The sequence below is a fragment of the Devosia sp. genome (assembly GCF_028290435.1).
Taxonomy (GTDB): Bacteria; Pseudomonadota; Alphaproteobacteria; order Rhizobiales; family Devosiaceae; genus Devosia.
Genome location: NZ_JAQGJV010000020.1, coordinates 1 through 57,671 on the forward strand (window position 1 = coordinate 1; position 57,671 = coordinate 57,671).

At 63.1% G+C, this 57,671-nt stretch carries 49 protein-coding genes and 3 pseudogenes (1 of these 52 running past the window's edge); 23 read left to right on the forward strand and 29 right to left on the reverse strand.

The genetic code is table 11. From position 1 onward, the window contains the following. The 11 genes and pseudogenes from JWP26_RS05670 to JWP26_RS05720 all read right to left on the reverse strand — a co-directional run. Window positions 1-213, reverse strand: a pseudogene (locus JWP26_RS05670) (glucarate dehydratase); the annotation flags it as partial. A gap of 14 nt (window positions 214-227) precedes the next feature. Next, entirely contained in the window at window positions 228-1,007 is a 780-nt protein-coding gene (locus JWP26_RS05675; RefSeq protein WP_299724580.1) for a TIM barrel protein, read from the reverse strand. After that, window positions 1,004-2,026 (reverse strand): hydroxyacid dehydrogenase, encoded by a 1,023-nt coding sequence (locus tag JWP26_RS05680; RefSeq protein WP_299724582.1) that lies wholly within the window; start codon window positions 2,024-2,026, stop codon window positions 1,004-1,006. The genes JWP26_RS05675 and JWP26_RS05680 overlap by 4 nt, the downstream gene beginning before the upstream one ends. After that, on the reverse strand, window positions 2,023-3,189 hold the full coding sequence (locus JWP26_RS05685; protein WP_299724584.1) for an SGNH/GDSL hydrolase family protein: 1,167 nt from the start codon (window positions 3,187-3,189) through the stop codon (window positions 2,023-2,025). The genes JWP26_RS05680 and JWP26_RS05685 overlap by 4 nt, the downstream gene beginning before the upstream one ends. Before the next feature lie 7 nt (window positions 3,190-3,196). Beyond that, window positions 3,197-3,946, reverse strand: a complete 750-nt coding sequence (locus tag JWP26_RS05690) for an SDR family oxidoreductase (protein WP_299724586.1) — start codon at window positions 3,944-3,946, stop codon at window positions 3,197-3,199. 15 nt (window positions 3,947-3,961) lie between these two features. After that, on the reverse strand, window positions 3,962-6,292 hold the full coding sequence (locus JWP26_RS05695) for a heparinase II/III family protein (protein ID WP_299724588.1): 2,331 nt from the start codon (window positions 6,290-6,292) through the stop codon (window positions 3,962-3,964). A gap of 72 nt (window positions 6,293-6,364) precedes the next feature. Next, window positions 6,365-7,918, reverse strand: a complete 1,554-nt coding sequence (locus JWP26_RS05700) for an extracellular solute-binding protein (protein ID WP_299724696.1) — start codon at window positions 7,916-7,918, stop codon at window positions 6,365-6,367. Window positions 7,919-7,972: 54 nt separating this feature from the next. Beyond that, a complete protein-coding gene (locus JWP26_RS05705) occupies window positions 7,973-8,854 on the reverse strand; it encodes a carbohydrate ABC transporter permease (protein WP_299724589.1) in 882 nt (293 codons plus the stop codon). An 11-nt stretch (window positions 8,855-8,865) separates the two neighbouring features. Continuing rightward, the gene (locus JWP26_RS05710; RefSeq protein WP_299724590.1) at window positions 8,866-9,795 is read right to left on the reverse strand and encodes a sugar ABC transporter permease; all 930 of its coding nucleotides are present in this window, start codon (window positions 9,793-9,795) and stop codon (window positions 8,866-8,868) included. 10 nt (window positions 9,796-9,805) lie between these two features. After that, entirely contained in the window at window positions 9,806-10,909 is a 1,104-nt protein-coding gene (locus tag JWP26_RS05715; RefSeq protein ID WP_299724592.1) for an ABC transporter ATP-binding protein, read from the reverse strand. A 42-nt stretch (window positions 10,910-10,951) separates the two neighbouring features. Next, a complete protein-coding gene (locus tag JWP26_RS05720) occupies window positions 10,952-11,665 on the reverse strand; it encodes a GntR family transcriptional regulator (RefSeq protein WP_299724594.1) in 714 nt (237 codons plus the stop codon). Between the two features lie 356 nt (window positions 11,666-12,021). On the opposite strand from JWP26_RS05720, the gene JWP26_RS05725 reads away from it, so the two are divergent. Next, window positions 12,022-12,885 carry a MurR/RpiR family transcriptional regulator gene (locus tag JWP26_RS05725; protein ID WP_299724595.1) on the forward strand — a complete coding sequence of 288 codons (864 nt, stop codon included), beginning with the start codon at window positions 12,022-12,024 and terminating at the stop codon, window positions 12,883-12,885. Window positions 12,886-12,892: 7 nt separating this feature from the next. On the opposite strand, the gene JWP26_RS05730 is transcribed toward JWP26_RS05725, so the two are convergent. The 3 genes from JWP26_RS05730 to JWP26_RS05740 are packed head-to-tail and all read right to left on the reverse strand — an operon-like array spanning window position 12,893 to window position 16,400. Next, a complete protein-coding gene (locus tag JWP26_RS05730; RefSeq protein WP_299724597.1) occupies window positions 12,893-14,059 on the reverse strand; it encodes a Gfo/Idh/MocA family oxidoreductase in 1,167 nt (388 codons plus the stop codon). Between the two features lie 29 nt (window positions 14,060-14,088). Next, window positions 14,089-15,609 (reverse strand): mannitol dehydrogenase family protein, encoded by a 1,521-nt coding sequence (locus JWP26_RS05735; RefSeq protein WP_299724598.1) that lies wholly within the window; start codon window positions 15,607-15,609, stop codon window positions 14,089-14,091. Continuing rightward, complete coding sequence (locus JWP26_RS05740) at window positions 15,606-16,400, reverse strand: SDR family oxidoreductase (protein WP_299724600.1); 795 nt, start codon at window positions 16,398-16,400, stop codon at window positions 15,606-15,608. Before JWP26_RS05740 ends, JWP26_RS05735 begins: the two co-directional genes overlap by 4 nt. A 256-nt stretch (window positions 16,401-16,656) precedes the next feature. Here JWP26_RS05740 and JWP26_RS05745 point away from each other — a divergent pair, with 256 nt between their 5' ends. From JWP26_RS05745 to JWP26_RS05765, 5 genes are all read left to right on the forward strand, one after another. Next, a complete protein-coding gene (locus JWP26_RS05745) occupies window positions 16,657-17,571 on the forward strand; it encodes a sugar phosphate isomerase/epimerase (protein ID WP_299724602.1) in 915 nt (304 codons plus the stop codon). 72 nt (window positions 17,572-17,643) lie between these two features. Further along, window positions 17,644-18,681 (forward strand): substrate-binding domain-containing protein, encoded by a 1,038-nt coding sequence (locus JWP26_RS05750; protein WP_299724604.1) that lies wholly within the window; start codon window positions 17,644-17,646, stop codon window positions 18,679-18,681. 88 nt (window positions 18,682-18,769) lie between these two features. Beyond that, window positions 18,770-20,302, forward strand: a complete 1,533-nt coding sequence (locus tag JWP26_RS05755) for a sugar ABC transporter ATP-binding protein (RefSeq protein WP_299724698.1) — start codon at window positions 18,770-18,772, stop codon at window positions 20,300-20,302. After that, the gene (locus tag JWP26_RS05760) at window positions 20,299-21,273 is read left to right on the forward strand and encodes an ABC transporter permease (RefSeq protein WP_299724605.1); all 975 of its coding nucleotides are present in this window, start codon (window positions 20,299-20,301) and stop codon (window positions 21,271-21,273) included. Before JWP26_RS05755 ends, JWP26_RS05760 begins: the two co-directional genes overlap by 4 nt. Beyond that, on the forward strand, window positions 21,270-22,256 hold the full coding sequence (locus JWP26_RS05765; RefSeq protein ID WP_299724607.1) for an ABC transporter permease: 987 nt from the start codon (window positions 21,270-21,272) through the stop codon (window positions 22,254-22,256). The genes JWP26_RS05760 and JWP26_RS05765 overlap by 4 nt, the downstream gene beginning before the upstream one ends. Window positions 22,257-22,352: 96 nt before the next feature. On the opposite strand, the gene JWP26_RS05770 is transcribed toward JWP26_RS05765, so the two are convergent. Next, window positions 22,353-23,015, reverse strand: coding sequence for a TetR/AcrR family transcriptional regulator (locus tag JWP26_RS05770; RefSeq protein ID WP_299724609.1), 663 nt, complete (start codon window positions 23,013-23,015; stop codon window positions 22,353-22,355). A gap of 129 nt (window positions 23,016-23,144) precedes the next feature. Here JWP26_RS05770 and JWP26_RS05775 point away from each other — a divergent pair, with 129 nt between their 5' ends. Then, window positions 23,145-24,353 (forward strand): HlyD family secretion protein, encoded by a 1,209-nt coding sequence (locus tag JWP26_RS05775; protein ID WP_299724611.1) that lies wholly within the window; start codon window positions 23,145-23,147, stop codon window positions 24,351-24,353. Window positions 24,354-24,376: 23 nt separating this feature from the next. After that, complete coding sequence (locus tag JWP26_RS05780) at window positions 24,377-25,957, forward strand: DHA2 family efflux MFS transporter permease subunit (protein WP_299724613.1); 1,581 nt, start codon at window positions 24,377-24,379, stop codon at window positions 25,955-25,957. 182 nt (window positions 25,958-26,139) lie between these two features. Here the strand turns inward: JWP26_RS05780 and JWP26_RS05785 are convergent, their stop codons facing one another. The 4 genes from JWP26_RS05785 to JWP26_RS05800 are packed head-to-tail and all read right to left on the reverse strand — an operon-like array spanning window position 26,140 to window position 31,127. Then, complete coding sequence (locus JWP26_RS05785) at window positions 26,140-28,842, reverse strand: sensor histidine kinase (RefSeq protein WP_299724615.1); 2,703 nt, start codon at window positions 28,840-28,842, stop codon at window positions 26,140-26,142. Next, window positions 28,842-29,075: a hypothetical protein gene (locus JWP26_RS05790; RefSeq protein ID WP_299724617.1), complete on the reverse strand. Its 234-nt coding sequence runs from the start codon at window positions 29,073-29,075 to the stop codon at window positions 28,842-28,844. Before JWP26_RS05790 ends, JWP26_RS05785 begins: the two co-directional genes overlap by 1 nt. Then, window positions 29,059-29,442 carry a response regulator gene (locus tag JWP26_RS05795; RefSeq protein WP_299724619.1) on the reverse strand — a complete coding sequence of 128 codons (384 nt, stop codon included), beginning with the start codon at window positions 29,440-29,442 and terminating at the stop codon, window positions 29,059-29,061. Before JWP26_RS05795 ends, JWP26_RS05790 begins: the two co-directional genes overlap by 17 nt. Window positions 29,443-29,498: 56 nt before the next feature. Continuing rightward, window positions 29,499-31,127 carry a short-chain fatty acyl-CoA regulator family protein gene (locus tag JWP26_RS05800; RefSeq protein WP_299724621.1) on the reverse strand — a complete coding sequence of 543 codons (1,629 nt, stop codon included), beginning with the start codon at window positions 31,125-31,127 and terminating at the stop codon, window positions 29,499-29,501. A gap of 188 nt (window positions 31,128-31,315) precedes the next feature. Here JWP26_RS05800 and JWP26_RS05805 point away from each other — a divergent pair, with 188 nt between their 5' ends. The 5 genes from JWP26_RS05805 (at window position 31,316) to JWP26_RS05825 (ending at window position 36,442) form a co-directional block, all read left to right on the forward strand. After that, a complete protein-coding gene (locus JWP26_RS05805) occupies window positions 31,316-32,656 on the forward strand; it encodes a substrate-binding protein (protein ID WP_299724623.1) in 1,341 nt (446 codons plus the stop codon). Between the two features lie 62 nt (window positions 32,657-32,718). Beyond that, window positions 32,719-33,747 (forward strand): branched-chain amino acid ABC transporter permease, encoded by a 1,029-nt coding sequence (locus JWP26_RS05810; RefSeq protein WP_299724625.1) that lies wholly within the window; start codon window positions 32,719-32,721, stop codon window positions 33,745-33,747. A 1-nt stretch (window position 33,748) separates the two neighbouring features. Continuing rightward, on the forward strand, window positions 33,749-34,897 hold the full coding sequence (locus tag JWP26_RS05815; RefSeq protein ID WP_299724627.1) for a branched-chain amino acid ABC transporter permease: 1,149 nt from the start codon (window positions 33,749-33,751) through the stop codon (window positions 34,895-34,897). A 10-nt stretch (window positions 34,898-34,907) separates the two neighbouring features. After that, entirely contained in the window at window positions 34,908-35,675 is a 768-nt protein-coding gene (locus tag JWP26_RS05820; RefSeq protein ID WP_299724629.1) for an ABC transporter ATP-binding protein, read from the forward strand. A gap of 11 nt (window positions 35,676-35,686) precedes the next feature. Further along, a complete protein-coding gene (locus tag JWP26_RS05825) occupies window positions 35,687-36,442 on the forward strand; it encodes an ABC transporter ATP-binding protein (RefSeq protein WP_299724700.1) in 756 nt (251 codons plus the stop codon). Between the two features lie 84 nt (window positions 36,443-36,526). Here JWP26_RS05825 and JWP26_RS05830 read toward each other — a convergent pair whose 3' ends face one another. From JWP26_RS05830 to JWP26_RS05865, 8 genes are all read right to left on the reverse strand, one after another. Beyond that, the gene (locus JWP26_RS05830) at window positions 36,527-38,443 is read right to left on the reverse strand and encodes a beta-L-arabinofuranosidase domain-containing protein (RefSeq protein WP_299724631.1); all 1,917 of its coding nucleotides are present in this window, start codon (window positions 38,441-38,443) and stop codon (window positions 36,527-36,529) included. A 22-nt stretch (window positions 38,444-38,465) separates the two neighbouring features. Beyond that, entirely contained in the window at window positions 38,466-39,329 is an 864-nt protein-coding gene (locus JWP26_RS05835) for a carbohydrate ABC transporter permease (protein ID WP_299724633.1), read from the reverse strand. Next, on the reverse strand, window positions 39,326-40,249 hold the full coding sequence (locus JWP26_RS05840; protein ID WP_299724636.1) for a carbohydrate ABC transporter permease: 924 nt from the start codon (window positions 40,247-40,249) through the stop codon (window positions 39,326-39,328). Before JWP26_RS05840 ends, JWP26_RS05835 begins: the two co-directional genes overlap by 4 nt. Before the next feature lie 53 nt (window positions 40,250-40,302). Then, the gene (locus JWP26_RS05845; protein WP_299724638.1) at window positions 40,303-41,541 is read right to left on the reverse strand and encodes a sugar ABC transporter substrate-binding protein; all 1,239 of its coding nucleotides are present in this window, start codon (window positions 41,539-41,541) and stop codon (window positions 40,303-40,305) included. Window positions 41,542-41,591: 50 nt separating this feature from the next. Then, window positions 41,592-42,611, reverse strand: coding sequence for a LacI family DNA-binding transcriptional regulator (locus JWP26_RS05850; protein ID WP_299724640.1), 1,020 nt, complete (start codon window positions 42,609-42,611; stop codon window positions 41,592-41,594). A 160-nt stretch (window positions 42,612-42,771) separates the two neighbouring features. Continuing rightward, window positions 42,772-43,548, reverse strand: coding sequence for a 2-oxo-tetronate isomerase (gene otnI / locus JWP26_RS05855; RefSeq protein WP_299724642.1), 777 nt, complete (start codon window positions 43,546-43,548; stop codon window positions 42,772-42,774). Window positions 43,549-43,560: 12 nt separating this feature from the next. Beyond that, window positions 43,561-45,663: a CHASE2 domain-containing protein gene (locus JWP26_RS05860; protein WP_299724644.1), complete on the reverse strand. Its 2,103-nt coding sequence runs from the start codon at window positions 45,661-45,663 to the stop codon at window positions 43,561-43,563. Between the two features lie 26 nt (window positions 45,664-45,689). Next, window positions 45,690-46,604 carry a helix-turn-helix domain-containing protein gene (locus JWP26_RS05865; RefSeq protein ID WP_299724646.1) on the reverse strand — a complete coding sequence of 305 codons (915 nt, stop codon included), beginning with the start codon at window positions 46,602-46,604 and terminating at the stop codon, window positions 45,690-45,692. Window positions 46,605-46,709: 105 nt separating this feature from the next. On the opposite strand from JWP26_RS05865, the gene JWP26_RS05870 reads away from it, so the two are divergent. From JWP26_RS05870 to JWP26_RS05890, 5 genes are all read left to right on the forward strand, one after another. Next, window positions 46,710-47,984 (forward strand): extracellular solute-binding protein, encoded by a 1,275-nt coding sequence (locus tag JWP26_RS05870; RefSeq protein WP_299724648.1) that lies wholly within the window; start codon window positions 46,710-46,712, stop codon window positions 47,982-47,984. 103 nt (window positions 47,985-48,087) lie between these two features. After that, window positions 48,088-48,984: a carbohydrate ABC transporter permease gene (locus JWP26_RS05875; protein WP_299724650.1), complete on the forward strand. Its 897-nt coding sequence runs from the start codon at window positions 48,088-48,090 to the stop codon at window positions 48,982-48,984. Further along, complete coding sequence (locus tag JWP26_RS05880) at window positions 48,981-49,862, forward strand: carbohydrate ABC transporter permease (RefSeq protein WP_299724652.1); 882 nt, start codon at window positions 48,981-48,983, stop codon at window positions 49,860-49,862. The genes JWP26_RS05875 and JWP26_RS05880 overlap by 4 nt, the downstream gene beginning before the upstream one ends. 11 nt (window positions 49,863-49,873) lie before the next feature. Then, complete coding sequence (locus tag JWP26_RS05885; protein ID WP_299724654.1) at window positions 49,874-50,959, forward strand: ABC transporter ATP-binding protein; 1,086 nt, start codon at window positions 49,874-49,876, stop codon at window positions 50,957-50,959. A 26-nt stretch (window positions 50,960-50,985) separates the two neighbouring features. Then, on the forward strand, window positions 50,986-52,998 hold the full coding sequence (locus JWP26_RS05890; RefSeq protein ID WP_299724656.1) for an aldo/keto reductase: 2,013 nt from the start codon (window positions 50,986-50,988) through the stop codon (window positions 52,996-52,998). 525 nt (window positions 52,999-53,523) lie between these two features. Here the strand turns inward: JWP26_RS05890 and JWP26_RS05895 are convergent. Together JWP26_RS05895 and JWP26_RS05900 are read right to left on the reverse strand one after the other, a co-directional pair. Then, a complete protein-coding gene (locus JWP26_RS05895) occupies window positions 53,524-54,447 on the reverse strand; it encodes a hypothetical protein (RefSeq protein ID WP_299724658.1) in 924 nt (307 codons plus the stop codon). A gap of 79 nt (window positions 54,448-54,526) precedes the next feature. Beyond that, entirely contained in the window at window positions 54,527-54,673 is a 147-nt protein-coding gene (locus tag JWP26_RS05900) for a hypothetical protein (RefSeq protein ID WP_299724660.1), read from the reverse strand. A gap of 173 nt (window positions 54,674-54,846) precedes the next feature. Between JWP26_RS05900 and JWP26_RS05905 the strand changes: the two genes are divergently transcribed. The 5 genes and pseudogenes from JWP26_RS05905 to JWP26_RS05925 all read left to right on the forward strand — a co-directional run. Beyond that, the gene (locus tag JWP26_RS05905; RefSeq protein ID WP_299724662.1) at window positions 54,847-55,188 is read left to right on the forward strand and encodes a helix-turn-helix domain-containing protein; all 342 of its coding nucleotides are present in this window, start codon (window positions 54,847-54,849) and stop codon (window positions 55,186-55,188) included. A gap of 231 nt (window positions 55,189-55,419) precedes the next feature. After that, window positions 55,420-55,623: a hypothetical protein gene (locus JWP26_RS05910; protein ID WP_299724664.1), complete on the forward strand. Its 204-nt coding sequence runs from the start codon at window positions 55,420-55,422 to the stop codon at window positions 55,621-55,623. A gap of 347 nt (window positions 55,624-55,970) precedes the next feature. Continuing rightward, window positions 55,971-56,975: pseudogene (locus JWP26_RS05915) on the forward strand (transposase domain-containing protein); the annotation flags it as partial. A gap of 73 nt (window positions 56,976-57,048) precedes the next feature. Next, a pseudogene (locus JWP26_RS05920) lies at window positions 57,049-57,243 on the forward strand (hypothetical protein); the annotation flags it as partial. A gap of 79 nt (window positions 57,244-57,322) precedes the next feature. After that, on the forward strand, window positions 57,323-57,671 hold the 5' portion of the coding sequence (locus tag JWP26_RS05925) for a phage minor head protein (RefSeq protein ID WP_299724666.1). The gene runs 74 nt beyond the window's last position; the window shows 349 of its 423 coding nt (coding positions 1-349); its start codon is at window positions 57,323-57,325; its stop codon lies off the right edge, out of view.

The window sequence follows — 57,671 nt, forward strand, 5'->3', positions numbered from 1 at the left end:
GAATGGATCGAGACCCACCAGCGCCGGCGCAGCGCGGCGCAGACCGGCCAGGGCCTTGATGCTGCCATAGCTCTCGCCGAGGCCGATCGTGCCGTCGTCGCAAACCAGCTCGATAATGGTGCGCAACGCATAGGGCTGGTGCACGCCCTTGCAGTTGAGCAAGGGCTTGTCGGGGATGGCGACGGGCGTGAGACGAACTTCGGCAATACGCATAATATTGTTCCTGGTTACCACCACGAGCGGGCGGCATGCAGCGCCTGATCCAGCGGCGGCAGTTCATTGTGCCAGTGGCGTTCCCATTCGAGGCTGATGGGGATGGGTTTCGCGGCTTCGAGCAACGGCAGCAGCGCGGCCATGGGAAACTCGCCCTGCCCCGGCAACACATAGTGGCGGCCATCGGCGCGCAGGACGCTGTCCTTGACGTGGACATGGACCACGTAAGGGGCGATGGACCGCCAGGTCGCAACCGGATCGGCGCCGCCCTTGGCCCAGGTGTGGTGGGCATCCCAGAGGATGGCCGCGGCGGGGAGGCGCGCGACGAATACGGAGAGTTGGGCAGGCTGAGCGAGCGCGTCGTGGGTTTCGATCATGAGATCGACGGCCAGGCCGCGTCGCTTGCGCTCGGCCTGCCAGTTGGAAAGTTTTTCGCCGGCCTGCGCATAGTCGCTGTCCGAGAGGGTTTCGCCGCCATCGAAAATTCGTAGATAAGGCACGCGGGCGGCCTCCGCCCAAGGCAGGAATTGTTCCAGTTCGCCAAGGTTTCCCCCGCCGAAGAGGCGTGCAGATGTGCCAAGCCCCACGATGCTGATGGGAGTATTTTCGAGCCAGCGCGCGAAGGTTGCCGGGTCCCCGAATTCGGCGGCCAAGGCCTGGCGGATGTCGAGCGAGCCGGAAATCACCCGCAACTCGATAGCCTCGATGCCATAGGTTTGCGCCAGTTCTGCCGCTTCGTGAACGGACAGATCGGGGCAGCCTAGGGTGGAGAAGCAATGGGTCAACGTGCTCATGCGATGCGGTCCAGTTCGGTTTCGCTCACCGCGAACAGCGGCGGCTGGCCAGTGACGAAGCGTTCGATTTCGGTGATGGCGAGATCGGCCAGCCGGCGCAATTCATTGCCCTGGGCGCCGGCGATATGCGGCGTCAGCGCGACATTGGGCAGATCGTAGAGCGGGCTTTCAGGCGGAAGCGGCTCGGGGTCTGGCGTATCGATCAGCACCCGCAGCCGCCCGGACTGCACTTCTGGCAGCAGCGCATCGTGGTCGAGCAGCCAGCCGCGCGCGGTGTTGATGAGCACGGCATTGTCAGCCATCAGCGCCAGTTCGGCCGCGCCGATCATGTGGTGGGTTTCGGGCAGGACCGGCGCGTGCAGCGATACCGTATCGGACCAGCCTAGCAGCGGGTGCAGGTCCATTTTGGTAGCGCCCATGGCGGCTGCATCCTCGGCGCTGAGGAAGGGGTCGTAGACCGCGACGGCGAAATTGGCGTGCACCAGCATCTCGATGGTGAGCCTGCCTATGCGGGACGCGCCCACAATGCCGATACGGCGGCGATAATTGCCGAGGTGCGACACGTCCATGCTGATGCGCGTGCCGAAGCCGCCCGTGCCGCGCTGCTCCCGATGGGTATCGCGGATGCGGAACACGTCCTTGCCGCACATGATGATCGCGGCGAAGGTGAATTCGGCGACCGGCACGGCCATGGCCGACACCGCCGAGGTGATGAGAATGTCGCGCCGCCAGAACGGCGGCGGGGCAACGGCGCGCACTGACGCCGCCGCATAGGCCACCATTTTGAGATTGGGCGCGCGCGCGAGCCGAGCTTCGGTCAAGGGAGGCACGCCCCAAGCGGCGAGCAGGATATCGGCATCGCGCAGGGCGGCTGCACCGGTGGGATCATCGAAATCGGTGAGGGCGTCGCGCAAGATGATGTCGGTGACCGCTTCAAGGCGCGTCCATTCCTCGGGGCCGAAGAAGCCAGCGGGCAATTCATCGCGCATGGCAAGCAGCAGCTTGGGTTTAGCGGTCATGAGCGCACCGGAGCGGGAACGGGGCGGATGTCGATGTCGCCGATATCGAGATGGAGCGGGGTGGCTTCGGTGGCCAGGATCACGTCGAGGGTGAGGGTCGGCGAGTCCGTTCCCGGTCGCAGGCGGATGGGTGGTGTGCGCAAGAGGCCGCTCCAAGCCTCGGCCGGATAGGGCCAGAGTTGACCGTCGTCGGACTTGGAGGGGGCCAGGGAGATGGATCGCAGCCCCTCCTCCGCTGGATCGGTCAGAACGAGCGAGAGACCCAGAATGCCTTGATGGGCGGGCACGGCGATGGTGCAGCTGGCCGTTATCCAGGCGCCAGCACCGGGATAGACGATGTCGTCGGCCAGGACGTGGCTCGAACTAGCGGTTGCGTTGATCGACTGGTCTTGGGCGCGGGTGAGATTGCCGAGCGGGTTGTTGATGGCGTCGAAGCGGTCGTCCGGCGCTACGAGCCGGGGGGCGGCATGGGGGACGAGCGAGGCCAGGTAGGTGGCCAAGGCCTTCCCCACGGCGAAGCCGCCGGTGACGGAGAAATGGGTGCCGTCATTGGAGAAGCCGGCCTGGGGCGTGCCGTCGGGATCGGCGGTGTCGACCCAGGGGGCGTTCCAATCGAAGACGTGGCAATTGGCGTGGCGGGCGGCGAAATCCAGGCTCATCTGGTTGATCCAGTGCGCCTTGGCGCGCTCGGCGCCGCCTGATGCCCATTTTTGGGTGCCACGCGCCAGAATGGGCAGCAGGATCACGGTCTTGCCGGCGGCGAGCACGGTCGTGGCGATGCGAGCACGGATTTCGGCGATGGTTTCCTTGGTTTCCACCATCATGTCATTGGTGCCGGCATCGACAACGATCAGATCGAACTCCTCAGCCAGCAATCGGGCGACGCGCCGCTCGATCTCGATGGCCTTCTGGCCGGAGACGCCGAAATTGAGCCCGGTGAAGAAGCGACTGATGCCGGGCTGATTGCTGCGCTCCCAGCCTGGCACGACGGCCGGATCGTGATGGATCGGGCAGGCCAGCCGCCCATGCGACAGCACTTCGGCCCAGCTCATCCAGCCGCGCGCCGAGGTGGCGATATGACTGTCGCTGCCATTGTGATTTTGCTGCACGAGCGAGGTGCCAAGAATGGCAATTCGCCCGGCGCGGGGGATGGAAACAGCCATCATTGCCTCAGGAATAGAGCACGCCACCGTTGATGTCGTAGCAGGCGCCGGTGATATAGGCCGCATCGTCGGACGCAAGGAACGCCACCAGCCCGGCCACGTCTTCGGAGGTGCCTTCACGCTTGAGCAGGGCCGCGCCCGCGACCCGTTCGCGCACTTCGGGCTTGGTGAAGGTGTCGTGGAAGGCAGTCGCGATCATGCCGGGGCAGACGGCGTTGACCCGAATACGCGGTCCGGCTTCCTTGGCCAAACCACGGGTAAAAGTCATCACCGCGCCCTTTGAGGTGGCGTAAGCGATGGCGCCGGGGCCGCCGCCGTCGCGACCGGCCTGAGAGGAGAAGGTGACGATGGCGCCGCCCTCGGTCATTTCGGGCAATACGGCTTGTGTCGTGAGGAAGAGCGAGGTGAGATTGACGCTCATCACCTGGTTCCAGAACGTCTCGTCCATTTCGGCCAAGGTCTTGCGCGCCACCAGCCCACCAGCGACATGGACCAGCCCATGGATGGCGCCGAAACGGTCGGTGGCGGCGGCCACGGCGGCGTCGACTGCTTCCTTCTGCGTCAGGTCGGCCTTGAGCGCGATGGCCTTGCCGCCGCGCTGTTCGATTTCGGCCACGGCGGAGCGGGCGCCCTCCTCCGCGCCATTATAGGTCAGCACCACATTGGCGCCTTCCTCGGCAAAGCGCAGGGCGCAGGCGCGGCCGATATCGCGGCCGGCACCGGCAACGAGGACAGTCTTGTTGGAAAAGCGCTGCATGATGAAACCTCTGATCTAGAATTTCTTGGGAAGGGTGAGCTTGAAGCGCTGGTCATCGACATCGGTGAAATAGATGTCGGTGGCAAAACCCTGGTCGTCGATGAAGCTGAAAATGCGCTTGGGCGCGTCGAGGCTGTAGGGGACCAGCAGGGTGACCAACACATGGCTCCTGGCTGCCGGAACGCTGGCCCGGATGTGATGGTGCTGTTCCAGTCCCTCGGTATCGGCGGGGTCGATTTCGGGGAAACCATGCACTGCAGTGATGGTGGGCGCGCCAGCGGACGAGAACACGAATTGCCCGTAAAACCCGGCCCGCTCGCCGTGATAGCGGAAGCTTGTGCGGCCGGCATCGGGCGCATTGGTGGTGTGGCAAAGCCAGTCCAGCGTGACGGGTTCGGTGGCTTCCACACGATCGACGATGACGAAATAGCTGTCATCGACGAAATGGATTTCGCGCTCGGCTTTCTGCACAAGCGGATTGGTCACGCGATACGCCTCGGTCGCGTCCCCGACGATGCGGACATGGCCGGGAGCTTCTTCGACGGAGACAATCTGGCCGGCGGCGCGACGGGCCAGGGCCTTGTCCTTGTCGGCATACTGGCCCTTGCCGTCGATCAGGATGGCATTTTTAGAGCGGGTCTGGCGCCGCCAGTCGCGGTGCATGCTGGAATTGAACGCCACGTAATGGCCGGACTGGATCGCCAGGTCCTCGCCATAGGCATAGAGCAGGAAGGCGTTTTGATCGCCGTGACTGTGGCTGAGCGAGCCATAGGCACTCGACTTGAACAGGAACTGAATGTGCCGCGCCGGATCATCCATGTGCTTCTGAATGGCGACCCAGCCGATATCTTTGAACCATTTTACGGCAGGCAGATCGGCCGGCGACAGCGCCTCGACCGGCGCGAAATCGTGCCGGTATTGCAGGTCGTCGAAATTGAGATCCCACCAGCCGTAATTGTAGAAGGCCATTTCGGTGCCGGCGGCGTCGGCCTTAAGTCGTTCGAAATACCATTGATAATGGCCGTTCCCCGTGACCCCGCCGAACTGGCGCACATTGTAGCCCACCTTGAGGCCGGGCAGATCGCCCAGCGTTGAATCATCGCCGAAGCAGGCGCGGCGCGTGCCGGGGGCCTTGGTGTAGAGCGGAAAGCCCCCGGTATTCTGGAAGAACGGGCGGCGATAGAGATCGACGCCGAGGTATTTGCGCAGGAGATTAGCCGCCTCGATGAAATAGGCGATGCCGGTCATCCAGTAATGCGGACCCTCGGCCCAGCCGCCATCGGTGCCGGCCCAGGGCGAATAAAGCGTGGCGAGGAAATCGAGCGTGTAGTCGAGCCAGACCGTGGCCTCCTCACTCTCGCCATCGAGCGCGATGCAGGCCGGGGTCAGCACGGCCGACAGCGAACGCACGGCGTGGCTGTCATAGGGGAAGACCTGGATGCGGGCATGGGCGATGACGTGGTTGGCCACTTCGCGCGTCCGGATCAGCAGCACGGCGCGGACCTCGTCGCGCTCGGCCTCGGTCAGGTGATCGTGCAGCCAGTCATAGCCCCAGGCCAAAGCCACGACGACACGGAAACCGGCTTCGTCATTATAGGCGCGCGAGGTCGGCCCGGTCGGGTCCCAACGGGCAACGGCGAGCAGCCAGTCGCGAGATTTATCCAGCAGTTCGATACGGCCCAGCACCTTGCCGGCGATGGCGAGGTGGCGGATCGCGTAGATGATCTCCTGGCAGTCGATATACATCTGCCGCCACAGCGTCGCGACGCGGACATTGTCGGGATAGGGTTTCGGCTCGGCGATGATGGGCCGGTCGATCCATGGAGCGACCGATTTCTCGTAGAACTGGTCCCAGCCGGCATGGCCGGCATCGGCTTTGACCGAGGCCAAGAATGTGCCCAGCTCGTCCGGATTCATCCACAGTCGGGGATGGCGCAAATCGCTCGCCGCGCGGCGAGCCGCGATCGATGGCACCGGCGTTTCTGGCAAACCTTCGGCCAGATCGAAACTGCGGACGCTGCTCCAATCCGAACCTGCTGCGCCGGTCTTGCCGTCCCAAAGGGCGTAGCTCCAGAAATGGCGACCCGGCGGCAGTGATGCATCGGGGGTGAAGAAATTCCACGCGAGGTCCGTGTGGACGCTGGTGCGGCCTTCGGGAAAGCTCGAAGCATCGGAGACGCGCAGCACATAGCGCGCACCGTCGTCGATATCGGGTAGCCATGAAAAGCGCGGCGGGTTCTCCGTCGGCGCGTGGTCCGCGTCGGGCATATAGGTGATGGTCAACGAACCCGGCCGGGGTTCATCGAGAATGGATTTGCGCAGCTTGGCCGGGGCAGAGGAACGCATCGCCTGCTGAACTCCTGATCAAGGGAAGGGTGGGTGGCGGCGGGGAGGCCGCCACCCGGGAGGACGGAACCGCTATTGCGCGGCGCCGTATTGGCGGTCATAGGCGGTCTGCATGACCGCGATGACTTGGTCGTAGCCCATATCGGTCAGGCGCTGCTTGTAGGCATCCCAGCCGGTATTGATGTCCTGCGCGCCAAGCACCCAGGTCTGCTGCATCTCGGTCATGTAGGTGAGCAGGCTCGGCCAGTATTGATCGTAGATCGCCTTTTCCTCGGCATTGAGCGCGACCCCCAGGAACTCGTCCTTGAGGCAATCGCATTTCTCGTACATGGCGATGCCATCGAGCGCGATCTGGTTGGTCCACTGGCGCTCATATTCATAGTCCATCCAGTAACCGCGCGGCACCTGGGCGCCCACGGCCCAGAGCTGGGCATTGACCGGCTCGCCATTGGTCAGCAGCTCTTTTTTGAACTGCGGCTTGCCGTCGACCATGTCGTAGGTCAGCCCTTCGACGCCGAAATTCGACATGGTCCGGCCCTGTTCGGAGAACCAGAAGTCGAAATATTTGATGGTTTCGACCGGGTGTTGGTTGGTGGCCGATATGGCCCAGCCGGCGGGCTGCACCTGTTGGCGGCGCGTGTCCTCGAAGCGGTCGCCCGACACGGTCTTGGGCGGCAGCATGGGGACGAAGTTGAAACCCTCGATGGTGGGCCGCAGCGCGTCATTATAGGTGGCGGTGCTGGCGAACCAGTCATGCATCATGCCGCCCAGATTGTTGCCGAGCAGGAATTCGCGCGACCGGGAGCCGCGGGTGAAGATCTCCTTGTCGATCAGCCCTTCCTTGTACCACTGCGCCACATTGGAAATGCCGGTTTTGTAGTTCTCTTCAGCCCAGGGATGGCGCACCTTGCCGTCATAGGTGGCAAAATCGCCGTAGCGCTCGGAGCCGGAGACGCGGGCGTCCCAGAGGTTGATCAGGCGGACGGCATCGACCACATCCCGGGCGAAGTACGGGACTTCGTCCTTGACGCCATTGCCATTGGGGTCCTGGTCGCGGAAGGCCGTGAGGACGGCGTGGACTTCCTCTGGCGTTTCAGGCTGCTTCAGGCCCAGCTTGTCCAGCCAGTCCTGGCGGATAAACCAGCCGCGCGAAAACTTCCCGTCCGGCACATAGGGGATGAAGTAGATATTGCCGTCCGGGCCCGAGATCGATGCCTTGATCGCAGGGTGGCTGTCGAAGAAGGCCTTGAGATTCGGCGCGTTCTGTTCGATCAGGTCGTTGAGCGGAACGAAGGCGCCCTCCAGCCCGTAACGGATGAAATCGTCCTTCAGCCCGCCCGTCGCGTCGCCACCCACGATGTCGGGCAGATTGCCCGAAGCGATCAACAGGTTGAAGGCGTCGCGACTGCTGGTCGTTGCCAGCGAGGCCACATTGCGCACGTGGATATTGGTTAGCTCGGCGGCCTTCTTCTCCACCGGCCAATCTTCCGTGTAGACGTATTTGTCGCGGAAATGGAAGTGGATGGTGAGCTCGAGCGGCTCCTCGGTAATCTTAGGCGCCTCCTGCGCCCAGGCCAGATTTGGGATGACCAGGTTTGGTGCGGTCAGGGCGACCGCGATGGTCATGCTCAACACGCCTTTGAGAAATGCTTTCACAGGATTTCCTCCCTTGTGGTGCAGTTATTCTTTGACGCCACCCAGCAGGATGCCTTTGGTGAAATAGCGCTGGGCGTAGGGGTAAATGATGAGGACGGGAATGATCGAGGCGACCATGATCGCGGCCGTTACCGTCTCGAACGAGTACTGGGCATTGAGCAGGCTCGAAGCGAATTCGTCGTTGGAATTGAGATCGACGATGACGCGCTTGAGATAGACCTGCAGCGGGATTTTATCTTCGCCGCGCAGCAGCACCATGGCCCAGAAATAGCCGTTCCAGCGCGAGACGATGCAGAACAGCGCAACCGTGACGATCGCGGGTTTGGAGAGGGGAATGAACACCTTCCACAGCAGTTGGATTTCGCTGGCGCCATCCATCTTGGCGGCTTCCTCGAAGGACTTGGGAACGGCTTCGAAGAAGTTGCGCAGCAGGATCACGTTGAAGGCATTGCAGGCAAAGCCGATGATGATGCCGAAGCGGCTATCGAGCAGTCCCAGATCCCGCATATTGAGGAAGAAGGGGATCATGCCGGCGTTGAACCAGAGCGTGAAGGCGATGGCGATGTTGAAGAATGTCCGCCCGCGCAGCCGCTTGCGGGACAGCGCATAGGCGCCCGGGATCATGATGAGGAGGCTCATCAGCGTGCCGCCGAAGGTGTAGATGAAGGTGTTGCCATAGGCGACCCAGAACATCTTGTCCGACAGCACCCGCTCGTAGGCGGCCAGTGTCAGCCCGACCGGAAAGAACGTGACCTTGCCCGAGGTGACGGCCGCGCCCGAAGACACCGACACCGCCAGGATGTAGATGAACGGATACAGCGTCGAGAGCACGAACAGCGTCAGCAGGACCGCATTGGCCCATCCGAAAATCTTGTCGCCGCGCGTATAGAGATTGAAGGCTGCCATTTATCTTCTCCTCACCACAGCGACGTCGACGACAGCTTCCGGCTGATCCGGTTGGCCGAGTAGACGAGGACGAAGGCGATGACGGCGTTGAACAGGCCGGCAGCAGTTGCCAGGTCGTATTGGGTGCCCTGCAGGCCGGTGCGGTAAATGAAGGTGGAGACCACGTCGGCCGTCTCGTAGGTCGAGGGCTGGTAGAGCAGGATGATGTATTCAAAGCCCACTTCGACCAGATTGCCGATGCGGATGATCAGCATGATGATGATGGTGGGCAGGATGCAAGGCAGCGTGATGCGCCACATCATCTGCCAGCGCGAGGCGCCGTCGACGCGGGCACTTTCGTAAAGCGTCGGGCTGACCCCGGCGATCGCCGCCAGATAAACGATGGATTCAAAACCCGCTTCCTTCCAGACGCTGGACCCGATGAAGATGGTTCGGAACCACTCGGGCTGGGTCAGGAAATAGATGGGTTCGAGGCCGACCCATTTGAGCAGGATGTTGATGACCCCGGTCGATGGCGACAGAAAATTGATGACGATACCGGCGACGATGACCACCGAGATGAAGTGCGGCAGATAGACCACGGTCTGGGCCCAGCGCCGCGCCACCGCGCTCTGCACTTCGTTGAACATCAGCGCCAGGATGATCGGTACCGGGAAGGCGAAGATCAGGCCGATTGAGCTGATAATGATGGTGTTGAAGAACGCGCGGATGAACAGCCCGTTGTTGAACAGCTCCTGGAAATGGGCGAACCCGACCCAGGGGCTGGCAGCGACGCCGCGGAAAATCGAAAAATCCTTGAAGGCGATCTGCAGCCCGTCCATGGGCTTGTAGAGGAACAGCACAAACCAGATGACCATGGGCGCCAGCAGCAGGTAGAGCTGCCAATCGCGCTTCAGATCTTCGCCGAGCGTGCGCAGATATTCGCGAAAGCGGTGGTCCATCGCCCTGCCCTCACGCCAGCGTCTTGAGGGTTCGACCCGTTTCGGCGTCGAAGACATGCATGCGACTAGTGTCGATCCCCAATCGGCGGATATCGGCGAGGTCGTGGATGGCCGAAAGGGTCTCGGCCTTGGCGATGAAGGGATGATCATCGATGCGGCCATGCAGCAGCGCCTCGGCACCCAGCGGCTCGACCAGATCGATGACGCAGTCGATGCCCTCGGCGGCGGAATCCGCTGCGACCAGCATGGCCTCGGGCCGGATGCCGAGCTTGACGGCTTGGCCGTCCCTTGTGTTGCGGGCGAAAGCCTCGGGAATGGCCAGGCTCTGCCCTGCCCCACCAGCAATCACGCCACGAGCCTTGCCATCGACCATCGAGATTGTCGCGTCGATCAGGTTCATCGGCGGGGAGCCGATAAAGCTGGCCACAAAGGTATTGGCCGGCTCAAGAAACACGTCCATGGGCGAGCCGACCTGCTCGATATGGCCGTTGTTCATGATGACGATACGGTCAGCCAGTGTCATGGCCTCGACCTGGTCATGCGTCACGTAAATGCTGGTGGCTTCCATCCGGCGGTGCAGCAGCTTGATCTCGGCGCGCATATGGGTACGCAGCTTGGCATCGAGATTGGAAAGCGGCTCGTCGAACAGGAAAACCTTGGGCTTGCGTACGATGGCGCGGCCCATGGCGACGCGCTGGCGCTGGCCACCGGAGAGGTCGGCGGGCTTGCGCTTGAGATACTCGGTCAGGCCCAGAATTTGCGCTGCCTCGGCCACCGCCTTGTTGACCACATCCTTCTTTTCGCGCCGCACCCGCAGCCCGAAGGCGATGTTTTCAGCCACATCGAGATGGGGGTAGAGCGCATAGTTCTGGAACACCATGGCCACGTCGCGATCTTTGGGCGCGACCTTGTTGACCGTGCGCCCGCCGATGGACACCGTGCCGCCTGATATGTCTTCGAGCCCGGCCACCATGCGCAAGGTTGTCGACTTGCCGCAGCCGGAGGGACCCACCAGCACCACGAATTCCTTGGGTTGGATGGAGAGGTTGATGCCGTGCACAACCTCAAGCGCGCCATAGCGCTTGACGACGTCGTTGATCTCGACTGCGGACATGGAAAGGCTCCTCCTCAGGGCCCTGGAGTTTCAGGAGACGGTCTATTCAGCGACCGTCTTGGACCCACGCGGAGCGCGCTTCTTGGGCACGCGGGTATTGATCTGTTCGATATAGGCCCAGATCTTGGGGTTCTTGGAGAGTTCGGCGATCTTGGATTCGAGCGAGCCCAGATGCTTGGCAACGGCCTGCTGCGCCGCCTCCACGTCGCCCGATTCAATGGCCACGACGATGGCCTCGTGCTCGCTGATCACCTGCTCGGTGCGGCGCACGGCGAAGACGCGCTTGAGATGGCGCATGCGGTCCATTTCGCCCTTGGCCTGGTTGACCACGCTCCAGGCACCCGGAAGGCGGGCGGCCGCAAAAATCGTGCGATGGAATTCCTCATCGAGCAGGAAGAAGTTCGTGAATTCTTCGTCTTCGGCCGCCGTGCGCTGTTCGGCGAGGCAGGTCTTGAGGCGCGCTATGTCCTCGAAACTGTGCCGCTTGGTGGCCTCGATCACCGCGCCCTCTTCCAGCTTGAAGCGGATGAAGCAGGCTTCCATGTAGCGTTGCACGTCAATGGGCGCGACATAGGTTCCACCCTGCGGCACGACCTTCAGGAAGCCGTCCTCCGACAGCCGGATGATGGCCTCGCGGACCGGCGTCTTGCTGACATGCAGCAGCGCCGCGATTTCTTTTTCCGACAGCGCCCGCCCGGGCAGCAGCTTCACCTCGACGATCAGCTTGCGCAGCAGGCCGTAGATTCGATTGGCCATATTGCCGACCGATGGCAGCTCATCGGAACGCACAAGTTCCGACAACGGCAGTGATGGAAATTCGCTCGTAGGAGACATATCAATCCACTAACTGATATCTTAGTTTCGCTGGTGATATATCTTGTGCGCATCGCTTGTCAACGCCCAAACCGGGTTCGTGTACCCGCTCGGAGCTGGCACCGATCCCGCAGATGGTGGAATAGGTGCGATCCCGACGATCGATTTGAAGTACGATGCAAACGTCGTAGTGGTGATAAAGTCATTGTTCCGACAGGCGAATGCCATGAGGGACCGCGACCTCAAAATTCGACTGAGCGCGGCGAATATTTAGTCGCTGTAAGACTTTAGGAGCCGTGTTGGCAGACCAGACCAAGGACAGACCGCCGGCGATCGAGTTCGCAACCTTCATGGCCGAGCTGACCGAGCGCGAGAGCAAGCTCAGCCGCCGCCTGCAGCAGGTGGCGCGCTTCTTCGTCAACAATCCCGAGGATGTGGCGATCCACACCATCGTCGAACTGGCGCGCCAGGCCGGGGTGCAGCCCTCCGCCATCACCCGCTTCGCCAAGGAGATGGGGTTTGCCGGCTTCAACGGCCTGCAGAGCGTGTTCCGGCAGCGTCTGCTCGGACCGCGGATGACCTACGACGAGCGCATGAAGTCCTTCGCCGATGCGCCGCGGCCCACCAAATCCAAGGTGTTGCATCTCGACGAGCCGAGCCTGGTTTTCGACACCTTCGTGCAGGCTGCCATGGACACGCTGATCCGGTTGCGCGAAGACGTGGATCGCCTAGAGCTTCAGGGGTTTGTGGATGTGCTCGCAAAATCCGGCGCGGTTCACATTCTTGGCGCGCGCGGCGCCTACGGTGTCGCTACCTACTGTTATTACAGCCTATCGCGCGTCGGCAAACGCGCCCACCTGATCGACAATGTCGGCTCGATGCGCGAGCAACAGCTCGCCGCCGTCGATGCGAATGACGTGCTGTTGGTGCTGACATTCGACGATTACACCCCCGAAACCATCGACATCGCCCAAGCGGCGCACCAGAAAGGCCGCACGCTCCTGGTGATCACCGACAACGAGCTCAGCCCGGTGGCAAAGCTCGGGGCGCACACGCTGTTCGTCAAGGAAGCCCGGCTCGGCCACTTCCGCTCGCAGGTGCCCGCCATGGTCTTGTGCCAGTCGATCATTATCAGCCTGGGAAAGCTGATCGAGCGCGCCTAGACTGGTCCTAAAGCCTGGTCCAGGCGGAGCCCGCTAGGCTCGAATTCACCGCAGCCTCGATGAACCGCATGCCGAGCAGGCCATCCTCGACGCTGGGCACATGCCCGCCACTGGCCCCCTCTCCGCTCCGCCGCCGCAGGATCGCGTCGACCGCGTCGCGGTAAAGATTGGCAAAGCCCTCGATATAGCCCTCGAGATGCTCGGACGGCATCCGCGACACGTCGGCCGAGGCTGGGCCGAGGCCGGGACCGCCCCGGACGAGAATGCGGGTCGGCTCGCCGAACGGGGTGAAGCGCATGATCTCGGGCTCATGCCCCAGCCATTCGAGGCCGGCCTTGTCACCGTAAAGCTTGAGCGCCAGGCGATTGCCGCTTCCGGGCGACACCTGGCTGGCGATCAGCACGCCGCGGGCGCCATCTGCGTAGCGCAGCAGCACATGGGCATTGTCATCCAGCCGGCGGCCGGGAACAAAGGTGGTTAGATCTGCCGCGACAGCCTCCGGCGCCATGCCGGTGACGAACTGCGCCAGGTTGAAGGCGTGCACGCCGATATCGGCAAGGCAGGCCGAGCGGCCGGCGCGCTCGGGATCGGTGCGCCACTCCGCCTGCTTCTGGCCGTCGGCATCGATCGGCTGGGTCAGCCAATCCTGGATATATTCAACGCGGACCACGCGCAGCGTGCCGAGCTGGCCTGCCGCCACCATGGCACGGGCCTCACGGACCATCGCATAGCCGGTATTGTTGAAGGTCACGGCAAACACCAGGCCGGAGGCCCTGGCGAGGGCGGCAAGCTCTTCGGCCTCCGCCAGCGTTGCCGAGAGCGGCTTGTCGCAGATAACGTCGATGCCGGCGGCGAGGAACGCCTTGGCGACCGGCGCGTGCAGATGATTGGGCGTCACAATGATGACGGCCTCGATGCCGTCGGGGCGCCCAGCCTCGCGCTCGGCCATTTCGGCAAAACTCGAATAAGCGCGGTCGGCCCCAATGCCGATATCGGCTGCCGAGAGACGCGCGCGTTCCGGGTCCGACGACAGGGCGCCGGCGACCAGTTCGGTGCGATCGTCGAGCCGCGCCGCCATGCGGTGCACGGCGCCGATGAAGGCATCGCGCCCCCCACCAACCATGCCGATCCTCAGGCGCCGCGTGGCGCGGGCATCACTGCGTGCATCAACCATTTTTGCCACCCCTTGGCAGACGACTTACTCTAGATCAGCGCCGCGACGACTTCGATGGCTGGCGCGGCGCGCAACTGCCCGACGAATTGGGCGAGCCTGGCTTTGACCGGCTCATTGTCCACCAGGTCGGTGCCGAAAATATCCGCGAGCTTCAGCATTTCGGCAACGAAACCCGCCGGATCGCTGCCATAGCGGCGACCGATCTCCGTGGTCACCCAAGCCTTGGGGTCGCGCACATCGATGGGCTTGTTCTGCCAGTGCAGGCCGCCCGCGTAGCACATCCATCCCGCGATGCCGAGCAGCAGGCCATTGGCCGGGCGACCAGCCGTGAGGCACGCGTGGAGCGGTTCGAGCAAGCGCTGCCTGATCTTCTGCGACCCGTCGGTCGAAATCTGCAGCGTGCCGTGCTTGAGGTCGCCATTTTTCAACCGGCGGATCGATTGCTCGACATAGGCCAGCACGTCGATGCCGGAAACCGGGGGCAGTCCCGGCACCACTTCGTCCATGATGGTGCGCCGCGCAAAGGTCTCGAATACCTCGCTGCCCATGACTTCGGACATGAATTGCAAATCCGACAGCAGGCCAAGCTGGCACACATTGGACTGGATGCCGTTCAGCACCCGCATCTTGAGGATTTCATAGGGCCGCACGTCATCCACGATGAGCGCCCCGACCCGGTCCCAGGCCGGCATGGCGCAGCGATGCGTGTCCTCGATCACCCACATGCGGAACGGCTCGCCGACGACAAGGCCGAAATCGGCAATGCCGGTTTGCGCGGCAAAGCGCTCGATATCGCCCGGTTGCGTCGCCGGCACGATGCGGTCGACCATGGTGTTGAGGAAATGCACGTCCCGGGCAATGCGGTCGCCAATCGCGGCGTCGACGCGCTGGGCCAGTCCGAGAACGGCCCGCCGCAGCGTCGCGCTATTGTCGGGCACGTTGTCGCAACTCATGATCGCCAGCGGGCCCGCCCCGCGCTGCAACCGCAGCGTCAGCGCTTCGAGGATAAAACCAGGGACGGAGCGCGGAGCGCGCGGATCGGCGATGTCGTGCACGATATCGGGATGGTCGAGGTCAAGCTCGCCGGTCGCGGGGATGTGGCAATAGCCCTTCTCCGTCACCGTCAGGGTGATCAGCCGGATGGCTGGATCGGCCGCGGCCTCGAGCGCCACGCGGAGCGACAATCGATAGGGATCGTAGCTCTCGTCCAGCACCGAGATATGCGCGATTTCCGAGCCGACCAGGCGGCGATCAACGGCGCCATCCTCGCGCAGTTCGCGGCAGAACAGGCCCGACTGGGCGCCGAGCGCGTTGGCGATATCGGGCGCACGCAGATTGATGCCGACGATTCCCCAGTCGCCGAATGCGGCCTGCAGCGCATCGTCGGTCCACTCGGCCTGGTGGCAGCGGTGGAAAGCGCCGTCGCCAAGATGGACAATGCCCGGCTTGAGTTTCGTGCGGTCGTAGGCGGGGCGCTGCACTGATGCGGGCAGTTGCGCCGCCGTAGCGGGCGTCAGGCGCTCGGCACCCACGAGCGGCAAGACGCTCATGGGCCGCGTCGGGCCGGTGCGCCGACCACGCTCTGTTCGAGATCGACCAAGGCGCCGGTCATCAGGCCAGCGCTGTCGCTCAGCATGAACAAGGCGAGCTGGGCGACCTCGTCGTCGGCAAGCATGCGCCCGAGCGGCATGTTGGCCGCGGCCCGCGCGGCCCAATCGGCACCCTTGCCAAGCGTAGCGCTCTGCATCTGGTTCTCGCCGGGGGTTGCGGCCCAGCCCATCATGATGCCGTTGACGCGGATCCGGTCGGCCAGATGCGCATTGGCGGCGTTGCGCGTCAGGGTTGTGAGAGCCCCCTTGGTGGCCGAATAGATGGCCAGTTCCGGAGTGCCGCAATAGGCGTTCATCGACAGGATATTGACGATGGCGCCCGGCGCCTTGCGGCCGAGCATGTCGCGGATGGCGGCCTGCATCAGGAAGTACGGTGCCTTGGCGTTGACCGCGAACAGCTTGTCCCACAGCTCCGGCGATCCGTCGAGGAACGAAGCTCGATCGGTGCGGCCCGCCGCGTTGACCAGCGCGTCGATGCGACCGAACCGCTTGATGGTCGCGGCGGCGACCGTTTCGGCGGCCTCAGCCTCCCCCAAATCGGCGGCAATGAAATCGACCAGGCATTGCTGGGTGCCGAGGTCTCGCGCCAGTGCCCTGCCCCGCTCGGTATCACGACCGGTCAACATCACACCGGCAGCGCCGCCGGCGACGGTGAGCGCGGCAACCTTGGCGCCGACGCCCTGCGTCGATCCCGTCACCAGTACGATCTTGCCGTCCAACCGAACGTCCATCTCATCCAACCAGAATTTCAAACGTTGCAATATGGAATTACATTTCCAATCGACACTGTCAAACGCTAGCCGAACTCGGTCGAAGGCCTCCAACCGCCCGGAAGAGTTGGACTTTTTGGCCTGGCGTGCAAAAGCGCAAATAGAATATGCTCGATTGACGTGCTAAAAACGACCATCCATATTGGCAGAAATAGAAATCCGGTTCCGAAAGAGAAGGCCATAAGGCCTGGTGGAACAAGGAGCCAGGGAGGCAAAGATGCAGCTCGGCATTCTGACCGCGCCTTTTGCGGAGACGCCGCTTGACGACGTGGCCGATTGGGCCGCGTCGGTCGGGTTTGAAGCGCTGGAAATTGCCTGCTGGCCGAGATCGTCGGGCGCCACCCGTCGCTATGCAGGGACAAGCCACATCGACGTCGCCAGCCTCGGCGCCTCGCAAGCCAGGGACATCGTCGCCTCGCTGCAAGCCAGGAAGCTCGCCATTTCGGCGCTCGCCTACTATCCCAACCCACTCCATCCCGACCTCGCCTACCGCCAGGCCGCGATCGAGCACCTCAAATCCGTCGTCAACGCCGCCAGCCTGATGGGCCTGCCGGTGGTCAACACTTTCGTCGGCGGCGATGCTGCCCAGACGATCGAGGCCAACTGGAAAGAGGCCGAAAAGGTCTGGCCGGAAATCATCGCTTTCGCCCGCGACAAGGGCGTGACCCTGGCGTTCGAGAACTGCCCGATGCTGTTCAGCGCCAGCGAATGGCCGAGCGGCCACAACATCGCCTATTCGCCGATGATTTGGCGGCGCATTTTCGAGGCCTGGGGAAGCGATGTGGGGATGAACTACGATCCATCCCACTTGGTCTGGCAGATGATCGATGGCGCCCGCTTCATCCGCGAATTCGGCGCGCGCATGCTGCATGTGCATGCCAAGGACCTGCTGATCGATCGCGATGGTCTGTACGAGCGCGGCATCATGTCGGCCGGCATCGGCTGGCAGATTCCGCGCATGCCGGGGCTTGGCGAGGTGAACTGGACTGTGTTCTTCTCGGAACTCTACCGGGCCGGCTATGACGGGCCGGTCATCATCGAGCACGAGGACCGGCAATTCGAAGGCAGCGACGACAAGGTCAAGCGGGGCTTCCTGCTCGCCCGCGACGTGCTGCGGCCACTGGTAAAATGAAATTCTGCAACGAGAGTCCATAAGGACCGCGGACAACAAGGGCCGGAAGGCCACAAAGGGAGAGGAAACCCCATGCGACTTGCGAAGACTTCAATCATCTCACTGCTCGCCGGCGCGGCCATTCTGGCGTCGTCCGGCATGGCCTTTGCCGCCGGCACCTACACGATCGGCGTCTCCAACACCGTACAGGGCAACGGCTGGCGCGAGGAAATGATCTGCGCCATCAAGGCTCAAGCCCTGGCTTCCGGCGAAGTTGCCTCGCTGAATATCGCCCACCGCAATACCGATGCCGCCGGCCAGCTGGAAGATATCCGCAACCTGATCAGCGCCAAGGTCAACGCCATCATCGTCAATCCGTCGGATCCTGCTGGCATCGCGCCCGCCCTGCAGGAAGCCGAGGCCGCCGGCATCACCGTCGTCGTCGTCGACCAGTCGGTCACCGATCCCAATATCTACACCATCCAGAACAACCAGTCGGATTATGCCTATCTGGGCGCCAAGTGGCTGTTCACGCAAATGGGCGGCAAGGGCGGCGTGGTCTATATGCGTGGCGCCGCCGGCGCTTCGGCCGACACCGATCGCGATGCCGGCTTCAAGAAGGCCCTTACCGAGTTCCCCGACGTCAAGGTGGTGAGCGAGACCTTCACCGGCTGGCAGCAGGACCAGGGCAAGCAGCAGATTCTCGACTTCATCGCGTCGGGTGTACCGTTCGAGGGCATCTGGACCTCGGGTATCGACAACGTCATCGTTGATGCGCTGACGGAATCCGGATCCAAGCTCGTGCCCGTGGTCGGCGCCGATAATGCCGGCTTCGTCGAGCAGCTCAACACCGTCGCCGGCCTCTCCGGCGCAGCGGTTACCAATCCCGGCTCCGTCGGCGGCGCCGGCGTGACGCTGGCGCTGCAGGTGCTGGACGGCAAGGCCCCCGCGGAAAAAAGCAACTTCGTCACCCCAGTGCTTTGGGAGAACGTCACCCCGGAGGGCAAGGCCAATCTGCTGGCTGCCGCCGATCCGTCGCTGAACAAGGAATGGCCGGTGTCGATCTCGATCCCGGACTGGACCACCTACACCAAGGAACAGATCATCGCCTGCAAGGGCCCAGGCGAATAGACTCGATCCGCACACACTCGTTGAGTGGGGACACCGGTCAGGCACTGGCGTCCCCGTTCGCTTTCACGGATTTTTTCTCGCCATGCCGATGACGACGAGCCCACTCCTTGAAGCCAACGGCCTGGTGAAAACCTATGGCGCGGTGCGCGCGCTGCGCAATGCCTCGCTGTCCTTGCTGCCCGGCGAAGTGCATGCGCTGATGGGTGCAAACGGCGCCGGCAAATCCACCATGGTCAAGATCCTGACCGGTGCCCTGCGTCCGACCGCCGGCAGGATTGCCATCCGCGGCGTAGAGCAGAAGGTCCGCTCGCCCGCCGATGCGCGGCGTGCTGGCCTCGTCTCGGTGTATCAGGAGCCATCGCTGATCCCCGATCTCGATGTGCTGTCCAACCTGCGGCTGACCCGTACGCCGGTGGACGCGTTCCGCCACTGGGTTCACGAATTGGGCGTGCCCGATCTCGACCTGGGCGAGATGGCGCGCGACGTGCCGCTGGCGATCCTGCGCGTCCTCGATCTCGCGCGCGCTTTGGCCATCGAACCCGATGTCCTGCTGCTCGATGAAATGACCGCGGCCCTGCCGGCCAATCTTGCCGAAAAAGTGCTTGAGGTGGTGCGCAAGCAAACCCAGACCGGCCGATCGGTGATCTTTATCTCGCACCGGTTCCTAGAAATTTCAGCCCTGTGCGACCGGGCCACCATCCTGCGCGACGGAGAAACTGTCGGCGTCTTCGATATCGGGCCCGATGTCGAAGACCGCATCGTGGAGCTGATGCTGGGGGAGCGCATTCTGCGCAAGCACGGCGCGGCGGTCGCCGCAGAGGCCCGCCCGCATGCGCAGGGTAAAACCCGACTCAGCGTACGCAATCTGCGCGTCGGCACCAAGCTCAACGACGTATCGTTCGATCTGCATGACGGCGAGGTCGTCGGTGTCGTCGCCCTCGAAGGACAAGGGCAGGACGAGCTGTTCGCCGCGCTGGCGGGCTCGATCCGTCCGAGCGCGGGCGTCATCGAGGTCGAGGGTGAAGCGGTGAAATTCGGCAAGCCGCGCGACGCCATCGAACGGGGCATCGCCTACGTGCCGGGCGACCGCAGCGACGCCTTGCTGATGCACCGCTCGGTGCGCGAGAACATCGCCCTGCCCTTCAGCGCCGGTGTGCGGCGCTGGGGCCCGATCAATATGGGCAACGAGCGCTCCACCGTGCTGCGCGCCATCGAGCGGTTGCAGATCGACACCCGCGCCCAGGGCGAGGTGCGGCGGCTCTCCGGCGGCAACCAGCAGAAGGTGACGATCGCCCGCTGGATCGCCGCCGACGCCAAGACCATTCTGTGCTTCGATCCGACACGTGGCATCGACGTTCGCACCAAGACGCAGATCTATGCGCTGGTTCGCGAGCTGGCGGCACAGGGCAAGTCCGTCCTCTACTACACCTCCGAACTCGAGGAAATTCAGCTGGTCTGCGACCGGGCGGTGGCCATCTTCGGCGGCAGGGTTGTCGACGTGCTGCCGGTCGGGATCGCCGACGAACTCGCCTTGACGCGGGCGGCCTATGGCCTGCCGCGCGATGCGGCTGCCGATCTCGGCATCCTGGCCGACCCAACCCATCCGAGGGCCGCGCCATGATCGCCTTTTCGCTGCGGCAGAGCTGGGTGATCGGGCTCGTCGTGCTGTTCGTCGCGCTGTTCGTGATCACCCGCTTCATCCAGCCAGCTTATGGCGCCAGGGACTTCGCGTCTCTAACCCAGGCCGCGCTGCCTTACGCGTTCGCGGTGGCGGCGCAGACCGTCATCGTGCTGGCCGGCGGCATCGACCTGTCGATTGCCGCGATGATGGCCGTGACCAGCGTCACGGCGGCACTGCTGATGAAGGACCAGAGCGCGGCATCGGCGCTCTACGCGGTGCCGCTGGTGCTCGCCTTCGGCTTCGCGCTGGGCGCCCTCAACGGCATTCTCATCACCATCTCCCGTGTGCCCGACATCGTCGTCACGCTGGCGATGATGTTCGTGCTGCAAGGCGTGGCCCTGCTCATCCTGCCATCCCCGGGCGGCGGCGCCGCCGATTGGCTGAAGGCGCTGGTGGTGGGCTCGTTATCGGTGCCGGGGCTGCCCGAGGCCATATCGGCCTGGATACCGCATGCGCTGCTTGTGGTGGTCATTGCGGTGTGCGTGGTGTGGATACCTCTCAAGCGCTCGCAACTTGGCCTCAGTATTTACGCGATCGGCAGTAGTGAACTGGCCGCGTTCCGCAGCGGCGTTCCCGTGGCGCGCACCCGCATTCTCGCCTATGGCATCGGCGGTATCTTCGCCGCGCTGGGCGGCCTGACGCTGACCATGAGTACGGGCATCGGTGCACCGATCCCCGGACCCTACCTGCTGGCCAGCGTTGCCGCGGTGGTGCTCGGCGGGGTGGCGCTGACCGGGGGGCGCGGCGGACTGGTCGGCCCCATCGTCGCCGTGTTCGTCTTGCGCCTTGTGCGCACCGACCTGACCTTGCTGTCGGTCGATCCCAACGTTACCACCATCATCGAGGGGGTGATCATGGTCACCGTCGTCATGTTCGGCGCCTTGTTGGCCATGCGGGCGCGATCGACATGAGCGAAATCGCCAGCCCCTTACCGCAGCCTCACCTGGGCCGACGCCTGCGCCGCCTCATGGCGGATCAGCCGATCATTCCGCTGATGGTCCTGCTGATCCTGCTTTGCGCGGTGCTGCAACTGCTCAGCCCCGGCATCATCAACCCCCTATGGGTTGCCAATACGATAAAGTTCGCCATTCCCCTGGCATTACTGGCGGGCGCCCAGACCTTGACCATGCTCACCGGCGGCCTCGACCTGTCGGTTGGCACCGTGGGGACCATGGCCGCCTTCATCATGGCGACGCAGATCGGCCACCACGACCCGGCAACAACGCTGGCGTTATCACTGCTGCCCGCAGTCTTGATCGGGCTTGCCAACGGCGTCGGCGTCGGCATCTTCCGGGTGCACCCCCTGATCATGACCCTCGGCACGGGCCTCGTCGGTTCGGGCATCCTGCAGGTCTATCAGCGCACCGTCATCGCCTCCGGCTCGGAAATCCCGCCCTTCATCGTCTGGCTGGGCACCGGTCTCACCTACGGCGTGCCCAATGCTCTTCTGCTCTTCGTGCCGATCGCGGCGCTGATCATTTTCGTGCTGCGGCGCACAGGATTTGGCCGGCAGGTCTATGCCATTGGCGACAACGAGAAGGCGTCGCGCCTGTCGGGCTCGACCTATTGGCAAGTCATCCTGGCGCTTTACGTCGCCTCCTCGCTGCTCGCCGCCATTGCCGGCCTGCTTTATGTGGGCGTGATCCGCACCCCGTCGCTGACCCTGCTCGAGCCCCTGGTACTGCCCTCGGTGGCGGCAACAATTATCGGCGGCACCTCCATCTTCGGCGGCCGCGGCAGCTATGCCACCGCCATCCTCGGCGCCCTCATCCTGCGCGTGCTCACGACACTGCTGACCGTGTTGCAAATGCCCGAAGGACTGCGGCAGGGGCTGTTTGGCCTCGTGATCCTGCTCGTCACGGCCATCTACTTGCGGATAATCGAAGACAGTTAGCCGATCGGACGCGTGGTGCTAACGGCCGCGAAGCATCTGCGCAGGAAGTGCCGACCGGGGCGTAGTCGGTGATTGAGGCGCGTTGGCCACACGGCCCTAAGCCGCGTAAAACTTCAGGAACATGTCCACACCGCTGGCGACTACACGGCTGATTTCTTCGGCGGGCATTTCATGCGGCAAGTTGCCGAAGAGACGCCGCTTGAACGAGGAGGCCATCGACAGATCGATAAACTGCCGTGCTGCCAGTTCGGTATCGTCGATGCGCAGTTCGCCCGATGCGACCTTGGCGTCGAGGAAAGCCTTGAGCACGACGATGGCTGAAAATGGATCGGGGCCGAAGAACCGCGTCGCGAGGTCGGGCATGCGTTCGGTTACCGCCAGCACCATGCGCTGCGCCCGGATCACCACGTCGGAGGTCATCTTGGTGGTAGTGGCAACGCCAAAGCGCTGCAAGGCCTCGGCGGTGGATTGGGCTTCATTGAGCTCATGCTCGGCGAAGGTCAGCATGGCCGTGCGTTCGCGGTCGATCAGATTGGCGAACAGCTCTTCCTTGTTCTCGAAATAAACGTAGATCGTACCCTTGGAGACGCCGGCCTCGGCGGTGATTTCATTCATGCTGGCGGCTTCGAAGCCAAGCTTGAGAAAGCAGTTCTTGGCACCGTCGAGAATCTGGTCACGCTTGGCGGGGTCCTGCCCCGCCGCGGCGCGCCCACGCTGGCCCGCCGGAGCAAGTGGGGCGCCATTTTGTGAGTCGGTCACTATGCACTCCTTGCATGGTTGGCGTTCGAACCGAGCGGTTCGATTTATCTTGATATGGAATATGGACAGGTCTATGTCAATCGAACCGAACAGTTCGGTTTAACGAATTCAAGCTCTGTGGTGCCCGCTATGGCCAACGATAACGACAAAGTCCGCCGCTTGCCTGCCGCCCGCCGGGCCCAGACCGCAGCAGCCCCCGCGCCAGTTGAGGCGCTGGAGGCAACGCCCGAAGCTCCCCACGTGGTGGATGCTCCCGAGCCTGCTCCCGCTGCCCCCACCAAGCCCAAAGGCGGCAGCCGCCGCCGGATCGTCGTCTCGATCATCGCGCTCCTGGCCCTGGCCGGCGCCGGTTGGTACGGCAACAATTATTACACGACCGGCCGCTTCATGGTGTCCACCGACGACGCCTATATCGTTGGCGATATCACCACCATTTCCCCTAAGGTCACCGGTTATGTGACCCAGGTCAATGTGGTTGCCAACCAGTCCGTCAAGGCCGGCGATACGCTGGTAACGCTGGACGATGGCGACTATCGCATCGCCCGTGACCAGGCCCAGGCTACCATCGACACCCAACACCTGACCCTCGCCCGCATCGACGCCCAGATCACCGGCGCTGGCGCTGCCGTCACCCAGGCCGAGGCGCAGAAGACCGCGCTCCAGGCCGCCCAGCGCAACGCCCAGCTTGCCTTCGATCGCTCAACCGAACTGACCGCCCGCGCCGTCGTCTCGCAGGCCGATCTCGACAAGGCAACCGCCGCGCTCGACCAGGCCAATGCCAATATCGCTGCCGGCGACGCGCAAATCGCCGCCGCACAGTCTAATATCGGCGTGCTGCAGGCGCAGCGCGCGGAAGCCGCCGGCGCAATCAAGTCGCAGGAACTGGCACTGCAAAAGGCCGAGCGCGACATGAGCTTCACCGTGCTCCGCGCCCCCTATGACGGCATCGTGGGCAACATGGCCGTGCAGACCGGCGACCTGGTCAGCCCCGGCGCGCGCCTCGCCGCGGTCGTCCCGGTCAACGCGCTCTACGTCGAAGCCAATTTCAAGGAAACCCAGCTCGCCAGCCTGGTTCCCGGCGAAAAGGTGACCATCACCGTCGATGCCCTCGGCGCTGACCCGATCCACGGTACCGTCGAGTCCCTGGCCCCTGCCTCCGGCTCGGTGTTCTCCCTGCTGCCGGCAGAAAACGCCACCGGCAACTTCACCAAGGTCGTGCAACGCGTTCCCGTGCGCATCGCCCTGCCCGCCGATGCGCTGGCGACCGGCAAACTGCGCGCTGGCCTCAGCGTCACCATCGAGGCCGATACCCGCACCATCCCGGCGTCGGCGAACTGACGCCGGCATGAGGGAGCGGTCCGATGGCAAACGCAATTGTCGACGTCGCGGCGGTCAGCGCCGATAAGGATGCCATGCCCGCCCGCCGCATCTTCGCCTTCGTGGCGATGGTGTTCGGCATGTTCATGGCCATCCTCGATATCCAGGTGGTCTCGGCCTCGCTCGCCGAAATCCAGGCCGGCCTCAGCGCCGGCTCGGACGAAATCGGCTGGGTACAGACCTCCTACCTGATCGCTGAAGTCATCATGATCCCGCTGTCCGGCACACTGGGGCGCATCATGTCGACCCGCGTGCTGTTCACCATTTCGGCCGCCGGCTTCACCATCGCCAGCGCGCTCTGCGCCACCGCCACCAATATCGACCAGATGATCGTCTATCGCGCGCTGCAGGGCTTTATCGGCGGCGGCATGATCCCATCGGTGTTCGCCGCTGCCTTCACGATTTTTCCGCCGTCCCGGCGCGCCATCGTTTCCCCCATCATCGGCCTCGTCGCCACGCTGGCGCCCACCATCGGGCCGACCGTCGGCGGCTATCTCACCAGTGCCCTCTCCTGGCACTGGCTGTTCCTCATCAACGTCATCCCCGGCATTCTCGTCGCCACGGCCGCCTGGCTGCTGATCGACTTCGACAAGCCCGAAAAGGGCCTGATGGCCAAGTTCGACTGGTGGGGCCTGCTCGCCATGGGGACGTTCCTCGGCGGCATGGAATATGTGCTGGAGGAAGGCGCCGCGCATGACTGGCTGAACGACCAGACCATCCTGATGGTCTTCATCTCCATGGTTGTCGGCGGCGTCGTGTTCTTCTGGCGCGCCTTCAAGGTCGAATTCCCCATCGTCGACCTCCGCGCCTTCAGCAACGTCAACTTCGCCTTCGGCTCGGTGTTTTCGTTCGTCCTCGGCATCGGCCTCTATGGCCTGACCTATCTCTACCCGCTCTATCTCGGGCGCATCCGCGGCTATGACTCCATGATGATCGGGGAAACCCTGTTCATCTCCGGCCTCTGCATGTTCCTAACCGCACCATTTGCTGGGTTCCTCTCCAGCAAGATGGATCTGCGCGTCATGATGATGATCGGCTTCCTCGGCTTTGCCGCCGGGACCTATTCGATGAGCCAGCTCACCGCCGACTGGAGCTTCAACGAACTCCTGATCCCGCAGATTTTCCGCGGCGTGTCGATGATGCTGTGCATGGTGCCGATCAACAACCTGGCCTTGGGCACGCTGGCACCGGAGCGGCTCAAGGGCGGCTCGGGCCTGTTCAACCTCACCCGCAATCTCGGCGGCGCGGTTGGCCTGGCACTGATCAACACGATCCTCGTCAACCGCACTGCCACCCATTACGAGGTGCTGGCCGAGCATGTCACCTGGTCCAATCCGGCAGCCGTCGCACAGATGGACCAAATGGTGCGCAACAACACTGCCAACGGGCTCAACGGCCTGGAGGCCGCGACCCGCCAACTCTCCAACATTGTGCGCCAACAGGCCACGATCCTGTCGATGATCGACGTGCTGCTGATCCTGACCGTGGCCTTCGCCGGCCTCGCCGTCTTCGCCTTGCTGATGAAGAAACCCGGCAAGGCGGCAGGCGGTGGCGGCGGTCACTAGATCAGCCCAGCACCGCCGACGGGGAGCCCCAATCTGCTCCCCTCTCCCTTGAGGGGAGGGTTAGGGTGGGGGGATTTTTCCCCACCAGTGGAGCCCGGCCAAGCCGAGCCGCCACTCCCGCCACGAGTTCCCCCCACCCCGACCCTCCCCTCAAGGGGGAGGGGGAAGAAAGAGGCGCCCCCTCAAATGACCGGCAACCGCACCCTGAAACACGCGCCCGGCAATGCGCTGGGCGCCAGTTCCAGCGTACCGTTCATGCGGGTAATGATCTGGCGGCTGATGGTCAGTCCCAGCCCCGCCCCGCTCTGATCGGTCCCACTATGTCGTCCCCGCGAAAACTTGCGGAAGATCAGCTTGCGCTCGCCCTTGGCGATGCCGCCGCCATTATCGGCGATATCGACCACATAATGCCCTGAGCGCACCTGCGAGGTAACCCGCATCACCGGCTGCTCGGCATCATTGTATTTCACCGCGTTGGAAATCAGGTTGATGAACACCTGACACAGCCGGTCCGGGTCGCCATCCACCATGGCGGCGCGCGTCCTCGGCCCAAGCTCCACGCCCATCCCCCGTTGCCGCAGCAGCGCATCACAGACGCTCAACGCCCGCTCCAGCGCCGCCTCGGCATCGGTTGGCCGGTTCTCCCACGCCCGCTCCCCCCGCTCCAGCGCACTCAGGTCAAGGATTTCGTCCAGCAGCTTGGTCAGCCGCAAACTCTCCTGGTGAATGGTGGACAGGAACCGCTGCCGCTGGCTATCGTCCAACTCGCCCGGCTCCAGCAATATCTCCGAGAACGAGCGGATCGACGTCATCGGCGTGCGCACCTCGTGGCTCACCTGGCTCAGGAAATCGTCCTTCTGCCCATCGAGTTCACGCAATTGCGCATTGGCATCTTCAAGCTTCTGCGCCGTCGAGCGCAACTCGGCCGAGGTCAGCTCCAATTGCTGGGAGTACTGGATCACCTGCTGGGTTTCGTCCGCCATCTGCATGACCTCTTCCAGCGACACGTCGCTGCCCGACACCACCTTGGACAGCATCACATGCGCCGAAGCCGCGCCGATCGAGCCGGCGAGTTCACGCTCCAGCCGCCCGATGAACTCCGGCGACGGATCAAGCTGCGCCGGCTCCACCCCGCTATCGCGCGCCGCCGTCTCAAACAACGCAACCGCGCGCCGTTCCCCCAACACCCGCTCGGCGACAAAATACAGATCGTTGGCCGTGGCCGAGCCCCGAATGAAATTGCCCTGCGGCACTGCACCCCGGCGGAAAATATCGACGAACACGGTGGCCTGGATGCGCTCTAACGCCGATTGGGTGGTGAACAGCGACACCACCACCAGCATGAAGACGTTGAGGAACAGGCTCCAGAACACCGAATGCACCAGCGGATCGAGTCCATCGAGCCCAAACAGATGCTCCGGTCGCAAGAAGCCGATGCCCCATGGCCCCTCAACCATCAGCCGCGCCACCACCGGGCTGACCGTCTCGAAGCTGGGCAGGAACATGGTCCAGGCCCAGACCACGAAACCGACAAACACCCCCGTCGCGGCGCCCTTGAGCGAGGCCTCGCGCCAATACAGCCCCGCCAGGATCGCCGGCAGCAATTGCGCCACGCCCGCAAACGAGATCAGGCCGATGGGCGCCAGCGCATCGCTATCGCCGGTCAGCGAAAAGTACAAAAACCCCAGCGTCAGGATCAGCGCGATGGAAATGCGCCGACTGATCAGCAGCAGCCGCGTCACCCCGCGGCCATCCCCCTGCCCGATGCCGCTCGAACTGCGCAGCACGATCGGCATGATGATGTGGTTGGACACCATAATCGACAGCGCAATCGAGGCGACGATGATCATCGAGGTGGCCGACGAAAACCCACCGATAAACGCCAGCAGCGCCAGCCCCGACTGCCCCGCCGCCAGTGGCAGCGTCAGCACGAACATATCGGGATTGGCGCCAACCGGCATATTGGTCAGCCCATAGAGCGCGATGGGCATAGTGAAAACGCTCATCAGCAGCAGATAGGCCGGAAAGGCCCACCCGGCGGTGCGCAAATGGTTCTCGTTGGAGTTCTCGACCACGGTGATCTGGAACTGGCGCGGCAGACAGATGATGGCGGCACCCGACAGTATGGTCATCGCCAGAAACCGCGAGCCGAACGTGTCGTCGGAATAGATTTCGATGCCTGCAGCAGCCGCTCGGCTGTAGATCGCATCAAACCCGCCACCCAGCCCGAAGGTCACGAACACCCCGACCGCCAGCAGCGCCGTCAACTTGACCACGGCTTCAAAGGCAATAGCCGCAACGACGCCATGATGCTGCTCCTTCGCGTCGACATTGCGGGTGCCGAACAGGATGGTGAACAGCGCCATCCCCGCCGCGATGCCAAAAGCCAGCGCGCCGTCATCAACCCCGGCCAAACTCCCCCGTGCCCCTTCGGACGAGGCAGCGACGGCTTGAATAGAGGACGTAATCGCCTTGAGCTGCAGCGCGATATACGGCGTAATGCCGATCACCGCGATTAGCGTGATCAACACCGCCAGCCGATTGGATTTGCCGTAGCGCGAGGACAGCAGATCGGCGATCGAGGTAATCGCCTGCGTCCGCCCGATCCGCACCAGTTTGCGCAGTACGAACCACCAGCCCACGAAGACGATGGTCGGCCCCAGATAAATCGTCAGGAATTCCAGCCCGCTCCGCGCCGCATTGCCCACCGCGCCGTAAAAGGTCCAGCTCGTGCAATAAACCGAAATCGACAGCGTATAGACCGCCGGCGAATGCAGGAACGAGGTCTTGCTCTGTCGTGCCCGCCGGTCGCCAAAATAGGCCAGCACGAACAGCAGGCCGACATAGCCCACCGCCGAAATGATGACGAAATCGGCCGACAGCATCAACCGCCCCCGTCGCCGGAATCGGGTGGCACATGCTTGGGCAGATAGTGCGTCAACAGTGCCGTGCCGGCGATCAGCAGCGCCCACACCACGAACAGGTAGATGACGATCTGCGGTATGCCGAAATGGCTGATGCGCTGATTGAACACAAACACCAGCGGTGGCACGAACAGCAGCGCGCCGAACACCGCCAGCACCAGCATCCCGCTTTCGAGCTTACGGCGATCCGGCATTTTCGCCCAGCAATTGCCGCACCGCGCCAACCACGTCGGCATTGGCGTAAGGCTTGGTGACGAAGGCATCAGCCCCCAGTTCGGTGGCAATCCGCCGGTCCTGCTGCTGGCCCTTGGCCGTCAAAATCAACACCGGCATGCCCTGCAGCGCCGCATCGGCCCGTACCAACTTGAGCACGTCGAAGCCGCTGCGCTTGGGCAGCATGACATCAAGCAGCAGCATGCGCGGCCGCAGACGACGCACGCCCTCCAGCGCCGCATCGCCATCGGTGACCGCGCTGACGCTCCAGCCAGCCCGCCGAAGAATGAACTCGAGCGATTCCAAAATGCTCGGCTCATCTTCGGCGATCAACACGTCGATTGCCAAAATCCCCCCTTTGCATCCGCGGTCTCCCCTCCGCGAATGACGCTACTAAAGCGCAATCAGTCCAGATCGCCAAGCGCAAACCCCGCCGGCACCAATGGCGAGCGGATTTCCGCCGCCGCGCCGCCCGGCGCCATCACCTCTTCCTGCCGGCTGGGACACTCGCGCCGCGTACACAACCGGCAGCTCGGGCCGACCGGCACATCGGCCGATTGATCCTGCAAGTCGAGCCCCGCGCTGTAGATGGTCCGGTCGGCATGCAGCACATTGCAGGCCAGCATGATCGAGGTGGGCACCACCGTTTCGCGGAACGCCGCCGTCCGCCGCTGCACCGTCTGCGCCAGGAACAGATAGCGCGATCCATCGGCAAACCGGACGATCTGACACACCATCGTATCGGGCGTGCGAAACGCGCCATAGATCGCCCAAAGCGGGCACGCATGTCCGCTATTGGGCAGCAGCAGGCCCGGCAGCGGGAAATGCTTGGTCAACCGCCCCGCCGGATCGGAGCGCAGGAACCCGAACGGAATGCCCTGCTCGCCCGGCCGCCGCAGCGTCACCAGCCGATGGGCAATCTGCTCGAAGCTGGCATGATAGATCTGGCGCAACCGGTCGATATCGTAGCGCACCGCCTCGGCGTCGCTCAGAAAGCGCGAATAGGGAAACACCATCGCCCCGGCCAGATAAGTGCCCAACGCCCGCGCCGCCAACCGTCGCGCCACCGGGCTCGACAGCGCCGCCGATTGCAATCCCTCCGCCAGCACATCCCCCGCCGCCAGCTCCCCATAAAGCCGCGCCAGTTGGAACTGCCGCGTCGCCAATGTCGCCGCCCCCTGGAACCACAGCACCCTCGACTCGGTGTCAAACCGATATTGCCCCGGAAAATCGGAGCCGACATTTGCCGCCGCACCGCCGAACACGACCGAGACGCCGAAACGGGTCCCCAGCAGCGCCGTCAGCGTGACGACGTTAAAAGGCCCCGCCGCCTCGATCTCATCCCGCAAAACCGCCGCCGCATCCTCCAGCGTCGGGAAATAGTTCTCCCGCTCAATGATCAGGTCATCGATCTCCCGCGCCGGGGAAACGCCGCGTCTGGTTTGGCTCGCCGTATCGAACTGCCCGATCAGATTCCGCGCCACATCGCTCAGCGCCAACGTCTCGCGCCCGATCGCCGCCAGGAACCGCTGGCGCTCCGCATCATCCAGATCAGGCACATCCTGCAAGATTTCAGCACTGGACCGCACCGCCGTGATGCTCGACAAAATCTGGTGCAGCATCTGCGACAGCAACGGATCGCTGCGCAGCCGATCGGCATATGCATCGGCGCTGGTCACCGCCGCCCCGTAGGCCCGATGCAGGCGCGACAGCGCTGCCGCGCTCGCCGGATATTGCGCCACGAGGTCGCGCCGCTCGTCGGGTTGGAACGGAAGTGCCTGCACCGTCGGATCAGCGAACGCCTCTTCCAGGTCCTGCAACAATTTTTGTTCAAGAAGTCCAGCAAGCTGGTTGATATCGATGTCCAGATGCTGCGCCACGCGCTGCAATAGCGAGCCGCCGATGTCACGTTTGTTGTTCTCGATCAGGTTGAGATAGCTCGGCGAAATGCCGACCAGCCGAGCCAAGGCGGCCTGCGAAAGCTTCAGCGCCTTGCGCCGATTACTGATGCGAAAGCCGATGGGCGCGCGCATGGAAAGTCCTCCAAACCGGCGATTTGTCAATCAATTGACTATTGTTCATCGGTTTCCGATCAAGAATTTACAGAATATCGCTGCGATTACAACAGCCTATTGCCAGGCTTTGCACGCAAGGCAAATACTCTGCACGCGGAGACCTGCTGGCTATGCATCAGCCGTCCCGCGCCAAAAGGAGGAAATCGATGGCACTTTTGACTCGGCGCAGGCTGCTCCAGACCGGCATGGCCGGCATTATCGGCACGGGCATCGCGCCCATGATGTTCACCAAGGGCGCCTGGGCCCAGGAATTCTGCAACAATCCCACCGGCGACACCGTCACCTTCGGCTTCAACATGCCCCTGACCGGCGCTTACGCCGATGAAGGCGCCGACCAACAGCGCGCCTTGACCCTCGCCGTCGAGCATCTCAATGGCGAAGGCGATGGCGGATTGCTGCCGACATTCTCGTCTAAGTCTTTGACCGGCAAGGGTGTTCTGGGCAAGAAAGTCGCCTATGTCACCGGCGACGACCAGACCAAGGCCGATGCCGGCCGCGACTCGGCCCGCCGCATGATCGAGCGCGATGGCGCCATCATGATCTGCGGTGCTTCGTCTTCCGCCGTCGCTATCGCCGAACAGGCGCTCTGCCAGGAAATGGGCGTCATCTACATGGCGGGCCTCACCCACTCCAATGACACCACCGGCAAGGACAAGAAAAAGTACGGCTTCCGCCACTTCTTCAACGCCTACCAGTCCGGCATTGCGCTCGGCCCGGTGCTGGGCGAAGCCTATGGCAAGGACCGCGTCGCCTACCACCTGACCTCCGACTACACATGGGGCTGGACCCAGGAAGAGTCGATGAAAAACGCCACCGAGGCGCTCGGCTGGAAGACCATCACCCCTGTCCGCACGCCAGTGGGTGCCGGCGATTTCAGCCAGTATCTGACCCCGGTTCTTAACTCCGGCGCCGACGTGCTGATCCTCAACCATTACGGCTTTGATGGCGTCAATTCGCTGACCCAGGCCGTGCAGTTCGGCATGAAGGACAAGACCGTCAACGGCAAGAAGTTCGAGATCGTCTTGCCGCTGGTCTCGGACCTGATGGCCAAGGGCGCAGGGGAAGCCATGAAGGGCGTCTATGGCACCTCGAACTGGGACTGGCAGCTCAAGGACGCGGCCAGCGCGGCGTTCACCAAGTCATTCGGCGCCAAATATGGCCAACCGCCGAGCCAGATCGCCCATACTTCCTACGTCCAGGCGCTGCTCTATGCCGATGCCTGCGAGCGCGCCGGCACCTTCTATCCGCCCGAGGTCATCAAGGCCTTGGAAGGGTTCGAGTTCGACGGCATGGGCAATGGCCCCACGCTGTACCGCGATACCGATCACCAGTGCTTCAAGGATGTACTGGTGGTGCAGGGCAAGCGGGCCCCAACCAACCAGTATGACCTGCTCGACGTGGTCGCCACGGCCTCCAAGGAAAGCGTCACCTACGATCCGGCGATCTTCGGCGGCGAACTGGGTCCCGATACCGCGGCTATGTGCTGATCTAACGGGGTCCGGCCACGTGCCGGGCCCTGCCCTTCTCCCGCGCGAACACCGGTAGGTTCATGGACGCGATCCTCGCACAGCTTCTCAACGGCCTCGACAAGGGCGGGGCCTATGCCCTGATCGCCCTCGGCCTGACCCTGGTGTTCGGCACGCTGGGCGTCGTCAACTTCGCCCATGGCGCGCTGTTCATGCTCGGCGCCTTCTGTGCGGTGGCCTTCCGCCAACTCATTACGATGGAGACGGTGACGATCGATCCCTCCCAGCTTTCGCCCTGGGGCGCGCCGCTGGAGATCAAGACGCCACTGGCGCAGACCTGGTTCGGTGAGTTCGGCGCCGTGATGATCGAGTACTCAGTGCCCTTGTCCATCGTTCTGGCCATTCCGGTCATGCTGATCATCGGCATCGCCATGGAACGCGGCATCATCAAGCATTTCTACAAGCGTTCGCATGCCGAGCAGATCCTGGTTACGTTCGGGCTGGCCATCGTGGCGCAGGAGGTCATCAAGGCCATCTTCGGCCCAAACCCGATTTCCCAGCCGATGCCCACCTCGCTGCGCGGCGCCGCCGATGTCGGCCTGTGGCTGGGCATGGGCCCCAATGTGCTCACCTATCCCTGGTGGCGGCTGCTCTACTTCGTGTTTTCCGCCGCCATCATCGCCGCCGTCTTCGCTTTCCTCCGCTTCACCACATTTGGTATGGTGGTGCGGGCCGGCATGGCCGACCGCGAAACTGTGGGCCTGCTCGGCATCAATATCGGCCGGCGATTCACCATCATGTTCGGCCTCGCCGCGGTGGTCGCAGGGCTGGCGGGCGTCATGTACACGCCACTGGTGCCGCCCAACTATCATCTGGGCATGGATTTCCTGGTGCTGAGCTTTGTCGTCGTCGTGGTCGGCGGCATGGGTTCGCTGCCGGGCGCCGTGGCCGCAGGATTCCTGCTCGGGATTCTCCAAAGCTTTGCCTCGATGGCGCAGGTCAAGGCCATGCTGCCGGGGATCGACCAGATCATCATTTACCTGACGGCAGTGATTATCCTGCTGGTGCGTCCGCGTGGCCTGATTGGCCGGCGCGGCATGATGGAGAGCTGAGATGAACGCCCTCCTGACCTCCCGCCGCGACGCCATCACGCTGGCGATCTTCGCCCTCGTCGTGCTCACCATGCCGGTCTGGCTGCAGCCGTTCGGCGCCGCCTATCCCGGCCTGATGCAGAAATTCGCGATCTACGCCATTTTCGCCATCGGCTTCAACATCCTGTTCGGCCTCACCGGCTATCTCAGCTTTGGCCACGCGGCGTTTCTCGGTGTCGGCTCCTACACCGCCGTCTGGTCGTTCAAATTGCTGACTATGGATGCCCTGCCCGCCATCGCCTTTGCCATCATCCTGTCGGGCCTACTGGCCGTAGTCATCGGCTATCTGAGCCTCCGACGTTCGGGCATCTACTTCTCCATCCTGACGCTCGCCTTCGCCCAGATGTGCTACAATCTGGCCTATTCGGTACTGACGCCGATCACCAATGGCGAGACCTCGCTGCAGCTCAACCTGCAAGACCCCCGCATCATCGACTCTGCGCTCGCGCCACGGCCCGCCGGCTTGCCCAGTGCCAGCCTGTTCGGCCACACCTTCAGCGGCTTGCAAGGCTTCTACTTTTGCGCCGTGATGCTGCTGATCGCCTTCTTCATCGCCCAGAAAATCTTCGCCTCGCCCTTCGGCATGATGCTGCGCGGTATCAAGTCCAACCAGACGCGGATGAACTACACCGGCTTCAACACCCGCCCCTATGCGCTGACGGCCTTCGTCATTTCGGGCATGTATGCGGGCCTCGCCGGCGCGCTGCTGGCCGTTACCGACCCGCTGGCCGGAGCCGAGCGCATGCAGTGGACCGCTTCGGGCGAGGTCGTGCTGATGACCATTCTGGGCGGTGTCGGAACACTGACCGGGCCGGTGCTGGGCGCCTGGATCATCAAATATTTCGAGAACATCTTCTCGGCTTTCAACGAGCAGATCGTCAGCCGGTTCTTCGATTTCCTGCCCGCCGGGATGCATGATGTGGTCGTGGCCGTCGCCAGCAAGTTCGTCGGCGAGGGCTGGAACCTAACGCTCGGCCTGGTCTTCGTATTGATCGTCGTGTTCTTGCCTGGAGGCATTATGGAGGGCGTCCGCCGGATCACTCATATGTTCGACAAGTCCCGCCGCGCGCCGCCGACACCGGCCAGGCTTTCCACCCAACCCGCCGAATAGGACGACAATCATGGCTATTCCCAATGTCGTCCTGCATGTTGCCGATGTCCACAAACGCTTCGGCGGACTGCACGCTCTCGCTGATATCGATCTGCAAATCGAAGAGGGTCAGACCCATGCCATTATCGGCCCCAATGGCGCGGGCAAATCGACGTTGCTGAATGTGTGCATCGGCAAACTGGCGCCGACCAGCGGCACGGTGGTGTTCGATGGTCAGGTGCTGACCGGCAAGAAGCCCTATGAAATCAACCAGCTCGGCATTGCCCGGGTCTTCCAGACCCCGGAGATTTTCGCCGATCTTAGCGTGTTGCAGAATGTCATGATCCCCGCCTTGGCCAAGCGCGATGGCGCCTTCAAGCTCAACCTGCTGCGTTCGCTGGAGAGCCAACGCGACATTCGCACCGAGGCGGAGGAGATGCTGGAGGATGTGGGCATGCTCAATCGCCGCGATATGCTCGCCGGCAGCCTCAGCCGCGGTGACAAGCGGCGGATGGAGCTGGCGATGTGCCTGATCCAGCGCCCGCGGCTGCTGTTGCTCGACGAGCCCACCGCCGGCATGAGCCGCCACGACACCAATACCACCATCGAACTGCTCAAGAAAATCAAGAGTCGCGGCATGACCAAGGTGATCATCGAACACGACATGCATGTTGTGTTCTCGCTGGCCGACAAGATTTCCGTGCTGGCGCAGGGCCGTATCATCGCCGATGGCACGCCCGACGAGGTGCGCGGTAATCCTAAGGTGCAGGAAGCCTATCTCGGAGGGCCGCAGCAGTGAGCGCGATCGCCATGGAAACGCAAATCCTCGGAAACAGCCAAGCCGCCAGCGTCGAGACCATCCGCCCGTTCTTCTCGGTGCGCGATGTGCATGCCTATTATGGCGAAAGCTACATCGTGCAAGGCGTCTCGCTGGATATCCGCCAGGGCGAAATCCTGGCTCTGCTCGGCCGCAACGGCGCGGGCAAAACCTCGACCCTGCGCGCCATCGCCCGCACCGATGATCCGCAATTGCGCCAGGGCGAAATCTGGCTCGATGGCGTGCCCATCCACCAGATGAAGTCGTTCCAGGCCGCCCGCGCCGGTATCCAGCTAGTGCCCGAAGACCGCCGCATCATTGCCGGGCTGACTGTCGAGGAAAACCTGGCCTTAGCCCGCGTCGCGCCCGGCCACGGCTGGGAGCTGGAGCAGATTTACCAGAGCTTTCCGCGCCTTGCGGAGCGCCGCAAGCAGGAAGGCGTGACCCTCTCCGGCGGCGAACAACAGATGCTGGCCATCGCCCGTGCCCTCGCCCGCGACCTCAAGCTACTGCTGCTCGATGAACCGTATGAGGGGCTCGCCCCGGTCATCGTGCAGGAGATCGAGCGCATCCTGCATTCGATCAAGGCGCTGGGCATTACCACCATCATCGTCGAGCAAAACGCCATCGCGGCGCTCAAGCTGGCCGACCGCGCCGTGATCCTCGATACGGGCGAAGTCGCTTTCGCGGGCACCGCCAAAGAGGTGCTCGACAACACCGAACTGCGCCACGAATACCTGGCGATCTGAAATCCAACCCTGGGGCTTCCGCCCCAAGGCAATTGTGCCGTCTCTCTCCCCAGGACGCCCCAGGGTCGGATATTTTCTCAGGCGCTAGCTCGTCGCCCGCAGCCAGACCAGCATTTCGCCCGGCTCACGGTTGTCCCACAGGTGATAGGGCACCATGCGCGCAGTATCGGGCTTGGCGACCGGCTCCATATCGCCGTAAAGCGCATCGCCCCAGCCCTCGGCCACTTCGCGCAGCACCGGCAGATCGATGGCGATGGCGCCGTTGAAGTTGGGAATGGTCGCGGTCTGCGACTGGCCCAAGCCATCGCCGAGCAGGATCGAATTCAGGCCAACCGGATTGTCGGTGCCTTCGAGGCAATAGACGAGCGGCCCGCGCATCACCGCGACCCGGCCGGCATCTTGGCGCACTTTCGGATTGGCCCTCAAAGCGCGCGGCACCAGTGGCAGATCGAGCCGGACACTGTCCCCTGCCCGCCATTCACGGTCGATCCGAGCATAACCGTCCGCCGTAATGCCCTCGACATCCAACGCCTGCCCATTGACCGCGATAGTCGCGCCCTTGGCCCAGGCCGGAATGCGCAGCGACAGGGCAAACCGCGCCGGCTTGTCGACCGCGACCGACAGTCCAATGGCCCCGTCCCACGGATACTGCGTCTGCTGCGTCAGCGTCACCGAGCCAACCGCCAGATCGACCCGGGCCGTGCTCTCGCCATAGAGATGCACGGCGATTTCATCATCGGCGACGCCGTACATGTACGAGCCGATCGAGGCCACCAGCCGCGCGATGTTGGGCGGGCAGCATGGGCAACGGTGCCAGTTCCAGCGGTGATGCTTGCCGGCGCTTTCCAGCGGATTTTCGTAGAAGAAGGTCTTGCCGTCGCGTGACAGGCCCGCAATGGCGCCGTTGTAGAGCGCCTGTTCCATGGTGTCGGCATACAGCCGGTTCGGCCCGCGCCCCAGCATGCGATTGGCCCAGAACACCAGGCCGACCGAGGCGCAGGTTTCGGCATACGCGCTCTCATTGGGCAGGTCGTAATAGTCGGTGAAACCCTCGTTGGCGGCGGCTGGCCCGATGCCGCCGGTCAGGTACATCTGCTTTTGCGTCAGGTCGGCCCACAGCGCCTCCAGCGCATGCGTCAGGCTATCGTCGTGATACTCGGTGGCGATGTCCGCCATGCCCGAATAGATGTACATCGCCCGCACCGCGTGGCCGACCACCTTGGTCTGGTCGCGCAGCGGCATATGGGACTGGTTATATTCCAACGTATTGGCCTGCACGCCTTTGGGATCACGGCCATGGGCGATGGCCTCCTCGATGAAGAAATTGGGCGCCTGGCCGCGCTCGTCGACGAAAAACTTGGCCAGCTCCATATAGCTGGCATTGCCGGTCTCGCGCGCCAGCCGCACCAGCGCCAGTTCGACCTCCTCGTGTCCGCAATAACCGCGTACCTGGCCGGGTCCGCGCCCGAAGCGCTTGACCATGTAGTCGGCCATGCGGCTCATCACATCGAGGAATTTGCGCTTGCCGGTGGCCTGGTGAAAGGCGACAGCCGCCTCGATCATATGGCCGGCGCAATAGAGCTCGTGGAAATCGCGCATATTGGTCCATTTCCACTCCGGCTTGATGCGCTGGAAGAAGGAATTGAGATAACCGTCGGGGTCCTGCAGCTTTTCATAGAGATCGATGATCGCGTCTGCCCGCGCTTCTAGTTCCGGATTGGCTTTGCGATAGAGCGAATAGGCGATGGTCTCGATGGATTTGGCCAGATCACTGTCCCAGAACATCTGCGTCGTGCCGAGCCAGCCCACGATGGGAATGACCAGGCCCGGATTGGGCGCGTCGACATCGACCTGTTCGAGCATGCGTGCCTCGATGCAGCGGTCGAGCAGGATGGCGGCAGTCTCGTCGCAGACGGCCTCCTGCCAATCGCCCCAGAAACCCGCGACATCGACGCTGGGTACGGGCAGAGGACGGAATTGACGCGTGGTGGGCTGATCCATTTTGAGGTTCCGGTGGTTGGAATTATTTGACCGCGCCGGCCATCAGGCCGCGCATGTAGTAGCGTTGCAGGATGAGGAATACGGCGAGGCACGGGATGGTCATCACCATGACGCCAGCCTGCACCGCCCCCCAATTGATCGCCCCGAGCCGGCCGGCGCGCACGGCCGTCATCAGCACCGGCAGGGTATATTTCTCGTTGTCCGACAGCAGGATCAGCGCCGCTAGGAACTCGTTCCACGAATTGAGGAAGGCGAAGATCGCCACGCTGGCGAGGCCAGGCGTGACCAGCGGGAGCAGCACGCGGACCAGCAGCGTGAGATCGCGGGCGCCATCGATGCGCGCGGCCTCCTCGATTTCGCGCGGCACCGCATCGAAGGCGTTGCGCATCATGAACACCGAGAAGGGCAGTTGCAGCGTCACATAGACCAGCACCAGCCCGACCAGCGAATTGTTGAGGCCCAGCTTGGCTAGGATGATGAAGAGCGGCGTCAGGATGGACTGGAACGGGATCATCAAGGTGGCGATGATCAGCACGAAGAACACGTTCTTGAGCGGGAAGCGATATCGCGAAAAACCGTAGCCGGCGAGCAGGCTGACGATGACGGTCAACACCACCGTTGCCAGCGCCACGACCATGGAATTGAACGTGTGCTGCCAGATGCCGGCGCCAAAGGTGTCGAGCACCGCATAGGTGTCGAAACTGATGCCATGCGTCGGCCAAGGCGGTAGCGGCGGTGATTGCGCTTCGCTGCCGGTGCGCAGCGAGGCCAGCCCGGTCCAGGCGAATGGCGCGAAGAAGAACAGCGCCGCGCCGATACCGAAGGCGTGGTAGCCGAACCCGCCCCAGAATTTGCGCCGCTGACGCGCTTGCATGGTGGCGGTCATTTGTCGTCTCCCACGCGCAGCAGGCGAAGTTGCACGACGCTCAGCACGATCAATATGCCCAGCAGCGCGATGGACAGCGCCGAGCCATAGCCGAGGTGGAACGACACAAAGGACTGGTTGAAAATGTAATAGACCACCGAAATCATCCGGTTCTGCGGCCCGCCGCTGGTCATGATGTAGAACTGATCGAAGGCCAGCACCGAGCCGGTGACCGAAAGGATCAGCGCCAGCGCGATGGTGCGGCGCATTAGTGGTAGCGTCACATGGCGGAAGCGCTGCCAGCGCCCTGCCCCGTCGATCCGCGCCGCCTCGTTGAGTTCAACCGGGATCGACTGCAGCCCGGTGAGCAGGATGATCATGGTGAAGCCCGCGACCTTCCACACCACCATGACGATGATGGTCCAGAAGGCGCTATCGAAGGTGGCCAGCAGGTTCACCTTCTTGCCGGTGAAGCCCATCATGCGAATGGCCGGGCCGATCAGCCCGCTGTCGACATTGGCTAGCCACACCCACAGCAGCGAGGCCGTCGCCAAGCCCACCACGACCGGCATGAAGAATATTGTGCGGTAGAACCCCACCCCGCGGCGCTGCTTTTCGACGAACAGCGCCAGCGGAAAAGCGACGATGAAAATCGCGATCGTAGTGATGACGGTATAATAGGCGGTGAACCGCAGCGACGACAGAAACCGCGTGTCTTTGAGCATTTGCATATAGTTGCCCAGCCCGATCCATTCGGGCTGGCCCAGCAGCGGCCAGTCGTGAAAGCTCATCCAGAACGTGAACAGCACCGGGATGACGAAGAACACGATCACCAGCGCCATGGCCGGGGCGATATAAAGCAGCCCCTGCCACTGCCCCAGGCGGGCGCGGCGGCGGCGCGCGCGCGCCGGCACGGCCAAGGTGAGAGCGGGACTGGTCATCGTATGGCTCCGGAAGGGAAGTTGACCGGGAGCCGAAGCCCCCGGCCCGTGCCTTACTTGGCGTTGTCGATGATCGACTGCATTTCGGCCTGCGCATCGGCAAAGGCCGCATCGACGTCGTCGCCATAGATGGCGGCGTTGATGAAGGTCGCCCATGGGCCGTTGCTGGAGTTGATCAGGTCGTTGAACAGCACGGTGTAGGGCGTCTTTGCGGTCGCGATGGCGTCAACCGCCACCTGCAGGCGCGGATCGAGGCCCTTGAGCACGTCGGCGGCGATATCGCTGCGGGTCGGCAGGCTGCCGTTCTGAGCAAACACCTTCTGGGCTTCGGGCGAATACATGTATTCGATGAATTCCTTCACCGCGGCCATGTGGGGCGTGCCCTTGGTGACGACGATATTGTCACCGCCGGCGAAGGACGAGGTGCCGCTGGTAATGCCCGGGATCGGCGCGATGCCGAAGTGCAGGTCCGGATACTGGTTGATCATGGTGCCGATGGCGAAGGCGCCCAGGCTCTGCTGGCCGATCTTGCCATTGGTGAAGCTCAGGAAGTTGGTGCCGTTATCGGTCGCGGCGCTTTCCGGCACCAGGTCTTTGGCGACCATGGAGCGGTACTTGTCGATCGCCGCGCGCATTTCCGGCGTGTCGAGCGTTGCCGTCTGGGCGTCCTCAGAGAGGATATCCTTGCCTTCGGCCCAAACCAGCGGGGTGAAGGTGAAAATCATGCAGCCGCCGCAGCCGCCGCCGGAGAAGTAGAAGCCATAGGTATCATCGCCCAGGGCCCGGATCTTTTCGGCATTGGCTTCGATTTCGTCCCAGCTCGTCGGCGCTTTGTCAGGATCGAGACCGGCGGCCTTGTAGAGGTCCTTGTTCCAGGCGAAAACCGAGGTTTCCACCGACAGCGGCAGGCCGTAATTCTTGCCCTCATAGGTGCCCAGCTTGACATGCGATGGCGCCAGGGCATCGAAGTATGGCAGGCCATGGGCCCAATCGGTCAGGTCTTCGAGCTGGCCGGCGGCGGCGAAAGACGGCGTATAGATCAGGTCGAGCGACAGCGCATCCGGCGCCTGGCCGCCGGCGATGGCGGTGGCGTATTTCTGCACCAGCTCTGCAAACGGCACTTCGGTCAGCGCGACCTGGTTTTCGTGACTGTCATTGTAGGCCTTCACGACGCCAGTGAATGCAGCGCCAATGCCGGTGCGGACCCACATATTGATGGTGTCGGCCGCCGAAGCGTTCGATACTAGGCACAGCGTCGCAATGCTGGCCGTTGCTAAAAGACGTTTAAGCATTTCATTCCTCCCTGTTGGGGCCCTCAAACACGCCGGCCCGTGGCGTAACTTCAGCCTGCTTCCGCTCCTCCGCAGGATTGGCGCACGACCAGTTGGCACGGCAGTTTCCGGATTCCCGGTTCTACTGTCTTGCCTTCCGCCATCGCCAGAACCGTCAGCCCGGCCTCCTTGCCGAGGGTCTTGAGGTTCATATCCACACTGGTCAGCGGCGGACGCGTTGCCGCCGCGACGATTTCCCAATTGTCGAACCCGACCACCGACACATCGCGCGGCACATCGACACCGCGCTCGCGCAGCGCATCGACCACGCCACGCGCAATCTGGTCATTGCCGCAGAAAATGCCGTCTGGATGGGGGCCAGAGCCGGCCCACAATTGCGCGACCGCATCGTGTCCCCAGGCTTCCGACCATTTGCCGTGCAGAATTTCAGCATCCGCCCCGACCACGCCGGCATAGGCATCGGCGCGCTCTTTCACCGAGGCAAAACTGGCCGGCCCGGTGACGTGAACAATGCGCTTTCGGCCTAGCCCCGCCATCCATTGCACTGCCTCGCGCGAGCCCTGCGCGTCGTCCGACACAAAGCGCACGCTATCGTCAGGACCATCGGTGAAGGCATAAACCACCGGCACCGGCAAATGGCTCAGGTCCACCGGCAGCCGGCGGTCGATGCGCTTGCCGGACGCGATGATGCCGTCGACCTGCTTGTCGAGCATGGCGTCCACATGAATTTTCGCCAGCACCGGATCGTCCTCGATGGTGCAGAGGAAAACCGACACGCCGTGATCGACCAGCGCTTCGGAAATTCCGGCCATCAGCGGAAGGGTGAAACGGCCGTAGGTATCGTTGGTCAACAGGCCGATGGTGAAGCTGCGTTTGCCCTGTAGGCCTCGCGCCATAGCATTGGGCCGGAAGCCCAGCTCCACCGCCGCACGCTTCACCCGCTCGCGCGTTTCGGCCGTCATCCGCCCGGTGTCGTTGAGCGCCTTGGACGCCGTCGCGACGCTGACGCCGGCCGCCAGGGCGACGTCGTAGATGCGGATGCGCTCAACCTTTTTAGCCTGCTGTTCCACCGGATTCCGCGAAAATGAGAAAACGTTTGCGCATTTGAGATAACGTTTTTCCACATTCGATTATGGGCGTCAAGTTGGATGCACGAAGATGATCATGAAAATTCGGCCGGCCGGACGTTGGCCGTCACCAGGCCCGACTGGACAGAATTACCCGCCAACGTCAGCGATAGGGCTGCATCCAGCCGAGACCGGCCGTGGTCGTGGTCCTGGGCTTGTATTCGCAGCCAACGAAGCCGTCATAGCCGAGCCGGTCGAGGGCCGGCAGGACGTTGGCATAGTTGATTTCGCCGGTGCCCGGCTCGTTGCGGCCGGGATTATCGGCGATCTGGATATGGGCGACGCGTTCGCGCAGCCGCTCATAGGTCGCCAGCAGATCGCCCTGCATCACCTGGGTATGATAGATGTCATATTGCAGGAACAGATTGCTGTAATCGACGTCGGCCATGATGGCCTCCGCATGGTCGGTGGTGCTGAGAAAGAAGCCCGGCATATCGCGCTGGTTGATCGGCTCCATCAGCAGCTTGATGCCGGCGTCAGCCAGTCGCGGCGCGGCATATTTGAGATTGTCGACCAGCGTCGACTGCAGCAGAGCTCGATCCGCGCCCGCGGGTGCGATGCCAGCCAGGCAATTGATCTTGGTGCAGCCGAGGGCCTTGCCATACTGGATGGCGGTCGCGACACCGGCCTGAAATTCCTCGACCCGGTCGGGAAAGCAGCCGATCCCCCGCTCACCCCCGGCCCAATCGCCGGCCGGGAGGTTGAACAGCGCCTGTTGCAGATTGTGTTGCCGAAGCAGGTCGGCGATGACCTCCGACGGATAATCATAGGGCCCGACATATTCCACCGCCGGAAAACCATCGGCGGCGGCCGCCGCAAACCGCTCCAGGAATGGCAATTCGGCATAGAGAAACGTCAGATTGGCGGAAAATCTGGGCACGGTGAAAAATCCTCAGTTCAGCGGCATATCCGGCGCGAAGTCGGCACGCCTTGTGACAATAGCATCGTAGAACGCCGGTAGCCGCGCATCGAAAGCCGCCAAGGCACGGCATTCGGCGATCTCGGCCAGCGCCGGCTCCCCTGCCCGCAGCGCTAACAGCAGCCGGTCGTGACAGGCGGCCAGATCGGCAAAGGCCGCGCTTGTTGCCAGCTCTTCTGGCCCCAGCAGGAGATGAATTGGCTCTCGCTCACTCATCCCCTTGAGCGCGATGGAGCCGGCATCGAGCAGCGCCAGTTCGGCAACGGCGTCGCGGGTCTCGCGGGTCACCAAAATATCGTAAAGCACCGTCTTGCAAGCGCTTTCGAGGCGGCTGGCGACGTTGACGGTTTCCCCGACACAGGAATAATCGAACCGCGCCTCGAACCCCATATTGCCCACCAGCGCCGGGCCGGAGGCGATGCCGATGCCGATGGCGATCGGCTCGGCGCCTTGCGACAGGTTGGTCTGGTTGAGCTGTCCCAGCGCCTCGCGCATGGCTAGGGCCGCCTGACAGGCCCTCAGCGCGTGGCGCTCGACGTCCACCGGCGCATTCCAGAACGCCATCACGGCATCGCCCATGAACTTGTCGATAGTGCCCATCTGCTCGATGATCGCCGCGCCCAGCGCCCCGAACAGCGTATTGAGCATCCGCACCAGGTCGGTCGGCGCGGTCTTTTCGCTGATGGCGGAGAAATTGCGCACGTCGGAAAACATTACCGTCAGTTCGCGAACGTCGCCGCCCAGCCGCAGGCTTTCGGCATTGTTTTCGATCTGCGTCAGCAGCGACGGCGCCACGTAATGGGCAAAAGCATTGCGAATACGCCGCCGCTCGGCATCGGTGATGGCGAACTGGAAGAAGGCCATTGCGGCATAAACGATCAGCGCCCCAAGCAGCGCGAAGCTCGGGTCCAGCAACAGCCCATATTGGGTGAAGGCGAACCAGCTCGCCGCGGTGGTTACCAGTGCGACCATGACCGAAAACGCCAGCCCAATCAGCGGGCCGGTGAAGATGATGGCCAGCGTAATGGCGATGCCGCTCAGCACGAAGACCAGGATTTCGAGCCCCCCGACCCAGTCGGCGCGATTGAGATAAACGCCGGTCAGCATCTGCTCCAGCGCCTGCACGTGGATGGACACGCCGGGGACAGGCTCGCCGAGTGGGCTTTGCCGCACATCGAGCAGGCCGCTTGCGGAGGCGCCGACGAAGACGATATTGCCCGCAATCTGCGGCGCGAGGCTAGCATAGTCGTCAGCCAGCAGATTGCGGGCGGAGACATAGGTCGACGGTCCTAGATGGCGATAATACAACCACAGGTCACCGCTCGGCCCGGTCGGCACGGTGATATCACCGATCCGCAGGGCCTCAATGGTGCCGGTATTGGTGGTGTCGCCCAGCACAACCAGTGTCGAAGTCCCGAAGGCGACGCGCAGGGTTTCCACCGACAGCGCCGGAAACTCCGATGTGCCATTGGACCACAGCAGCGGCAGGCGACGGGGAATGCCGGAGTTCTCCTGATCGAGGCTGGCGACGCCAAGGCCCCTCGCGGCCTCGGCTAGCTGGGCCATCGGCAGCGCCGCGCCCGTCAGCGTCGGCAAAAACGGCAGCGGATCGGCCCCCGTCATGGCAAAACCGGCCTTGGCCTGCTGCGGCAGCACCGCACTATTCTCGTTCTGGGTGAAGCTCAGGATCGACGGGCCACCAGCCAGCGCCGCCGCGAATTCGGCGTCGTAATCCACGCCACCGGCGGCGCTTGCTGATGGAGAAAGGCGATCCGGCTCGGGAAACAGCACGTCGAAGGCGATAGCGGCGGCGCCGAGTTCGGTCAGGCGCTGGGTCAGGGTCGCCATGGTATGCCGCGACCACGGCCACTGCCCGATTTCAGCGAGCGACCGCTCATCGATATCCACGATCCGAATGGGCAGGTCGGGCGCGGCGCGCGGACGCAATTGCTGGAAGAAGTCGAAGCTAGTCTCGCGCGCCACCCGCAGCGGATAGGGGTCGGCAGCGCGCAGCAGCACAAGTGCGGCAATGATGCAAAAGCCGAACAGGAAGGCCCAGAGGCGCCGTTTCCACATGAGTTGACGCCGCCTGCCCTGCCCGATCAGTTATATTGCCGTTCCGGGACCAATCGATGCTCGGCTGGAGTCGGCCGGGTGCGCACGTCGCGGCGGAAATCGGTGGGCGACATGCCGGCAATCTTGCGGAATGACTTGTTGAACGCGCTCAGCGAGCCAAACCCGCTGTCCATGGCCACATGCAGCACGTTGGCGTCATCCTGCATCAGCAGCGCCTGGGCATAGCTGAGCCGCATCAGGTTCACATAGTCGTTCAGCGTCATGCCGGTCGATTTCTTGAAGACGCTCATCGCGTATTTCGGATGGATATCGGCGGCCTTGGCGATATCGGACGAGTCGATGTCCTCGCGGAAATTGTCGGCGATGAAATCACAGATACGCACGACGAGAGGCGAGGAATGATTGTCGAGCCCGACCACGGCGTTGGCCTCGCCGGCTGGGCTGGACAGCAGGTCATAAGGATCAAAACGAACGCGTTCGATGCGCAGCAGCAACTCATCGATCGCCATGCTGGCCTTCATCGGATCCCCTGATCGCGCATAAGCATTCCATCGCTCGAAGTTCGGCGGATCCGAGGCATCGGTCGCTTGAGTGATTAGCGTTGCCCCCTGCATCAGCTTGGACTGCATGTTCTGCGGTAATCGCAGGCGAAAAAAATGCACCAGCGGCAAATGTCCGCCGGCATAAACAAGGTCGTCCGATGCATCGTATAGTTGATGGGGCAATCCTCCCCAAAACAATGCCATCTCCCCGGTGTTCAGGCGCACTTCATGGCCGCTCATGCGGTAATGGGCCCAACCGCAGATGATGTAATTGACCTCGACCTGCGCGTGCCAATGCGCTGCCCGCATCAGCAGGGGTGAAGTATGAAACATGTTCATTTCCGTCGGCAGGCGCTCCACCCCGTTGCTGTCGGGTTCGTAATACGCCCTTTGTGCCATCTTACTTTCCGCCAACTCTGCATGCCCATTGAGTGGGACGCCATGTCTTATTCAGGTAGCTTAGAAACGGCTCAGCATAAGAGCAAATGAAAAGGGAGGACTACAATGAACCGTATCGCTTCGCGGCGCGGGCGTCTGCTCGGCCTGGCTCTGGCCGGAATCAGCTTTTTCAGCGTCGCAGCCGCTTCGGCCGGGGAAATCTCGGTCTGGGTCTGGGACAAGGCCTTCAACGGCGACACCATGCGTGAGGCCGGCGCGCTCTACACCGCCGACCATCCGGACGTGACCTTTAACGTCGACGACAGCGCCAGCCAGGACGATATCCGCGCCAAGCTGCAGACGCAGCTGCTTGCCGGCAGCACCGATGGCCTGCCCGATATCGTGCTGATCCAGGACGATATCGCCCAGAAGTACCTGCAGTCCTTCCCCGGCTCGTTCGAGCCGCTGTCGGACAGCATCGATATGTCGGTCTTCGCACCCTACAAGGTTGCGGCCGCCACCTATGACGGCAAGTCGTACTCGTTGCCCTTCGATTCCGGCGTCACCGGCCTGTTCTACCGCTCCGACTATCTCGAGGCAGCCGGCTTCAAGGCCGCCGACCTCAAAGACATCACCTGGGATCGCCTGGTCGAAATCGGCACCGAAGTCAAAGCCAAGACCGGCCATCTGCTGCTCGATCTCGATCTCAACGATACAGGCGTCATCCGCATGATGATGCAGTCGGCCGGCCAGTGGTATTTCAATGCCGATGGCAGCCTGCATGTCATCGACAACGCCCCGCTCAAGAAGGCGCTCGAGACCTACGCCAAGTTCTACACTGCGGGATTGGTCAAGCCAGTCTCCGGTTGGGCCGAATATACCGGCACGTTCACGTCGGGCGAAGTCGCCGCCGTTCCCGTTGGCGTCTGGATCACCGCGACCATCAAGGCCAATGCCGATCAGTCCGGCAAGTGGGCCGTGGCCCCGATCCCGCGCCTCGACATGGAAGGCTCGGTCAACGCCTCCAACCAGGGTGGCTCGAGCTGGTATGTGCTGTCCTCCTCGGACAACAAGGCCGAAGCCATCGACTTCCTCAAGACCGTCTGGGCCGGCAACAAGGATTTCTACCAGGACATCCTGATCAAGCGCGGTGCCGTTGGTTCCCTGCTCGCTGCCCGTGAAGGCGATGCCTACAAGGCCTCCGACGACTTCTTCGGCGGCGCACCGGTGTGGCAGGACTTCTCCACCTGGCTGAGCCAGATCCCGAGCGTGGATTATGGCACCTTCACCGCCGAGGTCGACTCCGCTGTGCAGGCACAGTTGCCCGGTATCATTGCGGGCGGCGACATCGACGCGGCCCTGCAGGCGATCAACGATCAGGCCCAGCAGCAGATGCAATAATCTGCTGCGTGAAAGCGGGCTTCAGCTCGCTTTCACCGCCGGGCGCCCAAAGCGCCCGGCGCCTATTGGACGTGATGACGTTGCTGCACCAGGGAGGTGACAATTGGCACAGGCGCGACTCGATCGCAGAGAGCAGGTTACCGGGTGGACATTCGTCGCCCCGGCGCTGATCCTGCTCGGACTGTTCATGATCTACCCGATCGTGTGGTCGCTCTGGATGAGCTTCCAGGTCGGCAAGGGCATGAATCTCAGCTTTGGCGGCTTCGCCAATATCATGCGGCTGACCAAGGATCCGGTCTTCCTGCGCGCGCTGGGCAACACCTTCACCTTCTTTATCGTGCAAGTGCCCATCATGATCGTGCTCGCCCTGCTGTTCGCAGTGGCGCTGAACGACTCGACCCTGAAATTCCGTGGCCTGTTCCGCACCGCGATCTTCCTGCCCTGCGTGACGTCGCTGATCGCCTATTCCACCGTGTTCAAGTCGATGTTCGCCACCGATGGCATCATCAACGAAGCCCTGATGGCGGTCCATCTCATCGGCGCACCGATCGGCTGGTTCAGCGATCCGTTCTGGGCCAAGGTGGCCATCATCCTCGCCATCACCTGGCGCTGGACCGGCTACAACATGATTTTCTATCTTGCAGCGCTGCAAAACATTGATCGCTCGATCTATGAAGCCGCGCGCATCGATGGCGTTCCGGCCTGGGCCCGGTTCCGCTACCTCACCATTCCCATGCTCAAGCCGGTGATCCTGTTCACCACCGTGATCTCCACCATTGGCACGCTGCAGCTGTTCGACGAGGTCTACAATTTCACCGCCGGCAATGGCGGGCCATCGGACTCCACCATCACCCTGTCGCTCTACATCTACAACCTGACCTTCAAGTTCATGCCCAGCTTCGGCTATTCGGCGACGGTGTCCTGGGTGATCGTCGTGGTCGTGGGCATTCTGAGCTTCATGCAGTTCCTTATCGCGCGTGATCGGAGGAGGTCGTCATGACATCGACCACGATGGCCGAAAATACCGGCTCGGCCGCCACCAAAGTTGGCGTGGCCACATCGGCTGCGCCGTTCCGCCTCATCCGCCGGGGCCTAGTGTATCTGCTGCTCAGCATCGCCGCCTTTATCTCGGTATTCCCGTTCTACTGGATGATCGTGGGCGCCACCAACCTGTCGGCCGACGTCATCAGGGGCAAGGCCACGCTCGGCGGCGCGCTGTTCACCAATGCCGCAACCTTCTTCGCCCAGGTCGATGCGCCCCGCATTTTCTTCAACTCGGCCTTCATCGCCGTCGTCGCCACGGCGCTGACGTTGGTGATCTCCTCGCTGGCCGGTTACGGCTTCGAAATGTTCCGCTCCCGCGTGCGCGAACGCATCTTCGGGCTGTTGCTGCTGCTGCTCTCCATCCCGTTCGCGGCGATGATGGTACCGCTGTTCGTGATGTTCTCACAGGCCAAGCTGGTGAATACCTACGTGGCGGTTATCCTGCCAACCGTGGCCTCGATCTTCATCATCTTCTACTTCCGGCAAGCCACCAAAGCCTTCCCCACCGAATTGCGCGACGCCGCCAAGATCGATGGGCTCAAGGAGTGGCAGATTTTCGTGTTCGTTTACCTGCCGGTGATGCGCTCCACTTACGCCGCCGCGACCATCATCGTGTTCATGGCCAACTGGAACAATTACCTGTGGCCGCTGATTGTGCTGCAGACTGCGGAAAACAAGACGATCACGCTGATCCTGTCTGCCCTCACCTCGGCCTATACGCCCGATTACGGCATGATCCTGTTCGGCACCGTGCTGGCGACCCTGCCCACCCTCATCATTTTCTTCCTGCTCCAGCGCCGCTTCGTCGAAGGCATGCTGGGCGCGGTCAAATAGGTGCATAGAACATGAGCCATCTCACGCTTAAGGCCGTGCGCAAATCCTACGGGTCGGTCGAGGTCATCAAGGGCATCGACCTGGCGATCAAGGCCAAGGAGTTCGTCGTTTTCGTCGGCCCCTCCGGCTGCGGCAAGTCAACCTTGCTGCGCATGATCGCCGGGCTTGAACATATCAGCGACGGCGATCTGGAGATCGGCGGCAAGCGGATGAACGATGTCGATCCAAGTAAACGCGGCATCGCCATGGTGTTCCAGTCCTACGCGCTTTATCCGCACATGACCGTCCGCGAAAACATGGGCTTCGCCCTGCGCTTTGCCGGCGTCGCCAAAGATCAGATCGCCAGGCAGGTCGCCGAGGCAGCGCGCATCCTGGCGCTGGAGCCGCTGCTGGACCGCGTGCCCAAGGAGCTTTCGGGCGGGCAGCGCCAGCGCGTCGCTATCGGCCGCGCCATCGTGCGCAATCCCGAAGTTTTCCTGTTCGACGAGCCGCTGAGCAATCTCGACGCCGAGCTGCGCGTGCATATGCGCATCGAGATCGCGCGGCTGCACAAGGAACTGCAGACCACGATGATCTACGTCACCCACGATCAGGTCGAAGCCATGACGCTGGCCGACACCATCGTGGTGCTGCGCGATGGCCTGGTGGAGCAGGTCGGCAAGCCGCTCGAGCTTTACGACGATCCGGCCAACCAGTTCGTTGCCGGCTTCATCGGCTCGCCCCGCATGAACTTCATGGCCGCCAAGGTGGTCGAAGCCGGCGCCGGCACGGTGACGGTTGCGCTGACCAAGCAGGGCAATGCCCACGTCACCCTGCCCCTGACCGCCTCCCCCGCCATCGGCTCCGACGTGACGCTGGGCGTCCGCCCCGAGCATTTCGGGCTAGCTGGCGCCGGCGATGCCGACTTGGCGGTCGATGTGGACGTGGCCGAGCATCTCGGCGCCACCAGTTATCTCTATGCCAATACCGGCACCGGCGAGCAGTTGATCATCGAACGCGAGGAACTGCGCAACGAGACTGGCAAGGAAAACCTCACCGTCTCGGTCCGCGCCGCCAATTCATACCTGTTCGACAATTCGGGCCAGCGCCTGCGCTAACGCCCTCTCTTTCTAGGAGCAATTTCATGACCGAAACTAAAAAAGTCCGCTGGGGCATTATCGGGCCGGGCTCGATCGCCAAGGCATTCCAGGGCGGCGTTGCCGGCTCCAAGCATGCTGAACTGGTCGCCATCGCCACCCGCAATCCCGAAAAGCCGGGCCTCGCCACCGACTTCCCCGGCGCGCGCATCCTCAAGGGCTATGACGCGCTGCTGGCCGACAAGGACGTCGATGCGATCTATATCGCGACGCCCCATCCCGGCCACGCCGAATGGGCGATCAAGGCTGCCGAAGCCGGCAAGCACGTGCTGGTGGAAAAGCCGATGGCGCTCAGCGCCTTCGAGATCGACGCCATTTTCCACGCCCACCGCAAAGCCGGTACCTTTGCCGGCGAAGCGTTCATGTATCGCCTGCACCCGCAGGTCAAAAAGCTGGGCGAGCTGATCGCCTCCGGCGTCATCGGCGAAGTGCGGATGATCCAGTCGAGCTTCGGCTTCTCCATGGGCAAGTTCCAGCCGCAGCACCGCCTGTTCGCCAATGACCTCGCAGGGGGCGGCATTCTCGACGTCGGCGGCTATCCCGTATCGATGTCGCGCTTCATCGCAGGCGCCGCCATGGGCAAGCCCTTCGCCGATCCGATCAAGGTTTCCGGCACTGCCAAGCTCAACGCCGAAGGCACCGACGATTGGGCCGCCGCGGTCCTGACCTTCGAGAACGGCATTGTCGCGCAGGTCTCCTGCGCCGTGATGGCCAATCTCGATAACGTGCTGCGCATCCATGGTTCTGAAGGCCGCATCGAGGTTCCCGAATTCTGGTTTGCCGGCGGCAATCGCGACCAGGGCCTCGGCCGCATCGACGTCATCAAGGGCGGCAAGACCGAAACCATTAGCGTCAACGAAACCGGCCACGTCTATGCCTTCGAGGCCGATGGCGCGTCCGAAGCGATCCTGGCCGGCCGTCATGAATTTGCCGCGCCGGGCATGAGCTGGGCCGATAGCCTGGGCAATGCCCGCGTGCTCGACAAGTGGCGCGCCGATGCCGGCATCGAATTCAACATCGAAAAGCCGGTGAAACGCGTCAACACGCTTTCGAACCGTCCTCTCGCTTCGGGCGGCACCGCCATCCCGAAGCGCTCGATCCCCGGCCTCACCAAGCAGGCCTCGGCCGTCGCTTTGGGTTTTGAGGATTTCAAGACCTTCTCGTCCGGCGCCATCCTGCTCGATGCGTTCTGGGAAAAGGGCGGCAACCTGTTCGACACCGCCTTCGTCTATGGCAGCGGCTATACCGAAAAGCTGTTCGGCGATTGGCACAAGAGCCGCGGTACCCGCGAGCAGTCGGTGCTGATCGGCAAAGGCGCGCATAGCCCGCTGGTCTATCCCGACGTCATCGCCAAGCAGTTGACCCAGTCGCTGGATCGCCTGCAGACCGACTATGTCGACGTGTATTTCATGCATCGCGATAATCTGGATGTTCCGGTCGGCGAGTTCGTCGATGCCATGGATGCCGAGGTCAAGGCCGGTCGCATCCGTGGTCCGTTCGGCGGCTCCAACTGGACCCGCGAACGCATGGACCAGGCGATTGCCTATGCCGACAAGACTGGCAAGCAACGCCCCGGCGCCCTGTCGAATAATTTCGCTTTGGCGGAAATGCTCGACCCGATCTGGGCCGGCTGCGTCACCTCTTCGACCCCAGAATGGAAAACCTGGCTCAACGATCGTCAGGTCACCAATTTCTCGTGGTCAAGCCAGGCCCGCGGTTTCTTCACCGACCGCGCCGGTCGCGACAAGACCGACAACGAAGAACTGGTCCGCGTCTGGTATAACGAGCAGAACTTCGGCCGCCGCGACCGCGCGATCGAACTCACCAACAAGCTCGGCCATTCGCCGATCCATGTCGCGCTGGCCTATGTGCTCGCCCAGCCCTTCCCCAGCATCCCGCTGATCGGGCCGCGCACGCTCGGCGAACTCGACGACAGCATCAAGGCGTTTGACATCAAGCTGACGCCGGAAGACCTGAAGTGGCTGGAAGACGGCAAGTAAGCGCGTCAACGCCGTAGCCTGAACGTACTCAACACCCTCGGGCTCGCCCCGAGGGTGTTTTGATTTACACAGGTGTGCAGAGACACTTGATCTCGGAGTGGGCGGGAACGAGTGAAAAGAGGCGGGAAAGGGTGGAAAGGCTTGGTGGCGTGGGGTTTTGGCCGGGCGGTGGTGGTCGGTTGGCATCGGCGGCCTGGGACTCTTGAATTTGGAGCGGCGGAGGCAAGGGGACACTTCGATCTGGAGTGGGCCGATTTGTGCGGGCGGGCTTCAAGGGCGCCGTGAAGTGGCTTTGAGGCCCCGATTTCCTGAAGTTTACGGGGCGGGCATGATGGAGTCGAGGGGTTGGTGACTGCCACCCGACGCAACACCGGCGCCGGACGCCGACAACGCGATTATGCTGACGGGGCAAAAGGGACCGCGATGCCGGCAATCGGGGCGTTTGCGGCGCGCTGACGGTCCGGCGAGGCAAGCGGGGCGAGTTGCAAGATGCGCGTCTAATTGGCTCCAGACTTAGACGGGTTTTTAGAGCTGTTTGGCGATCTGGGTGCTGAGCCAGCTTGTATAGGTCAGCCCATCCACCGCCACGGTGCTGTCGTTGACGCCGGAGGCGTCGCCCTGGTCGGCTAGGTAGGTGCACTGTGCGTAGCTACGCAGCGGCACGCCGAAGCCATTATCGGCGTCATAGGTCAAATTGACAGTGAACAGGCGGGGCCGCACCGTGCCCGCGCCGATCTCCTGAACATAGAATTCGATTATGCTGGCGCTTCGGTTGCCCTGGGCTTTGGCGAGGGTGGCCCATTGATCGGCAGTGAGCGGCGTTGCAGTCTCGGCGAGGTCAATGCGGGCATAGGTCGAGGGGGCCGCCAGTCGCTGCTTCAGGCTGCCCTCGCACGCCTTGAGCATAGCAGAATCGAACAGGTTCGAGATTCCGCCCCCCATGACCAGGGCTGTCGTTGCGGCCAATGCACCGGCGACGATGACGCCGGCCGCTACATACGCTCGCTTCATCGCAAATCCCCCGATCAATGCTTTTGCGCAGACCAGACGATGCGGTGCAAGGGGGGTGGGTTTTTGGCAGGCACGGGAAAGCGCCAGTTCGTATCGGCATCGGCCGCCAGCTCTAGGCGATTGTCTGGCGTGCGATAGAGCCGGCGCGGCAGTAGCTTCGTCGCCGATCTCCGCCAGATAGACGCCGGAGCGCAATGGCTGACCTGGGCGGATATCGAGGATGACTGAAGCGCCTTTGGGCAGAAGCGGGCCCATCCCGCCGTCATCGAGCGTGGCGTAACGGGCAGTGCTTTCGCTCAAGCCGAACAGATTGGATAGCCAGACGGCGCTGACGGCGATGTCGGAGGGCACCCAGCGCTCGATGCTCGTGCCGGCCTGGTGGACGAGCTGCGGGCGCAAAGGCAGCAGTTGCACGAAGCCGGCAGCGGGTGTCGACATGGGTCCGGCCTCGCCCAAACCCTGCCGCCAGCCCAAAGCCTCAATATCCGGGCGCTGCTGGTAGCCGGTGGCAACCCAGTCAAGTAACCTTGGCTTCGATGGCGATGGGCAGGATGCCGTCTACCGGGAGACGAGCACCCTCCTTACGCCAGTTGTTGACGGTGTCGGGGCTGACTTTGGCCAGTTTTGCCGCCTTGGCGAGTCCACCGACCATCTCAACGAGCATGGCCACGCGCTCGTGCTGGGGCACGGAAAAACCGGGAATGCCAAGGGATTTCTGGAGGTCAGCCAGGGTTGGTCTCCGTATGTGCGCAGACAGCCGATAAAATCGGTTGATAGATGCCGAGCAAATCAGTTATCGTCACGTAAATACTCGTCACTTTGACCGAAGGGGCGGTTATGTCAGCTCCTGCCTTGTCGCATTCCGGGCATTCAAAAGTCGAGTCAAAAGCCGCGTCCGGATTAGACGCGCCGAGCGCTGTTGCGCTGGAGCGTCATGAACGAGTGGCGTTGGTGGTGCGACTGCTCGGTGGCACCGGCCGCGCGGCAAAAATCGCCAAGGTCAGCCGTTCCACCATCGATAATTGGCGCAAGGAAGGCGTGAGCCAGCCGATCGACGGACTGCTCACGCTCGCTGTCGCTGCCGGCATCTCGCTGGACTGGCTGGCCGGTAGTGACCGCCAGATCGATCGCCAATTTGAGGCCGGGCTCGGTGAGTTCGGCCAGAGGGGCGGCAACTGATGCTCGACGCGTCCCTACTCGACATGCTGGACGGGGGCGATGCCTCGGCGCTGGTCGAGACCATTGCCAGCGCGCTGAGCCAAGGCTTGCCCCGAAAGTGCCGACGTCATCGCGGCAAAGATCGCCGAAACCACAGGGATCAGGCTCTCGGGTCACACCCTTTACACCTATACCGCACCCTCCAAATCCGACCGGCAGATCAGCCTGATCGAGTTCGTCGCCTTCGTCCGCGTGACCGGGGCCCTGTGGCTGTGGGATTTGCTGGTCGAGGACGATGGCCTAGTCGTGCTGCAGGGTGCCGAAGCCAAGCTGGCCCAGCTCGGCCATTTGCGCGAGCAGCGCAGGCGCCTTGATGACGATCTGCGCGGGCTGGAACGCGAGCTGCGCGAGGACCCGGTGCATGTCTCCAAGCGCCGCCCCGGGAGCCATCCATGATGGCCTGGTTGACGGCCGCCGAAATCGTGGAAGCGAGACTGCCCGGCCTGCCAGGCGACAAGGGCGCCCTCTCGCGGCTGGTGGCTCGTGATGGCTGGCGGGATAGTCCGTTCGCCCGTGAAGGCGAGCGCGGTTGGGAATACCATGCCAAACTGCTGCCGGCCGAAGCCCAGGCGGCTCTGGCGGTGCGATCCGCCAAGGCCGCGATGCCGGGCCTGCAGGTTGTGGCGGCCGAGCGGTCCGATAGCGCCTGGGCGCTGTTTGAAGCCCTGCCGGAAAAGACCAAAAGCGAAGCGCGCGTGCGCCTTTCGGTGCTGGACCAGGTTGGCCAGCTCAAGGCGGGTGGCATGAAAGCCGGAGATGCCGTGGCGCTGGTCGCACGGCGCGCCGAGGTGTCGCCCTCAACCCTGTGGGGTTGGTGCAAGCTGGTTGACGTCGTGCCGCGGGCCCATTGGCTGGCGGCGCTGGCGCCGCGCCACAAGGGGCGAACGGCCACGGTCGAATGCGACCCACGCGCCTGGGATTTCCTTGTCGCCGATTATTTGCGCGCCGAGCAGCCCAGCTTCAATGCCTGCCTGCGCCGGATGATGGAAGCCGCGGCCGAGCATGGCTGGGCCCCGATCCCGGCTTCAAAGACCCTGCAACGCCGGCTCGAAAAGACCATACCGGCAGCTGTTCGCACCCTGGCACGCAATGGCCGCGAGGCCGCCGCGCGGCTCTATCCGCATCAAAGCCGCGATCGGTCGGGATTTGCCGCAATGGAAGCGGTCAATGCCGATGGTCACATGTTCGACGTGTTCTGCCGCTTCGAGGACGGCACGATCGGCCGCCCGACGATGGTGGGCGTACAGGACTTGGCGAGCGGCCTGATCCTGGGCTGGCGCGTGGGCGAAACCGAAAACTGGACCGCGGTGCGCCTGGCTTTTGCCGATGTCGTCACCCGGTTCGGCATTCCCCAGCAATGCTGGCTGGACAACGGTCGCGCCTTTGCCAGCAAGTGGCTCACAGGCGGCATGAAGACCCGGTATCGCTTCACCGTGCGCGATGACGAGCCCTCCGGCATCCTGACCGAATTGGGCATCAAGGTGCATTGGACCACGCCCTATCATGGGCAGGCCAAGCCGATCGAGCGCGCCTGGCGCGACCTGTGCGAGGAGATCGCCCGCCACCCCGAATGCGCCGGCGCCTATACGGGCAACAATATCGACGCCAAGCCCGAAAATTACGGCTCAAGGGCCATCCCGATCGACCAATTCCGCGCCTTGGTGCATCGGGAAATCGTGCGCCACAATGCGCGGCCGGGGCGGACGGGCGGGGTCTGTAACGGCCGCAGTTTCGCGCAGACCTTTGCCGACAGCTACGCGGGTGGCCTGGGCGCGACCCATGCCAGCCAGCCACGAATGGTACCGGGTCAATTCCGTGCCCTATGTCGAGGCTTTTGCCGATCGCACCATCCTGCTGCCGCGCGACGAAGACGTGCTGCGCGATCACCAGGCGCTGGCCTATGTCGGCGGCGTCATCAAGGTGCCCGACGATTTCCGCTTCAAAGGCGCCGATGGGCTTGATCGCCATGGCGATACGGCCATCGCCGGACTGCTGCTGTGGTTCGCCAGCCTGCAGGGCGCCATGGAATACGACTATCGCGGCGCCGGCGAGGCCACCCGGCCGGCCGAGGGGCGCATGACGGAGCGGCCCTATCATGCCGACGACTATGCCCGCAGCGATGACTATCGAGCGGGCCGATTGGCACAGCAACCTGATCTGGCGGATGGAAGTGTTCGGCGCCAGGGCCGCCGGAAGGTGGGAACAGGGGCAGCGGCTGCAGCGGGCGCGGCCGGGCGTGCAGTATTATTTCCGGTACCTGACGGCCGGCGATCATCGCGTGCGCGAGAGCCACGCCGAATGGCATGGCGTGATCCTGCCGGTCGATAACCCCTGGTGGCTGACCCACTGGCCGCCGAACGGGTTCAATTGCCGGTGTGAGCCGCAGATCGTCAGCGGGCGGGATCTGGTGCGGTATGGGTGGGTTGTGACGAAGGATGACGATC

What these genes read in the sequence shown, in the direction of transcription:
- JWP26_RS05675 (WP_299724580.1), bottom strand. Translation starts at nt 1,007, where the DNA reads ATGAGCACGTTGACCCATTGCTTCTCCACCCTAGGCTGCCCCGATCTG.
- JWP26_RS05680 (WP_299724582.1), bottom strand. Translation starts at nt 2,026, where the DNA reads ATGACCGCTAAACCCAAGCTGCTGCTTGCCATGCGCGATGAATTGCCC.
- JWP26_RS05685 (WP_299724584.1), bottom strand. Translation starts at nt 3,189, where the DNA reads ATGGCTGTTTCCATCCCCCGCGCCGGGCGAATTGCCATTCTTGGCACC.
- JWP26_RS05690 (WP_299724586.1), bottom strand. Translation starts at nt 3,946, where the DNA reads ATGCAGCGCTTTTCCAACAAGACTGTCCTCGTTGCCGGTGCCGGCCGC.
- JWP26_RS05695 (WP_299724588.1), bottom strand. Translation starts at nt 6,292, where the DNA reads ATGCGTTCCTCTGCCCCGGCCAAGCTGCGCAAATCCATTCTCGATGAA.
- JWP26_RS05700 (WP_299724696.1), bottom strand. Translation starts at nt 7,918, where the DNA reads ATGACCATCGCGGTCGCCCTGACCGCACCAAACCTGGTCATCCCAAAT.
- JWP26_RS05705 (WP_299724589.1), bottom strand. Translation starts at nt 8,854, where the DNA reads ATGGCAGCCTTCAATCTCTATACGCGCGGCGACAAGATTTTCGGATGG.
- JWP26_RS05710 (WP_299724590.1), bottom strand. Translation starts at nt 9,795, where the DNA reads ATGGACCACCGCTTTCGCGAATATCTGCGCACGCTCGGCGAAGATCTG.
- JWP26_RS05715 (WP_299724592.1), bottom strand. Translation starts at nt 10,909, where the DNA reads ATGTCCGCAGTCGAGATCAACGACGTCGTCAAGCGCTATGGCGCGCTT.
- JWP26_RS05720 (WP_299724594.1), bottom strand. Translation starts at nt 11,665, where the DNA reads ATGGCCAATCGAATCTACGGCCTGCTGCGCAAGCTGATCGTCGAGGTG.
- JWP26_RS05730 (WP_299724597.1), bottom strand. Translation starts at nt 14,059, where the DNA reads ATGGTTGATGCACGCAGTGATGCCCGCGCCACGCGGCGCCTGAGGATC.
- JWP26_RS05735 (WP_299724598.1), bottom strand. Translation starts at nt 15,609, where the DNA reads ATGAGCGTCTTGCCGCTCGTGGGTGCCGAGCGCCTGACGCCCGCTACG.
- JWP26_RS05740 (WP_299724600.1), bottom strand. Translation starts at nt 16,400, where the DNA reads ATGGACGTTCGGTTGGACGGCAAGATCGTACTGGTGACGGGATCGACG.
- JWP26_RS05745 (WP_299724602.1), top strand. Translation starts at nt 16,657, where the DNA reads ATGCAGCTCGGCATTCTGACCGCGCCTTTTGCGGAGACGCCGCTTGAC.
- JWP26_RS05750 (WP_299724604.1), top strand. Translation starts at nt 17,644, where the DNA reads ATGCGACTTGCGAAGACTTCAATCATCTCACTGCTCGCCGGCGCGGCC.
- JWP26_RS05755 (WP_299724698.1), top strand. Translation starts at nt 18,770, where the DNA reads ATGACGACGAGCCCACTCCTTGAAGCCAACGGCCTGGTGAAAACCTAT.
- JWP26_RS05760 (WP_299724605.1), top strand. Translation starts at nt 20,299, where the DNA reads ATGATCGCCTTTTCGCTGCGGCAGAGCTGGGTGATCGGGCTCGTCGTG.
- JWP26_RS05765 (WP_299724607.1), top strand. Translation starts at nt 21,270, where the DNA reads ATGAGCGAAATCGCCAGCCCCTTACCGCAGCCTCACCTGGGCCGACGC.
- JWP26_RS05775 (WP_299724611.1), top strand. Translation starts at nt 23,145, where the DNA reads ATGGCCAACGATAACGACAAAGTCCGCCGCTTGCCTGCCGCCCGCCGG.
- JWP26_RS05780 (WP_299724613.1), top strand. Translation starts at nt 24,377, where the DNA reads ATGGCAAACGCAATTGTCGACGTCGCGGCGGTCAGCGCCGATAAGGAT.
- JWP26_RS05785 (WP_299724615.1), bottom strand. Translation starts at nt 28,842, where the DNA reads ATGCTGTCGGCCGATTTCGTCATCATTTCGGCGGTGGGCTATGTCGGC.
- JWP26_RS05790 (WP_299724617.1), bottom strand. Translation starts at nt 29,075, where the DNA reads ATGCCGGATCGCCGTAAGCTCGAAAGCGGGATGCTGGTGCTGGCGGTG.
- JWP26_RS05800 (WP_299724621.1), bottom strand. Translation starts at nt 31,127, where the DNA reads ATGCGCGCGCCCATCGGCTTTCGCATCAGTAATCGGCGCAAGGCGCTG.
- JWP26_RS05805 (WP_299724623.1), top strand. Translation starts at nt 31,316, where the DNA reads ATGGCACTTTTGACTCGGCGCAGGCTGCTCCAGACCGGCATGGCCGGC.
- JWP26_RS05810 (WP_299724625.1), top strand. Translation starts at nt 32,719, where the DNA reads ATGGACGCGATCCTCGCACAGCTTCTCAACGGCCTCGACAAGGGCGGG.
- JWP26_RS05815 (WP_299724627.1), top strand. Translation starts at nt 33,749, where the DNA reads ATGAACGCCCTCCTGACCTCCCGCCGCGACGCCATCACGCTGGCGATC.
- JWP26_RS05820 (WP_299724629.1), top strand. Translation starts at nt 34,908, where the DNA reads ATGGCTATTCCCAATGTCGTCCTGCATGTTGCCGATGTCCACAAACGC.
- JWP26_RS05825 (WP_299724700.1), top strand. Translation starts at nt 35,687, where the DNA reads ATGGAAACGCAAATCCTCGGAAACAGCCAAGCCGCCAGCGTCGAGACC.
- JWP26_RS05830 (WP_299724631.1), bottom strand. Translation starts at nt 38,443, where the DNA reads ATGGATCAGCCCACCACGCGTCAATTCCGTCCTCTGCCCGTACCCAGC.
- JWP26_RS05835 (WP_299724633.1), bottom strand. Translation starts at nt 39,329, where the DNA reads ATGACCGCCACCATGCAAGCGCGTCAGCGGCGCAAATTCTGGGGCGGG.
- JWP26_RS05840 (WP_299724636.1), bottom strand. Translation starts at nt 40,249, where the DNA reads ATGACCAGTCCCGCTCTCACCTTGGCCGTGCCGGCGCGCGCGCGCCGC.
- JWP26_RS05845 (WP_299724638.1), bottom strand. Translation starts at nt 41,541, where the DNA reads ATGCTTAAACGTCTTTTAGCAACGGCCAGCATTGCGACGCTGTGCCTA.
- JWP26_RS05860 (WP_299724644.1), bottom strand. Translation starts at nt 45,663, where the DNA reads ATGTGGAAACGGCGCCTCTGGGCCTTCCTGTTCGGCTTTTGCATCATT.
- JWP26_RS05865 (WP_299724646.1), bottom strand. Translation starts at nt 46,604, where the DNA reads ATGGCACAAAGGGCGTATTACGAACCCGACAGCAACGGGGTGGAGCGC.
- JWP26_RS05870 (WP_299724648.1), top strand. Translation starts at nt 46,710, where the DNA reads ATGAACCGTATCGCTTCGCGGCGCGGGCGTCTGCTCGGCCTGGCTCTG.
- JWP26_RS05880 (WP_299724652.1), top strand. Translation starts at nt 48,981, where the DNA reads ATGACATCGACCACGATGGCCGAAAATACCGGCTCGGCCGCCACCAAA.
- JWP26_RS05885 (WP_299724654.1), top strand. Translation starts at nt 49,874, where the DNA reads ATGAGCCATCTCACGCTTAAGGCCGTGCGCAAATCCTACGGGTCGGTC.
- JWP26_RS05890 (WP_299724656.1), top strand. Translation starts at nt 50,986, where the DNA reads ATGACCGAAACTAAAAAAGTCCGCTGGGGCATTATCGGGCCGGGCTCG.
- JWP26_RS05895 (WP_299724658.1), bottom strand. Translation starts at nt 54,447, where the DNA reads ATGTCGACACCCGCTGCCGGCTTCGTGCAACTGCTGCCTTTGCGCCCG.
- JWP26_RS05900 (WP_299724660.1), bottom strand. Translation starts at nt 54,673, where the DNA reads ATGCTCGTTGAGATGGTCGGTGGACTCGCCAAGGCGGCAAAACTGGCC.
- JWP26_RS05905 (WP_299724662.1), top strand. Translation starts at nt 54,847, where the DNA reads ATGTCAGCTCCTGCCTTGTCGCATTCCGGGCATTCAAAAGTCGAGTCA.